We start from the raw sequence: 57,671 nt of genomic DNA, 5'->3' as shown, positions 1-57,671 counted from the left end.
GATCTGCTCTGCGAAGTCCTTGACGTTGTGGTCACCCGAGTCACGACCAAGTGCCACGTGATCACAGTTGTGAACCAGGACCGGTGTGGCCCCCGCCAACACGTAGTACGTGTGCTCGCTGGCGACCGTGAGGTTGCGGACCTTCTTGTGCTGGGTCCAGCGCTTGACCTCGGTCACCTGGACCCAGGTACCGGACGAGGTCTGGAGCCACTGGCCGGCCGTGAGGTCGGTCGCCTTCAGCCATTGGTCCAGGCTGGGCGCCCAGAACGGATGGCCGTCGGTCGCGGTCAGCGTCTCGGACGCCTCGCCCTTTGCGCCGTCGGTGTCGATCGTGATCTCGACGAGGTTCTTCTGGCCCTCACCGATGATCTGCGCGACGACCGGCTGAGCAGCAGTGGTGCCGGACTCCGGGTTGGTGGCCACAACCTCATCGCCTATGGCGACGTCCTCAATGGGCTTGGAGGAGCCGTCGGCCATCAGGACCTTGGTGCTGGGGACAAAGCTGTTGCAGGCAGGAGCTGTCTCGGTCCCGCCGCTGTCGGTGTCCTTGCTCGCCGACTTCTTCGGGGCGTCGGCCTTCTTCGTCTCGGAGGACTTTGATGCCTTGCCGTCGCCGTCCGCCTTCTTCGCCTTCGTGGCCGAGGACTTGCCCTGCTTGGCCGCCGCGGCCTTGACTTCGTCGGCCTTCTTGGCTGCCGCAGCTGCGGCCTCTTGTGCGGCTCTTCGGGCCGCCGCCGCTTCTTCCTCCAGCTTTCTCGCTCGTTCGGCGGCTTCTTCTATCTGGCGTTTCCACTCGGCCAGGTCCTCGGCGTACTTGGCCATGGCCTGCTGGTAGCGCTCGACCCGCCTGAGGATGTCGCGTGCCAGCGAGAGTTTCTGCGCCCAGCTGTTGAAGGCCTCCCAGGCCCGGTCCAGTGCCTTGATGATGCGCTTGGCACGGCCTGCGAAGGGAAGTGCCGCGTCGAGGGCGAGGCCCGCACAGGCGCCCCAGTCACCGCCGAGGCAGTCGCGGATGTCGTTGTAGCCCGAGACGTCCTTCAGGATGCCCATGGCGACTTCGAGCGCGATGTCCAGGGCACTCTTGCCCTGGATCATGTTGGCCCAGGCGGCCTCCGCGTCCGAGAAGTCCTTGATCGGCATCGTGGGAGGCCCGATCGACAGGCCGCTGGGGTCGCTGAACGTCACCGGCGAGTTGTTCGCGTAGACGTACGGGTTCTGCTGCTTGGGCTCGTTGAAGTCGACGACGGGGTCGACCGACAGGAACCGCCCCGTAGCCGGGTCGTACTCACGCGCGCCCAGGTGCACCAGGCCAGTTGTCTCGTCGAGTTCACCACCGACGAAGTTCGCCTTGCCGGGCCACACGGACGGGACCGCGCCGCGGACCTCACCGTACGGGGTGAACTTCCGGCGGGTGATCGCCGAGGTCTTGGTATCGACCGCGGTGGTCGACGTGCCGTTCTGGTCGCCCATCAGGTACGCCGTGGAGATCACGCCGTCCTTGGCGGTCTTGACCATGGTCGGGCCGGCCGGGTGGGCGTAGTAGCGCGTGCCCTCCAGCTTGCCCGCTGCTGTCAGCTTGACCTCGGTGCCCGGCAGGTAGAGCGTGGTGCCGGTCTTGTCACGCTTGATCAGGCGGTTGCCACCGGCGTCGTAGACGAAGCCGGTGGAGTCCGTGCCCGTCGTGACGCTTGCCAGCTGACCCGCGTTGTTCCAGTCCAGGGTCTGCGTGTTGCCCTGGATGGTGCGGGTCTTGGTGTTGCCCGACGCGTCGTAGGTGTACGACTCCGTGCGCGAGCCACCCGGGCCTGTCGTATCGACCTTCTGCAGCCTGTTGGCGGCGGCCTGTCCGGGCGTGCCGTACGTGTAGGCGCGGGTGACGTCCTTGGTGAGATCACCGGTCGGGGAGTGCTGGACGTCCTTGGTGCGGTTACCTGCCGCGTCGAAGCTATAGGAGCTCCAGTACGGGTTGGGGCCGCCGACCTGGGGCTTGGAGCCGGGGCCTGACGCGTTCGGCTGGGCCGCGCAGTCGTCCGTGGCCGTCCAGGCCTCGTTCATGCGGCGCAGGTAGTCGTACGCGAAGCACTGCACGTCGGCAGTGGCGGTCGGACCTTCCTTGTCGGTGATCTTGAGAATGTTGCCGACGGCGTCGTAATTGAACGACGTGTCGTTGATTCGGCCGGGTGACAGCTCCCGGTCGTTGACGGTTCGCGTGAGGCGGCGCGTCTGCTCGTCATAGAAGTTCGTCGTGTAGACCTGCGATCCGGCAGGACCCGCGTAGGTGCGGAGCACGTCGCCCATGGGCGAGTAGTCGACCTTGTCGACGAACGTCTTGCCTTCGATGCCCATCATGGTGGGTAGTTCGAAGTGGTTGTACTGCATTTCGGTGAGTTCGATGGGCAGGCCGGCCACGGCCGGCTGCTCCGTCCACGCGAGCAAACCGGTGTTCTCGCGGTACCCGCTGGTGAACTCGTACGTACCGCCGAGGGCACCCTCCGCAGACGGGATAGTGATCTTTGTTCCCGTCGGGTGGTACTCGGTGTCGTACCCCGTCACTTCCTGGGTGTACGCCTTGCCGTCCACGTACCGCGTCGAGGCCACCGGCAGGCCGATGGCGCCTGGCAGGGTGTCGAACGTGGTCGAGGTCAGCTTCGGACCCGTCACCGAGGTCTCGTGGGTCGCGATGACCCGGCCGAGCGCGTCGTACTCGGGGGCGACGACCTTGCCGCGGGCATCAGTGACCGTTTCGACACGGTCACCCTTGCCGTATGTCATCGTCGACGTGCCCTTGTCCGGGTCCGTCTGCTTGGTCTTGCGACCGCGGAGGTCGTACTCGAAGCCCCACTTGTCGCCCGCCTGGTTGACGACCGACTCCAGCATGCCGCGCTGGTTGTAGGTGTACAGCGTCTTGTCGTACGTCCCCGTCGGCGAGTCCGAGCGGAAGAAGCGCAGCTCCGTCTTGCGGCCCGCGCCGTCCAGGAAGGCCCGGGTCGGGGTCTCGCCCTTCGGGGGGTCGACGGTGATGTTGTCGCCGCCGTACGAGGTGGTCGTACGGGAGGTCTCCACACCGAGCTTGCGCGAGATCTGGGCGGTCGAGCGGCCCGAGCCGTCGTACTCGGTCACCGTCGAGGACGGGACCTCGTTGTCGTTCGGGGCGAACTGCACGGCCGAGGCCGTACCGGCGGTGTAGTAGGCGCCGTTGGACTTCCAGACCTGGCCGAGGCTGTTGTAGAAGGTGTCCGAGATGACCCGGCCACCGCCCAGGGCCTCCATCTGGGTCTGGCGGATCCGCAGGCTGCTGTCGTAGATGTCGTAGCTGGTGCGGTAGGTGCCGTCGTCCAGCAACGCCTTGTTGGTGATGACGACCGGACCGTCGGTGCGGACGTCGTACGAGAACATGCCGTTCGGCGACTTGGTCGCCGGGCTGCGGGACGGCGACCACACCTTCGTCAGGCGGCCGAGGGAGTCGTACTGCATGACCTGGCGGCGGCCGTTGGTGTCCTGCTTGGCCAGGATCGAGCCGCGGCCCTGGTCGGTCTCCGTGGTCTGGGTGTGACCGGCGGAGTTGGTGGTGACGACCTTCGTGACGATCTGGCCCGAGGCCGGGGTGTAGTCCAGCTTCGTGGTCTTGCCGAAGACGTCCGTGCTGGTCTTCGGGCGGCCGTACGCGTCGAAGGTCGCGCTGCCGTCCACCTGGTAGAGCGGGGTCGTGCCGGAGTATCCGGTCAGCGACTCGGTCGACTGCACGTTGCCGGCCGCGTCGTAGTTCATCCGGACGTCCGAGGTGACGTCCGCCGGGCGCTGCACGCCGATGGCGTCACAGGCCTTGGCGACCGTCTCCACCCGCTTCTGGCGGGCGATGATCCAGCGGGTCTCGTCCGCGTCGTACCAGTAGCGGGAGCAGCTGTCGTCGGACGGGTCGGCGACGTCGCCGAGGTTCGACACCGACTGCGCGAAGCCGCGGGTGTCGTACTCCGTCTTCATCGCCGTACGGCGCCAGCCGCGCCCGTCCGACAGCAGGATGCGGGAGTTGACCCCCGTGGTCTGCTGGACGAACGCCTGCTGGGGCTCGATGTCCTCCTCGGCCGTCTCGCCCTTGCGCAGGCGGGTCGCCGTGGGGCCGTGGAGCCACGGGGTGTAGGTGGTGGCCGCCTCCAGGGCGCCGCCCTCGCCGTTGTACGCCAGGACCTCGCGGGTCTGGCCGGCGAAGAGGCGGTGGTCCGCCATCTCCACGCCCTCGGAGTCCTTGACCTTGACCGACCGGGTACCGCCCGCGGGGGCGAGGCGGTCACCGTCGAGGCCGCGGAAGAAGAGGGTCTCGGTCATCGAGCGCTTGTCCGGAGCCGCGCCGATGTACGTACGGACCCGCTCGTAGCCGCGCCACTGGGACCACGTGCGCGTCTTCGGACGCATCATCTCGGTCTCGTCGTCGAACGCCCACGCCGGGTTTCCGAGGAACTCGTACTCGGTGCGCCGCGACGGCGAGTTGCCGTTGCGGTCGTCCTCCTGGACCCAGTCCACGACGTGCTTGTGGAACCAGTCGGTGGAGTAGATCTTCCTCTCGTGCGCCGGATCGGTGGGATCCGGCAGCTCCGAGACCACCGGGAAGCAGCGCAGCGTGTTGGTCTCCGGCGAGGCCGGCATCACGCGCGGGTCGGCGGCCCGGCACTGGGTGTCCTTGTAGTGCGCCAGGATCGTCGAGCCGGTCTCGGTGTCGATCGCCTCGATGCGGTAGCGGCGGTACGCGGGCTTGCCGTCGCCCAAGCCGTCCACACGGTTGTCGAGCTGCTTGCCGCGGAACTTCACCGGCGGCAGGTCGATCTGGGCGCCGTTCTTGCCGGAGTGCTTGATCTCGGCGAGCCACAGCGGGTAGTCCGTACCGTCACCGGTCATCGGGAAGGTCTGGGTCAGTGCCCAGGTGTCGACCGGCTTGTGCGCGGTGCCGTTCCACACGAAGGTGCTGACCTCGGTCAGCCGCTTGCGGGTGAAGAAGGTCGGGGTGAACCGGCCCTTGCACTCCTCGCCCGCGGCGCACAGCTGGTCGCCGGGGGTGTCGGGCCACTCCTTGGCGATGGTCCAGTCGACCTCCGGCTTGAGCTTGGCCGGGTCACAGTCGAACGTCGCCGTGGTGAGGCAGCGTTCGGCGACCTTGAAGTTCACCTGGGCCGGGGCGCTGGCGAACAGGTTGTCGCTGCGCAGACCGTACGAGATGTGGTCGAGCCAGCCGGACCGGTCGTACGCGCGGGCGGTCGAACCGCCCGCGATCTTGTAGTTCGAGCCGTAGTGGTTGACCTCCTTCTGGTACCAGTACGTCATCGCGTTGCCGCGCGGGTCCACGACGTAGTCGAGGTTCCAGCGGTACGCCTGGTCGCAGACGGCGTCGGCGAACGTCGCGGTGTAGCAGGGCTCACCGGGGTGGTTGCCGTAGACCGGGACGTTCCAGGTGGAGTTGGTGACGGGCTTGCCCGTCGCCCAGCCCGCGAGCTTGTTCAGACCGAAGTAGAACTGGATGCCCTGGGGGTTGGTGAACCGCCAGTGGTCACCCTCCTTGTCACCGTTCTGCGCGCCCTGGAGGAGCTCGATGCGCGAGCCGTCGTCCTTGGCCGGGCGCCACTTCTTGGTCGTGTCGTCCAGGACCAGCTGCGTGGAGCCGCCGTTCAGGGACATCGTGACCATCGGCGCGCCGTGGCACAGGTCGCCGGTGTCGTCCTTCGGGTTGTTGTACCCGGAGTCCTTGCGCTTGTCCTGGCTGCACGGGACGTAGCCCCGCTCGATGTAGTTCGAGGCCAGGTCCCAGCCGTCGCCGACCCAGGAGGTCTGCTGGGCCGAGGCGTTGGTGCGGCCGTCGATGTTGGAGCTGGAGTAGCCCAGCGACAGCGACGGGCTCGGACCGCCCAGGGAGGCGGGGATGTCCAGCGGGTAGGACCAGGAGAAGTCACCCGCGGAGCCGCCGGCCTGCCAGGAACCCGACGGGCTCAGGGAGGTGGCCTTGTACGTGCCGTTGGCGCCGTCGGCGCCCGGGGAGGCGGCCAGCGTCATCGCGCTGGACGCGGTGGCGGCGGCCGGGCCCGCGGCGGGCGCCGACAGGAAGGACTTGCCCGTGGCCGCGGCCGGGGCGGTCTTGGCCGGGGCGTCGAAGGTGGCGACGAGCCTGCCGGTCTCCGGGTCGTTGTGCGTGGTGACCGGACGACTGCCCTGGCACTGCGCCAGCTGCGGGGTGGTCAGCGCACAGGTCGGGATCGCCGTGAAGCGCAGGCGGGAGCCCCAGCTGCCGCCGTACGCGTTCTTGAACGCGGCGTAGTCGAGCTCCACCGAGACCGGTGCGGCCGAAGCGCCCGCGTCGGTGCGGTCGACCGAGAGGAGCACGCTGTTCGCCAGGCCGGCCCGCTTGGCGGCGGCCTGGTCGAGCAGGTCGACCTTCAGCTTGACGTCGGTGGGGGAGCCCGCGGCCGGGGCGCCGGCGGCCGGAGCCGCCGCCGCGCCCGCCGAGCGCTGGAGGCCGGCGGGCGCCTTCGCGGGACCCGCGGCGGAGACCGAGACGGGGAGCGTGCCCGCCTTGACCCCGCGGCCGGGCACCGCGATCCCCGGGGCGAAGACCCCGAAGGCCGAGCTGGAGGAGGACTTCAGCGGGGTGACCGGTGCGGCCGCCGCGGCCGGCAGCGTGACCTCGGCCGAGCCCGCGGCGGGCCAGGCGACCTTCGGGGCGCCCTTCCAGGCCTTGGTCTGCGACTCGGCGGGCCCGGCCGCGGGCTTGCCCTTGACCGGCTCGCCGCTGACCTTCGTCAGCTTCTGCTTGCCGGGCAGCGAGGGCCCGGTGGCGGCTGCCGCGTCCAGGACGGTGAGCCCCGTCGTCATCATGGCGACGGCCAGCAGGGGTATCGGCCACCGCCAGACACGTCTCAAAGGCGCACGCATGAAGTGCGCCTGGGAACTTTTCAAAATTCGAACACTCCGGATCTGACGGCGCGGCTCACAGGTTTCCGCGCTATGGGGTAATCGCGCTGAACCTAACAGTGGGCCATCCCCGCCTGAAAAATGGGGCGGTTTTTCGATGGTTGCCGGGGGCGACATCTGTCCTGGTCACGGCCCTAAGCGGACCACGGTATTCGGAATTTCTGGTTCCGCAGTCTCGTCTGATAAAGGGGCCGCCGAAAGGGCTTGGGAGGGGGTTACCTTCGCGTGTAGCCTCGGTCGGCTGCTACAAATCAATCGAACGCAGACGACCTCTCGCCAAAAGAAGCGCCGAAAATCGGCCATTGGCGCAAGGCTCGACCGATTGCTTTCGGCCATTCCCGCGGGATCCGCCGAAACCGACCCCCGAGGACTCAGTCAGTGAGACCCTTCCCGACGCGCCCGCGCGTCGCCGGACCGCCGTCCCGCAGGGCGCCGGCACTCACCCTGGCGACCGCCCTGGTCGCCACCCTGATCGGCAGCGCGGTGCCCGCCGTCGCAGCCGGAGCGCCCACCGCCCCCAAGACCGAGAAGTCCAAGGCGGCATCGCCCACCGAGGCGGAACTCACGGCCAAGGCGACCGCCGAGGCCAAGCGCACCGGCAAGCCCGTCGAGATCACCTCGCAGCGCTCCGAGAACGAGGAGATCTGGGCCAACCCGGACGGGACCTTCAACTCCGAGCGCTCGCTGGTGCCGACGCGGGTCTACCGCGACGGCAAGCTGGTACCGGTGGACACCGGCCTGCAGAAGCTGAAGGACGGCCGGATCGCGCCCAAGGCGACCCGCAGCGAGCTCACGTTCTCCGGCGGCGGCAGCGCCCCGCTGGTCACCATGCGCAAGGACGGCCGCGACGTCACCCTGACCTGGCCGGCGCCGCTCCCGGCGCCGACGCTGGACGGGAACAGCGCCACCTACGCCGAAGTCATCAAGGGCGTGGACCTGCGGGTCGCCGCGGACGCCACCGGCTTCTCGCACCAGCTGGTCGTCAAGACCCGTGAGGCCGCGGCCAACCCGGCCCTCGCCTCCCTCAACTTCGGGCTCAAGGGCAACGGCGTCACCGTCCGCAAGGACGCGAACGGCGAGCTCCAGGCCGTCGACCCGGCGGGCAAGACACTGTTCAGCTCCGCCAAGCCCCAGATGTGGGACTCGGGCGCCGACCGGTCCGCGGCCACTGCCACGGCCCCCACCGCCAAGTCGCTCGCCGAGTCCACCGCGAAGACCACCGCGGGTGCCCAGGCCCCGGCGGCGGACGCCCCCGCGCCCGCGCCCGCACCTGCGGCCGCCGGCGGGGCGCGCGCCGTCGACGGCATCGACCTCGGCAGCAGGCAGGCCGACCTCGGCGTCGAGCTGAAGGGCGACAAGCTCACCCTCACCACGGACCGCAAGCTCCTGACGGCCCCCGACACCGCCTTCCCCGTCGTCATCGACCCGGTGTGGCGCGACGACTGGAAGTCGGCCTGGGCGGTCGCCTACAAGCACAACGCGATCTCCGGTTCCGCCGACACGAACTACTGGAACGGCGGCACCCTCAACAACGACGCCCGCGTCGGCTGCGCCAAGGACGCCGCCAAGGGCTACGCGGTGGTCTGCGCCAAGACCTTCTTCCAGATCGGGATGGGCGAGCTCCACGGCAAGCAGATCCTCGACGCCACCTTCCGCATCCAGCAGAAGTCGGCCGGCTCCTGGAGCTGCAACTCCGGTGACATCCAAATCTGGGACACCGGCACCATCACCCGGTCCACCACCTGGAACAACCAGCCCAACTGGTCACGTCTGGTGGACTCCTCCGGCCAGTCCTACGGCGGCCGCAACTGCCCCGGCGACAGCGACACCATCGAGCTGAACGTGACCTCCGCGGTCGCGGACGCGGCCCGCTGGAACTGGCCCGCCTGGACCATGGGCCTCAAGTCCGCCACGGACACGGTCGACGTCTCCTGGCGCAAGATGAACCCGGACAGCGCCCGCATCTCCACCCAGTTCAACACCCTGCCGTACCCTCCGGCCGAGCGCTCGATCAACCCGTACGTGGCCTGCACCGGCGGCCAGATGGGCACGTCGGACGAGGTCGTGCTGAGCGCCCGCATCAGCGACGCCGAGGACAACGCCCTGAAGGCCGAGTTCCACTACTGGAACCCGGACAACTACGGCGGCACCCTCAAGACCGCCAAGGTCGACGTCGCCAACGGCAACGTCGCCCTCCTGCGGATCCCCGCCTCCCAGCTCACCGGCACCAACTACCGGTGGGACGTGCGGGGTCTCGACGCGTCGGGCGCCGGCCCCTGGGCGGGTCAGTGCGCGTTCAGCATCGACCACACCCGTCCCAGCAAGGCCCCGGGCGTCACCTCGGTGCAGTATCCCAGGGACAATCCGGACAACCCCACGTTCGCGCGTACCGAGGGCACCTTCACCCTGAGTGCCAACGGCGTCACCGACGTCACCCGGTACCAGTGGACCACGATCGGCGACCCCACCCCCCGTACGGTCAACACGGCCACCCCGGGCGGTTCCGCGGTGATCAAGTACACCCCGACCGCCGCCGGTCCCCAGTCCCTCTTCGTGTGGAGCCTCGACGCGGCGGGCAACCGCTCCGACGCCACGGCCTACCTCTTCTACGCCAAGCGCCCGCTCGAACGCGACAAGCACGGCGACGTCAACGGTGACGGCGCGACCGACATCTGGAGCATGGACCAGGGCGCCGGCCGGCTGTGGATGGTGCCCGGCAAGGGCGCCGGCACGTTCGGCGAGCCCCGCCAGGTCAAGGAGAGCAGCTTCGGCAACGCCGTGTCGCTGACCCAGTGGGGCAGCTGGAACGGCGGTGACTTCTACGAGGACCTGGTCGTCCTGAAGCCCTCGGACGCCGACCCCAACACGAACATGCTGTACGCCTACCTGGGCGCCGGCGACGGAGAGCTCCAGGCCGGCGACGCCGCCCGGGTGGAGCTCAAGACCCGGTACGCCGAGGACAACCACTGGGCCCAGGCCCAGCAGGCCGTGGCCATCGGCAGCGTGAACGACGACAACCTGGACGGCAGGATCGGCGAGGACGACCAGCCCGACCTGCTGGTCAAGGAGGGCGCCAACCTCTGGCTGTACTTCGGCACGGCCACCGGCAGCCTCACCCCGCGGGGCCTCGACCCCATCCCGCTCGGCAACGCCGACTGGCAGGACATGACCCTGAGCGCGCCCGGTGACCTCAACGGCGACGCACTGCCGGAGATCTGGGCCCGTTCCAAGACCACCGGCCTGATCCACCAGTACACGAGCCGCAAGACCACCGACGCCACGGCGAAGGCGGCCATCGACCTGACCGTGTACAGCGACCCGGCCGCACGCACCGCGTCCATCGGCACCGGTTTCACCGGCACCGCCTGGCCGCACCTGGCCAGCCTCGGCGACTTCGAGAAGGACGGCTTCCCCGACCTGTGGTCGCGTGACAACAACGGCGTGATCAGCGAGTTCCCCGGCCGTCAGCCGGTCAACGGCTCGGCCTTCGGGCCCGCCAAGCAGATCGCCGTCAGCGGCACGCCCTGGAGCACGTGCGAGAAGGTCGCCTCGGCCGTCTCCACCACCACCACCCACGAGCTGTGCGGTCCGATGCTGGCCAAGTTCCGCGCCAAGGGCGGGATCACCGGCGTCGGCAAGCCGTCCGGCGCCGTCACCACGACGGCCGACGGCGGCAAGTTCGCGCACTTCCGCAAGGACGGGGCGAGCGGCGACAGGGCCTCCATCTACTGGCACCCGACCACCGGTGCCTGGCTCGTCGTCAACGGCATCCGCGACAAGTGGATGAGCCTCGGTGCCGAGAAGGGCTTCCTGGGCTACCCGACCTCCGACGAGAACGTCACCTTCGACCAGGGCGGCGCCTTCACCACCTTCACCGGATCGGGCGGCGCCGGCGCCATCTACTGGGCGCCCGAGTTCGGCTCCTGGTCCATCCACGGCACCGTCTACCGCAAGTACCTGGCGACCGGCGGTCCCGGCGGCTGGCTCGGCTACCCGACCACCGACGAGACCAACAACGCCGACGGCATCGGCCGCTTCAACCACTTCCGCCACCGCGACCAGACCTCCGACACCGCGTCCATCTACTGGACGACCACCACCGGCAAGGCTTGGTCCGTGCGCGGCTCCATCCGCGCCAAGTGGGTCTCGCTCGGCGCCGAGAAGAGCTTCCTGGGCTACCCGCAGTCGGACGAGTACGACGTCTACGGCGGCCCCCGCGAGGACTTCAAGGACGGCACCTACATCCGGCACAACCACACCACCGGCGTCAGCGTCGAGCACAAGGCCAACGACCGCACCGCCGACAAGCGCACCGACCTGTCGGGCGACTTCAACGGCGACGGCCTGTCCGACACGGCCACCGTCTACGACTACGGCAGCGACGCCGTCGCGCTCTACACCGCGCAGGGCAAGGCCGACGGCGGCTTCGGCGCCCCGGTCCTCGGCTACAACACCAACAAGGGCAACTGGAACAACTCGCACGCGCAGTGGACCACCGGTGACTTCAACGGTGACGGCCGCGACGACCTGGCCGCGCTGTACGGGTACAGCGACGGCGCCAACGGTCTGTTCACCTTCCTCGGCAACGCCGACGGAACCTTCACCTCCCTCGGGCGCAGCGCGTATGTGACCCCCGGAAACTGGGTCGCCTCGTCAGGCAAGATCTTCGCCGGTGACTTCAACGGCGACGGCCGCGACGACGTGGGCATGATGTACGACCACGGCAGCTGCAACACGGGCGTCCACACCTTCGTCGCGAAGGCGGACGGTACGTTCAACGCCTCCATGGGCAGCTGGTACTCCGGCAACGGCAACTGGTGCTGGAACGAGTCCAAGCACGTCACCGGTGACTTCAACGGGGACGGCCGCGACGACATGCTCGCCCTGTACGGCCACGGCAACGGGTCCGTCGAGATGTACACCCTGCTCGGCAAGGCCGACGGCGGCTTCGCGGCGCCCCTGCGTTCCTGGAACCGCGCCGCGGGCCTGTGGGACTACAGCCGCAGCAAGCTCACCTCGGGCGACTACAACGGCGACGGCCGGGCCGACGCCGCCATCATGTACCGGTACGACAACGGCCGCTCGGCCCTGTTCACCTTCACCGGCAGGCCTGACGGCGGGGTGAACGACGACTTCCAGAGCTGGAGCAGCCCGGAGCAGTCCTGGTACCTGGAGAACACCGGGAACCCGGTGTCCGGCGACATCAACAAGGACGGTCGCGACGACGTCGCGATCATGTACAACTACTACGCCGGAGGCACCGCGCTCTTCACCTTCAAGGGGCGCACCGACCGTACTGACGGTGGCTTCGAACCCCCGCTGAAGAGCTGGGAGGTGGCGCCCGGCATCTGGTAACACCGGCGCCGCGCATGACATGACATGACATCGGCCCCCAGGACCCGTTCGGGTCCTGGGGGCCGATTGCGTTCTGCGGGCCGGCTGCGGTGAGCGGACCTGCCGGGAGATCAGTCCTTGATCTCGCAGATGGTGGCGCCGGAGGTCACCGAGCCGCCGATCTCGGCGGTGAGGCCGACGACGGTGCCGGAGCGGTGCGCGTTGAGCGGCTGCTCCATCTTCATCGCTTCGAGCACGACGATCAGTTCGCCCTCCTCGACGCGCTGGCCCTCCTCGACCGCGACCTTGACGATCGTGCCCTGCATCGGGGAGGCGAGGGTGTCGCCGGAGGCCGCGGGGCCGGACTTCTTGGCCGCGCGGCGCTTCGGCTTCGCGCCACCCGCGGCGGCCGTGCGGGCCAGGGTCATGCCCAGGGAGGACGGCAGGGAGACCTCAAGACGCTTGCCGCCGACCTCGACGACCACGGTCTCACGGCCCGGCTCGTCCTCGGTGTCGTCCGCGGCCGGGGCCGTGAACGCGGGGATCTCGTTGACGAACTCGGTCTCGATCCAGCGGGTGTGGACCGTGAAGGGTCCCTCCGCGGGGGCGAAGGCCGGGTCGGCGACGACGGCACGGTGGAAGGGGATGGCGGTGGCCATGCCCTCGATCTCGAACTCGGCGAGGGCGCGGGCGGCGCGCTGCAGCGCCTGCTCGCGGGTGGCGCCGGTGACGATGAGCTTGGCCAGCAGGGAGTCCCAGGCCGGGCCGATCACCGAGCCGGACTCGACGCCCGCGTCGAGGCGGACGCCCGGTCCCGTCGGCGCGGCGAACTTCGTCACGGTGCCGGGGGCGGGCAGGAAGCCGCGGCCCGGGTCCTCGCCGTTGATGCGGAACTCGATGGAGTGACCGCGCAGGACCGGGTCGCCGTAGCCGAGTTCCTCGCCGTCGGCGATGCGGAACATCTCGCGGACCAGGTCGATGCCGGAGACCTCTTCGGTGACCGGGTGCTCCACCTGGAGGCGGGTGTTGACCTCCAGGAAGGAGATCAGGCCGTCGGCGGCGACGAGGAACTCGACGGTGCCGGCGCCGACGTAGCCGGCTTCCTTCAGGATGGCCTTGGAGGCCGCGTACAGCTCCGCGTTCTGGGCCTCGCTCAGGAACGGCGCGGGGGCCTCCTCCACCAGCTTCTGGTGGCGGCGCTGGAGGGAGCAGTCGCGGGTGGAGACGACGACCACGTTGCCGTGCGAGTCCGCCAGGCACTGGGTCTCGACGTGGCGCGGCTTGTCGAGGTAGCGCTCGACGAAGCACTCGCCGCGGCCGAAGGCGGCGACGGCCTCGCGGACGGCGGAGTCGTAGAGCTCGGGCACCTCTTCGAGGGTGCGGGCGACCTTCAGGCCGCGGCCGCCACCGCCGAAGGCGGCCTTGATCGCGATCGGCAGGCCGTGCTCCTTGGCGAAGGCGACGACCTCCTCGGCCCCGGAGACCGGGTCCGGCGTACCGGCGACCAGCGGGGCGCCGGCGCGCTGGGCGATGTGGCGGGCGGCCACCTTGTCGCCGAGGTCGCGGATCGCCTGCGGCGGCGGGCCGATCCAGGTCAGGCCGGCGTCGATCACGGCCTGGGCGAATTCGGCGTTCTCGGAGAGGAAGCCGTATCCGGGGTGGATGGCGTCGGCTCCGGAGTCGGCTGCGGCCTGGAGGACCTTCGAGATGTCCAGGTAGCTCGCGGCCGGGGTGTCACCGCCCAACGCGAAAGCTTCGTCGGCCGCGCGGACGTGCAGAGCGTCCCGGTCCGGATCGGCGTAGACGGCTACGCTCGCGATCCCGGCGTCCCGGCAGGCCCGAGCAACGCGGACAGCGATTTCGCCACGGTTGGCGATGAGCACCTTGCGCACGATGGCTCCCTCCTTGAAAACAAGCTGAGTTTAGGGACAGCCCACACGGCCTTACGACCCTTCCCCGGTGGTGAGCTTGCCCACACAGAGTGTGATGCGAGGCCCGCTCCGCCGGGGAACCCTTGTGGCGCCCCAGGTCAGGGGGATCCCCGACTGCACAGTAACCCCGCGATGTAGCCAAGGTCTCTGTCCCCCCGGTCAGCGGCCCCGGGTGATTCTTTGTCGAGTCCCTACGAACCGCCCACGATTTCTTTGCGGGCCTGATCGGAGTTGCCCCCCGTTTACTGCCGAGTAGCTTCGCCGTCCGCCGGGCGAACCGGGACAACACCGTACCCACAGCGGCGCGGCCCGCCGCGGCCCAGACGGGCAGCGGCGCCCGGCGTGTCCCGGCCTGCCCGCGTCCGGCCCCGGCACAGTTGGGTCCGATGCCTTGCCCACGGGGCTACCCGTTAGTAGCCTCCAGGCGTCGAACACGCTCGGGACGGACACGTGAGGGGTGGGGACCATCGTGCTGCGAAGACTCGTGGCCGGACTGGCCGCGATCGTGCTCGTCGCGGAAGCGGCCGTGCTCGTGCTCGTCCACGTCGTACTGGGCAAGACCACGGCGAGCCAGTCGATGTCCATAGCGGGCAGCGACCCTGACGTCATGTCCGCGGCCACCTACGCCCTGGGCGCGGGCATGGGCGCCTTCCTCCTGCTGTGCGCCGTGCTCTGCGCCGCCGCCGCACTGCGCGACCGGGCCCCGGGCCGCTTCGCCCGCGTCGTGCTCGTCACCGCCGCGGTCACCCACGGACTGCTCGGCACCCTCGCCGTCGTCGTGGTCGGGTGGGCGGCCTTCGCGGCGACCACGCTGATCCTGTGCCTGCTCGTCCTGATCCTGATGCTCTACCCCGCCCGCCGCGAGGACCCGACCGGGCCGCCGCTGCCGCCGTTCGGAGAGCTCAAGCCCACAGGTCCGTGATCGACACGCCCAGTTCGCCCAGCAGGGAGCGCAGCAGCGGCATCGACAGCCCGATCACGTTGCCGTGATCCCCGTCGATGCCGTCGATGAACGGCGCCGACAGCCCGTCCAGGGTGAACGCCCCGGCCACGTGCAGCGGCTCGCCGCTCGCCACGTACGCCGCGACCTCCGCGTCCGTCGGCTCCCCGAACCGGACCGTCGTGGACGCCGTCGCAGAGACCTGCCGCCCGTCCACCGTGTCGATGACGCAGTGCCCGGTGCGCAGGACGCCCGCCCGGCCGCGCATCGCCTTCCAGCGCGCCGTGGCCTCCTCGGCGTCCGCGGGCTTGCCGAGCGCCTCGCCGTCCAGCTCCAGCACCGAGTCACAGCCGATCACCAGGGCGCCCGCGGCCTCCTCCAGGGCCGCCACGACGGCCGCCTTCGCCTCGGCGAGCGCCAGCGCCAGAGCGGCCGGCTCGTCGTGGTTCAGGGTGTCCTCGTCGAAGCCGCTGACGATCACGTGCGGGGCGAGCCCGGCCTGCCGCAGCAGGTTCAGCCGGGCGGGCGAGGCGGAGGCGAGGACGAGCGGGCGCGCGGGCGTGGCAGTCATGCCGGCCATCGTAGGCGCGCGGCGCGACCCCCTGGAACCGGCCCACGCCCCCCTAGGCCTCTAGAACCGGCCCATGCCCACGCCCAGGACGTACACCACCACGATCATGGCGAGGGCGAGCACCACGGTCAGCCGCCGGATCATCGCCTGCGCGTCGCGCATGTCCTTGGGCGGCTCGTCTTTCGGGTCGGACCAGAGCATGTTCCGATACTGGCCCGCAGACAGGTGTGGCGCCTGAGTACCCGTACTCAGGCGCCACCATCCGTTCACATCATCTTCGCCGGCCCGGCTAGCCGGGCCAGTACGTACGGCCCCACGCGCGCGGCCCCGGCTGCAGCCCGCGGCGCCGCGCCACCCGGGCGGGCGCCGACCACTCGTCCGCGACCACCGGGGCGAGCGACGGTGCCGAGGCCAGCGCCGCCGCCCGCGCCTGGACCACCGCCAGTGCGGCGGCCAGCTCCTCGGGGGTCGGGTTGCCCTTGACGACCTTGATCACCACAGAGACCTCCTGGAGGGGCTAGAGGGGGATGTTGCCGTGCTTCTTCGGCGGCAGGGACTCCCGCTTGGTGCGCAGCTGCCGCAGCCCCTTCACCACGTGCGCCCGCGTCTCGGACGGCATGGTCACCGCATCGATGTAACCGCGCTCGGCGGCCGTGTACGGGTTGAGCAGCGCGTCCTCGTACTCGGCGATCAGCCGTGCCCGGGTCTCCTCCACATTGTCCGCCTCCGCGATGGTCCTGCGGTGCAGGATGTTCACCGCGCCCTGCGCACCCATGACGGCGATCTGCGCCGTCGGCCAGGCCAGGTTCAGGTCGGCGCCCAGGTGCTTGGAGCCCATGACGTCGTACGCGCCGCCGAAGGCCTTGCGCGTGATGACGGTGATCAGCGGAACGGTGGCCTCGGCGTACGCGTAGATCAGCTTCGCGCCGCGCCGGATGATCCCGTTGTACTCCTGGTCCGTGCCGGGCAGGAAGCCCGGTACGTCCACGAACGTCAGGACCGGGATGTTGAACGCGTCGCACGTACGGACGAAGCGCGCCGCCTTCTCGGAGGCGTTGATGTCCAGGCAGCCGGCGAACTGCATCGGCTGGTTGGCGACGATGCCCACCGGGTGGCCCTCGACCCGGCCGAAGCCGGTCAGGATGTTCGGCGCGAACAGCGCCTGCGTCTCCAGGAACTCCCCGTCGTCCAGCACGTGCTCGATCACGGTGTGCATGTCGTACGGCTGGTTCGCGCTGTCCGGGATCAGCACGTCGAGCTCGCGGTCGAGGTCGGAGACCTCGGTGTCCGCCTCCTCCGGGAAGGCCGGCGGCTCGGAGAGGTTGTTCGACGGCAGGTACGCGAGGAGCGACTTGACGTACTCGATCGCGTCCTTCTCGTCGCCCGCCATGTGGTGCGCGACGCCGGACGTGCTGTTGTGCGTGCGCGCCCCGCCCAGCTCCTCGAAGCCGACGTCCTCGCCGGTGACCGTCTTGATGACGTCCGGGCCGGTGATGAACATGTGCGAGGTCTGGTCCACCATGACCGTGAAGTCGGTGATGGCGGGCGAGTACACGGCGCCGCCCGCGCAGGGCCCGACGATCAGGCTGATCTGCGGGATCACGCCGGACGCGTGGACGTTGCGGCGGAAGATCTCCCCGTACATGCCCAGCGCGCTGACGCCCTCCTGGATGCGGGCGCCGCCGGAGTCGTTGATGCCGACGAGCGGGCAGCCCGTCTTCAGGGCGAAGTCCATGACCTTCATGATCTTCTGGCCGTAGACCTCGCCGAGGGCGCCGCCGAAGACGGTGAAGTCCTGCGAGAACACGGCCACCGGCCGGCCGTCCACCGTGCCGTAGCCGGTGACGACGCCGTCGCCGTAGGGGCGGGTCTTCTCCAGCCCGAAGTTGGTGGAGCGGTGCCGGGCGAACTCGTCCAGCTCGACGAAGGAACCCTCGTCCAGCAGCAGGGCCACCCGCTCACGCGCCGTCAGCTTGCCCTTGGCGTGCTGCTTCTCGACAGCACGCGCGGATCCTGCGTGGGTGGCTTCGTCGATGCGGCGCTGCAGATCCGCGATCTTGCCCGCGGTGGTGTGCATGTCGATCGGCTCTGACGGATGTGACATCGGGGTCGCGGCTCCCTGCGTGGTGTCAACTGCCTGGTCAATTGATTGACTACTGCTGGCTACTGGTGCGTAGCGTATCGGCGGGCATGGCGCTCGGCAGTGCGGCGTTTGACACACCCGCATTGGGTTGCCTGGCCTCGCCGCCTTCCCTAGGAGACAACCGGCGGCCGGCCGGGCCGGACACGTCCCGGCGTCCTGACCGGTTCGTCCGGCCGCGCGTCGTCGGGGTGGAAACGGAACGTGAATGCCCGCTTTACCGCAGAATTCCCCACAGCCGGGACGCTAGGGTCAGTCAAGATCCGCACACGATCCCGGGTCGAAGGATCACCTACGGCGACAAAGGAATCCGATCATGCCAGCAGAGCGCTCGAACGGTGCCTCCACCGGTCGCTGGTCCAGCCTGGAGCGGCCGCCCCTGAACGCCGAGGGGCTGCGGCGTGCCCTCGTCACCGAGGGCGGGCTGTGGACCTCCCTGGAGGTGGTGGACACCACCGGGTCCACCAACACCGACCTCGCCGCCAGGGCCCCCCAGCTGCCCGAGGGAGCCGTGCTCGTCGCCGAGGAGCAGACCGCCGGACGCGGGCGGCTCGACCGCAGCTGGGTCGCGCCCGCCCGGTCCGGGCTGTTCTTCTCCGTGCTGCTCAAGCCGGGCGCCGCGGTGCCGCAGGAGCGCTGGGGGTGGCTGACCCTGCTCGCCGGTGTGGCCACCGCGACGGGGCTGTCCCGGGCCGCGGGCGTGGACACCTCCCTCAAGTGGCCCAACGACCTGCTGGTCACCGTGGACCGCGAGGAGCGCAAGGCCGGCGGGATCCTCGCCGAGCGGGTGGCCGACGGCATCGTCATCGGGATCGGGCTCAACGTGTCCCTGACCGAGGACGAGCTGCCCGTGCCGGGCGCCGGCTCCCTCGCGCTGGCCAAGGCCTCCGTGACCGACCGGGACCCGCTGCTGAGGGCCGTACTGCGCTCCCTGGAGCAGTGGTACGGGAACTGGCGCGCGGCGGGCGGCGACCCGGCGGCCAGCGGCCTGCAGGAGACCTACGCGGCGGGCTGCGCCACCCTCGGCAAGCACGTCCGCGCGGAGCTCCCGGGCGGCCGCACCCTCACCGGAACGGCCGAAGCGGTGGACACCGACGGCCGCCTGGTGATCCGTACGGCCGAAGGCGTCCACGAGGCGGTCGGCGCGGGCGACGTGGTCCACCTGCGCTCCGTCCACTGACGGCCCCGTTCCGCCGGGGAGGGGGAGTGAGCTACGGCACACCTGCCGTATGGTTTAGGCGATCCCGGTGCTCGTGGTGATCAACCGGTTCGCAGGGCAGTGCGCACGGAAATGGACAGGAGGCGGCCCTTGACCGTCGACGACCCTACGTCCAGCGCGTCCGCCCCCGGGCCCGGCGGCCCGGGCACCCCGATCGGCCGCGACCAGCACCACCCGCACCACGAGGTCGACCACACGGCCCAGCCGACGGCGGATCCGCTCGCCATCCGACTGGAGCAGCTGATCCTCGGTGCCGAGCGCCGGTACACCCCCTTCCAGGCGGCCCGCAGCGCCGGCGTGTCGATGGAGCTCGCCTCGCGCTTCTGGCGGGCCATGGGCTTCGCCGACATCGGCCAGGCCAAGGCGCTCACGGAGGCGGACGTACTGGCCCTGCGCCGGCTCGCCGGTCTGGTGGAGGCCGGGCTGTTGTCCGAGCCGATGGCCGTGCAGGTGGCGCGGTCCACCGGGCAGACCACGGCGCGGCTGGCCGAATGGCAGATCGACTCCTTCCTGGAGGGGCTGACGGAGCCGCCGGAGCCGGGCATGACCCGTACCGAGGTCACGTACCCCCTGGTGGAGCTGCTGCTGCCGGAGCTGGAGGAGTTCCTCGTCTACGTGTGGCGGCGCCAGCTGGCGGCCGCCACCGGGCGCGTGGTGCAGGTGGCCGACGACGACGAGATGGTCGACCGGCGGCTCGCGGTGGGCTTCGCGGACCTGGTGGGCTTCACCCGCCTGACGCGGCGCCTGGAGGAGGAGGAGCTCGGCGAGCTCGTCGAGTCCTTCGAGACGACCTCCGCGGACCTCGTGGCGGCGCACGGCGGCCGGCTGATCAAGACCCTCGGGGACGAGGTCCTGTACTGCGCCGACGACGCGGCGACGGCGGCGGAGATCGCGCTGCGGCTCATCGAGACGATGGAGGCCGACCCGCAGATGCCCGAGCTGCGGGTGGGGATCGCCTTCGGCACCGTGACGACCCGGATGGGCGACGTCTTCGGGACCACGGTGAACCTGGCGAGCCGGCTGACGTCGATAGCGCCGAAGGACGCGGTGCTGGTGGACGGCGCGATGGCCGAGGAGCTGGCCCGCAGCGGGGCGGCGCCGGTGTCGGAGAAGGAGGCCGAGGCGGCGGCCGACGAGAGCGCGGCCTACCGGTTCGCGCTCCAGCCGATGTGGCAGCGGCCCGTGCGCGGGCTGGGGGTCGTGGAGCCCTGGTCGCTGACGCGGCGGCCGCCTAAGATCCCCCGGTAACGTTCGTTAACCGGGAGGGTCCTATGGCGTCCGAGGCCGAGTTCGAGTCGGAGTTCGTGGCGGTACGCCGCCACGCGGACGGGGTCGCGGAGCTGGTCCTTGACCGCCCCAAGGCGATGAACGCCGTGTCGACCGAGATGGCCCGCGCCATCGGGGCGGCCTGCGCCGCGCTGGCCGCGGACGCGTCCGTACGGGTCGTGGTGCTCTCCTCGACCGCGGAGCGGGCCTTCTGCGTGGGGGCGGACCTCAAGGAGCGCAACGCGCTGTCGGACGCCGAGCTGGTGCGGCAGCGGCCGACCACGCGGGGCGCGTACGGCGGCGTGCTGGAGCTGCCGATGCCGACGATCGCGGCCGTGCACGGTTTCGCGCTGGGCGGCGGCTTCGAGCTCGCCCTGGCCTGCGACGTGATCGTCGCCGACGAGACCGCGGTGGTCGGCCTGCCCGAGGTGTCGGTGGGCGTGATCCCCGGCGGCGGGGGCACCCAGCTGCTGCCGCGCCGGGTGGGCGCGGCGCGGGCCGCCGAGCTGATCTTCACGGCGCGCCGGGTGGAGGCCGCCGAGGCGCTGTCCCTGGGGCTGGTGGACTCGGTGGTCCCCGCCGGGCAGGACACCGAGCAGGCCCTGGCCCTGGCGGGCCGGATGGCGGCGAACTCGCCCGTGGGGCTGCGGGCGGCCAAGCGGGCGCTGCGGCTGGGGCACGGGATGGACCTGGCGGCCGGGCTGGAGATCGAGGACGCGGCCTGGCGGACGGTGGCCTTCTCCGGCGACCGGGCCGAGGGCGTGGCGGCGTTCAACGAGAAGCGCAAGCCGAACTGGCCGGGGCAGTAGCGGCTGGGTGGTGTCTCGGGTGGTGTCTCGTGGATCAGGCCGGGCTCGCGGGGACGTGCGGCGCCGCGCCCCGCGATACTGAATCGGACAAAAGTCCCTAACCTGGGGTGATGGGAGTTGACGGGCGGCTGCGAGCCGTCGTGGGCCTGGCGCAGGCGATGGCCGCGGCGTGCGCGCCGCGGGACAGTGTGCGCGCGGCCGCGCGGGGCGCGCGGATGGCGCTCGACGGCTCGTTCGCCGCGATCTCGGCGTGGGAGCGGGAGCGGGGGCGCCTGCGGGTGCTCGTGAACGAGGGCGAGCGGCGGGCGGGGGAGGAGGAGTTCCCCGAGGACGAGTCCTATCCCGTCCACGACTTCCCCGAGATCACCGAGTTCCTGCACGAGCGCTGGGTGGGCGGCGGCGGCCCGCACGCCTGGGTGGAGAGCGCCGTGGGCGACCGGCCCGGGCGCCGGGGCGAGGCCCTGCGCGGCCGGGGGCGGGGCACCTGCGTGGTCGCGCCCATCGTGCTCAGCGGGCGGGCCTGGGGCGAGCTGTACGTCGCCCGGGACGAGGGACTGCCCGACTTCGACGAGGACGACGCCGAGTTCGCCACCGTCCTCGCCGCCGTGGTCGCGGCCGGGCTGGCGCAGAACGAACGGCTGGAGGAGGCCCGGCGGCTCGCCTTCACCGATCCGCTGACCGGGCTGGCGAACCGCCGCGCCGTCGACATGCGCCTCGACGAGGCCCTGGAGGAGCACCGGCGCACCGGGGCGGTGGTCAGCCTCGTCGTCTGCGACCTGAACGGGCTGAAGAAGGTCAACGACACCCTCGGCCACGCGATGGGCGACCGGCTGCTGGAGCGGTTCGGGTCGGTGCTGAGCCTGTGCGGGGCCATGCTGCCCGGCGCGCTGGTGGCCCGCCTCGGCGGCGACGAGTTCTGCCTGGTCGGGCTGGGCCCGACGGCGGACGAGGTGGTCCGGGTCACCGAGGAGCTGTGCACGCGGGCCGCCGAGCTGGAGCTGGGCGAGGGCGTGGCCTGCGGGGTGGCCTCCACCGGGGACCCGATCGGGCTGGTGAAGTCCTCCCGGCGGCTGTTCCGGCTGGCGGACGCCGCCCAGTACAAGGCGAAGGCGGCGCGCTCGCCCAAGCCGGTCGTCGCGGGGCGCGACACCGCCGTCGTCCGGATGGCCGATGCCGCCGCCGAAGCGGCCTCGGGCGAACGCCGCCGCTTCCGGGGGCGGCCGTGAGCCCGCCCGGCCGTGAGCCCGGGCCCGGCCCTGAGCCCATGCCCGGCCGTGGCCCCTGCGTCCTCGCGGCCCTGCGTCGCGGACCGTAAGGGGCCCTGAGCGAAGTCGCTAGTGACATGAAGGGATTCAGTCCGTAGGGTGCTGAATATGGATATGCAGACTGTCGTAGTGGGGACGTCCGGGACCACCGCCGAAGACGTCATCGCCGTCGCCCGCGGCAACGCGCGGGTCGAGCTGTCCGCGGAGGCGCTCGACGCGCTCGCCCGCGCACGTGAGATCGTCGACGCCCTCGCCGCCAAGCCCGAGCCCGTCTACGGGGTCTCCACCGGCTTCGGCGCTCTGGCCTCCCGGCACATCAGCCCCGAGCTGCGCGCCCAGCTCCAGCGCAACATCGTCCGCTCGCACGCCGCCGGCATGGGCCCGCGCGTCGAGCGCGAGGTGGTGCGCGCGCTGATGTTCCTGAGGCTCAAGACCGTGGCCTCCGGGCACACCGGCGTACGGCCCTCGGTCGCCCAGACCATGGCCGACGTCCTCAACGCCGGGATCACCCCCGTCGTCCACGAGTACGGCTCCCTGGGCTGCTCCGGCGACCTCGCGCCGCTGTCCCACTGCGCGCTCGCGCTCATGGGCGAGGGCGACGCCGAGGGCCCCGACGGCACCGTCCGCCCCGCCGGCGAGCTGCTGGCCGAGGCCGGGATCGAGCCCGTCGAGCTCCGCGAGAAGGAGGGCCTGGCCCTCCTCAACGGCACCGACGGCATGCTCGGCATGCTGGTCATGGCCCTCGCCGACCTCGCCAAGCTCTACACCTCGGCCGACATCACCGCCGCCCTCACCCTGGAGGCGCTGCTCGGCACGGAGAAGGTCCTGCAGCCCGAGCTGCACGCGATCCGCCCGCACCCCGGTCAGGCCGCCTCCGCCGCGAACATGGCCGCCGTGCTGAAGGGCTCCGGGCTCGTGCGGCACTACCAGGAGGAGACCGCCCCGCGCGTGCAGGACGCCTACTCGGTGCGCTGCGCCCCGCAGGTCGCCGGCGCGGGCCGCGACACCATGGCGCACGCCGCCCTGGTGGCCTCGCGCGAGCTGGCCGCCGCCGTCGACAACCCGGTGGTGCTGCCCGACGGGCGCGTGGAGTCGAACGGCAACTTCCACGGGGCGCCGGTCGCCTACGTCCTGGACTTCCTCGCCATCGCGGCCGCCGACCTCGGCTCCATCGCCGAGCGGCGCACCGACCGGCTGCTCGACAAGAACCGCTCGCACGGCCTGCCGCCGTTCCTCGCGGACGACGCCGGCGTGGACTCCGGTCTGATGATCGCCCAGTACACGCAGGCAGCGCTCGTCAGCGAGATGAAGCGGCTCGCGGTGCCCGCTTCGGCCGACTCGATCCCCTCCTCCGCCATGCAGGAGGACCACGTCTCGATGGGCTGGTCGGCGGCGCGCAAGCTCCGTACGGCCGTCGACAACCTGACGCGGATCATCGCGATCGAGCTGTACGCGGCCACCCGGGCCATCGAGCTGCGCCACGGGCTCACCCCCGCCCCGGCCAGCCGGGCCGCGATCGAGGCCGCGCGCGCCGCGGGTGTGCAGGGCCCCGGGCCGGACCGTTTCCTCGCCCCCGACCTGGCCGCCGCCGACGCGTTCATCCGTACCGGCGGCCTGCTCGCCGCGGTGGAGCCGGTGACGGGTCCGCTCGCCTGACGCGGGCGGTGCGGGGCGGCCCGCGCCGCTGGGACGGGGGCCGTCCCGGGAGCTTCTTCCCGGGGCGGCCCCCGGTCGTTCACGGGGTCACGGGGTCACGGGGTCACGGGGTCACAGGGCGTGGGAGCGCCGTACGGAGAAGGCCACGAACCCGGCCCCGAGTCCCAGGCAGAGCGTGCCGCCCAGCAGGTAGGGGGTGGTGTCCACGGAGCCGGTGTCGGCGAGCACGAGGGACCTGCCCTGCACGGTCGGCGCGTCGGCCGCGTCCGGGGCCGCCCCCGAGACCGTGCCGGTGGCCGCGCCGGTACCGGAGCCAGCCTGGGCGCCCGTCCCTGCGGCGTTCGCCCCTGCGGGCACGCCGGCGCGGTCCGTCGCGTCCTCCGGTGCGGTGGCGCCCGCCGAGGGCACGAACCACAGGGCGGCGAGGAGGGTGGTCGCTCCGAGAGCGGTGAGCAGCGGTCGTCGTGCGGACACGGTGCGATCCCCCTTGTGGCAGCAGCGAATTGGCCGTGTGCGGTGATGCTACGGAAAGGGGCGGGTCGTGGGAAAGTCGGGGCTTCCGCGGGCTTACTCTCCGTCGTATGAACTCTTCTGAGACATCACGATACGTACGGCTTCGGGTGGATTTGGTGCTGGAGGTGCCGGATTCCCAGGCACTCACCGGAGCCGCGCTCGCCCACATCAAGGCCGACGAGTTCATGCCGGACGAGGAGCGCGGCCACGCCGAGGCCGCCGTCCGGGAGGACGAGTCGGAGGCCCTCGCCTACCTGGTCGACCCCACTGACCTGGTCACGGACATCCCCGGAGTCGAGCTCGCGCAGGCTTCCTGGAGCAGCGAGCCCGTCGAATACGACCCCGAGTCAATGGAGTGGGACATCGACGAGGAAGATGGGGACTTCGACGAAGAACCCGACAACGCCTGACCGTGTGGTTGCCCACATCCCGACGGAATGTGGAACCGGCCACCGCCGTTAACGCGTTGTCAGGACGAGGCAGGGGGCGCGTCCCCCTGCCCGGCCAACCCCGGGACGTCAGCCCCGGAGTTTCCGGCAACGATGGAGTGGCGTGTGAGGACGGACAGCAAGCGGCGGAGAAGGTCCCTTGTGGCCATATCCGCTGTTCTCGGCGGTGTACTGATGCTCTCGGCATGCAACGACGGGGGCGGCGACAATGCCAAGGGCAAGGGCGAGGCCGGCACGTCCCAGGCCGAGGCCGACGCGGCAGCGGCCAAGGACACCTCGAAGGCCAAGATAACGATCACGCCCAAGGACGGCTCGACCAACGTCGGCCTCAACGACGCGGCCAACGTCTCCGTCAGCGACGGCACGCTCACCCAGGTCGAACTGAAGACCAGCGAGGGCACGGCCGTACCCGGCAAGATCGCCGCCGACGGCAAGAGCTGGAAGCCCGAGGCCGCGCTGAAGCGCTCCACGAAGTACGCCCTGGCGGCGACGGCGAAGGACGCCGACGGCCGCGAGGCGCACGAGAACGCCTCCTTCACCACCGTCTCCCCGGAGAACAGCTTCGTCGGCTCGTTCATCCCGGACGAGGGCCAGACGGTCGGCGTCGGCATGCCGGTCTCGATCACCTTCAACAAGCCGATCAAGGACCAGAAGGCCGTCCAGGCCGCGATCTCGGTCACCTCCAGCAGCGGCCAGGAAGTCGTCGGCCACTGGTTCGGCGCGCAGCGGCTGGACTTCCGCCCCGAGCAGTACTGGCAGGCGAACTCCACCGTCACGCTGAAGCTGGCGCTCGAAGGCGTCCAGGGCGCTCCCGGCGTCCAGGGCGTCCAGAACAAGACGGTCACCTTCAAGATCGGCCGCAGCCAGGTCTCCACGGTCGACACCAAGACCAAGAAGATGACGGTCACCCGGGACGGCGCGGTCATCAAGACCATCCCGATCTCGGCGGGCTCCCCGGAGAACCCGACCTACAACGGTCAGATGGTGATCTCCGAGAAGTTCAAGGAGACCCGGATGGACGGCTCCACCGTCGGCTTCAAGAACGACGAGGGCAAGGGCGAGTACGACATCAAGGACGTGCCGCACGCCATGCGGCTGTCCACGTCGGGCACCTTCATCCACGGCAACTACTGGGGATCCGACTCGGTCTTCGGCAGCGTGAACACCAGCCACGGCTGCGTCGGGCTGAACGACGCCAAGGGCGCGAACGACCCCAACCAGCCCGCGGCGTGGTTCTTCGACAACTCGCTCATCGGCGACGTGGTCACCGTGATCAACTCCCCGGACAAGACCATCAAGCCGGAGAACGGCCTCAACGGCTGGAACATGAGCTGGGCGGAGTGGAAGGCCGGCTCGGCCGTCTGACATCCGCGGCACGCTCGACGTACGCCCGTACGCCGTGCGCCCGTTCGGAAGGCGGGGGACCTCTCGGAGGTTCCCCGCCTTCCGCGTGTGCGCGGCGAAAACCCCTCAGCCGCGGGCCCGGTGCCGGTCTATGGTCCGGACATGATGATCAGATCACTCCCCGTGCCCCCGTCCGCCGCCGAGGTGGACGCCTGGCTGGCGGTCCTGACCGCCGCCGCTGCCGGCGACCAGCCGCGGCTGCCCGCGCCGTCCCGCGTCGAGGTCGCCGGCCGGCTGTGCGTGGCGCCGGCGCGCGGCCGCCCCGTGCTCTGGGCGGCGGACGGGGACGCGGGCGTCGCGGCCCTGCTCCTGTTCACGGAGGAGGGCAACACGCACACCGCCTTCCTGGACGTGCTGACCGTACGGCCGCAGGCGCGGCGGCGGGGCGTGGGCACCGCCCTGTGGGAGCGGGTCCGCGAGGAACTCCTCGCGCAGGGCCGGACCTCGGTCGCGACCCTCGTCGACCTGGACGGTCCGGGGGAGGCGTTCGCGCGCTCGCTCGGGTTCGAGAACGTCCTGCCGATGGCCTGGTACGAGCAGGAGCTCCCGGCCGGCGCCGACGGGCCCGGGCGGCTCCCGGCCACCCCCGGATACGAGATCCTGACCTGGCACGGCCTGGTGCCCGACGCCTGGGCGCAGGCGGCCGCCGCCGCCCACGGGGCGATGGAGGACGCGCCGACCGGGGACATGGACGAGCGGATCCAGAGATGGACGGCGCAGAGGCTGCACACCCTGCAACAACTGGTCCTCGACCGCGGCGGTGAGATGCTCACGGTCGCGGCCGTGACCCCCGGGGGCGAGGTCGCCGGGTACACGGAGATCGTCCTCGCGGACCCGGCCGGGGCCGTCGCCCTCCAGTACGACACGGTGGTCGTCCCCGCCCACCGCGGCCGGGGCCTGGGCCGCGCCGTGAAGCTGCACATGGCGGCGCGGGCGGCCGAGCGGTATCCGGCGCTGCGGCGGATCACCACGACGGTGGCGGACGAGAACACCCCGATGCGGGCGGTGAACGAGTCCCTCGGCTGGCGGCGGGACCGCGCGACGGGCTACTTCCAGCTCAAGCTGTAGGCGCGGCCGCTCCGTCGGCGGGGGCCGCGTCGACGGGGGCCCCGCCGACGGGGGTGTCGGCAGCGGGGGCGTCGGCGGCGGGCGCCGACCAGGAGGCCAGCATCCGCAGGGCGTCGGCCGAGGGGGAGCCGGGCTCCGCGTGGAAGGTGACCAGGGACTGCGCCGGGTCGTCCGGGAGCGTCAGCGTCTCGAAGGACAGGCGCATCTCACCCACGAGCGGGTGCCGCAGCTGCTTCACGCCGTGGGTCTTGTCCGCCACCGTGTGCGCCGCCCACAGCCGCCGGAACTCCTCGTTCTTCACCGACAGCTCCCCGACCAGCGCGGACAGCTGCTCGTCGTCCGGGTGCTGACCCGCGTACATGCGGAGGTTGCTCACCACCTCGCAGGCCCGGCACTCCCAGTCCCCGTACAGCTCGGCCGTCGCCGGGTCCAGGAACACCAGCCGCACGAGGTTGCGTTCGGCCGCCGCGAGCGCCCCGAAGTCCCCGAAGACCGCGGCGGCCAGCCGGTTCCAGCCGATGACGTCCTGCCGGTGCCCCACGAGGTAGGCGGGTACGCCCTCCATCGCGTCCATCAGCGTGCGCAGCTCCGGCCGCACCTGCTGGGGCCGCCGGCTCTGGCGGCGCCTGCGCGCCTTGGGGCGCGCCAGGTCCATCATGTGCGCCCGCTCGGTCCCGTCGAGCCGCAGGGCCCGCGCGATGGCGTCCAGCACCTCCACCGACACGTTGTGCCCGTCGCGCTGTTCCAGCCGCGTGTAGTACGCGACCGACACCCCGGCCAGCTGGGCCAGTTCCTCCCGGCGCAGGCCCGGCACGCGCCGCCGGCGCCCGTAGTCGGTCAGGCCCACGTCCTCCGGGCGCAGCCGTGCGCGGCGGGAGCGGAGGAACTCACCCAGGCAGGCTCGCTGATCAAGCTGGTCCATGCCGTCCAGTATCGCCGGGCGCGGCGCCCCGGCGCGGGCGCGAGCCTGACCCCGCCAGGGGTACGTTCGCCAGTCCTAGGCAGGACAGGGGGATGGGTGGACGCCCGGCGGACGGGCACTGTGGGGACCACCACCGCAGACGTCACCGCTTGAGGAGCACCACCCCATGTCCGTCACCCCCCAGACCGCCGAGAGCACTCAGACCGCCCAGGCCGCCCGGCCCACTCAGGTCGCGGCCTACGCCGCCCCCGCCCCCAAGGCCCCGCTGGAGCGCACCACCGTGCCGCGCCGTCCCGTCGGCGAGCACGACGTCCTCATCGACATCAAGTACGCGGGCATCTGCCATTCCGACATCCACCAGGCGCGCGACGGCTGGGGCGAGGGCATCTACCCCATGGTCCCCGGCCACGAGATCGCCGGTGTCGTCGCCGAAGTCGGTCCCGGCGTCACCAAGTTCGCGGTCGGTGACCGGGTGGGCGTCGGCTGCTTCGTCGACTCCTGCCGCACGTGCGCGTACTGCCTGCGCGGCCAGGAGCAGTTCTGCACCCAGGGGATGACCGGCACGTACAACTCCCTCGACCGGAACGGCGAGCCCACGTACGGCGGCTACTCCAGCCACCTCGTCGTCGACGAGAACTACACCGTCCGCATCCCCGACGGGCTCGCCCTCGACGTCGCGGCCCCGCTGCTGTGCGCCGGCATCACCCTCTACTCCCCGCTCAAGCACTGGAAGGCCGGCCCCGGCACGAAGGTCGCGATCGTGGGCCTCGGCGGCCTCGGCCACATGGGCGTGAAGATCGCGGCGGCCCTGGGCGCGGAAGTGACCGTTCTGTCCCAGACCCTGCGCAAGAAGGAGGACGGCCTGCGGCTGGGCGCCTCCCACTTCCACGCCACCGCCGACGAGTCCGTCTTCGAGGAACTGGCCGGCAGCTTCGACCTGATCCTGTCCACCGTCTCCGCCCCGCTCGCCCTGGACGCGTACCTGGGCCTGCTGAAGGTCGACGGCGCGCTGGTGAACGTCGGCGCCCCGGAGGAGCCCGTCGCGCTCAACCTCTTCTCCGTCATCGGCGGCCGCAAGACCCTCGCCGGGTCGATGATCGGCGGGATCGCCGAGACCCAGGAGATGCTGGACTTCTGCGCCGAGCACGGGCTCGGCTCGGAGATCGAGCTGATCAGCGCCGAGCAGATCAACGAGGCGTACGAGCGGGTCCTGGCCAGCGACGTCCGCTACCGCTTCGTGATCGACGCGTCGACGATCTGATCCGCCCGCGCCGCCCGCCCCGGGTTCGTGGAGGCGCGGGCGCGCGCAGGCTCAGGTCGTTCAGGGTCGTCTCACTCCGCCCGGGCCACGCCGATCGGGCAGGAGACGCCCGTGCCGCCGATGCCGCAGTAGCCGCCCGGGTTCTTGTCCAGGTACTGCTGGTGGTGGGCCTCCGCCGGCCAGAAGGGGCGCTCGGCCGTCGGGAGGACGGCCGTGGTGATCTGGCCGTAGCCCGAGGAGGTCAGGACCTGCTGGTAGGCCGTGCGGGAGGCCTCGGCCGTCGCCTGCTGGGCGGGGGAGTGGGTGTAGATCGCCGAGCGGTACTGGGTGCCGACGTCGTTGCCCTGGCGGAAGCCCTGGGTGGGGTCGTGGGACTCCCAGAACAGCTTCAGCAGGGCCTCGTAGGAGACGAGCGACGGATCGAAGACGACCCGGACGACCTCGGTGTGCCCGGTCAGGCCCGAGCAGACCTCCTCGTAGGTCGGGTTCTCGGTGAAGCCGCCCTGGTAACCGGCCAGGGTGGTCCACACCCCCGGAGTCTGCCAGAACTTGCGCTCCGCGCCCCAGAAACAGCCCAGCCCGAAGTCGGCCACGTCGAGGTGGGCGGGGTACGGGCCCGCGAGCGGGTTCCCGAGCACGGTGTGGACGGCGGGCAGCGCGAAGAGCGGCTCCGCGCGGCCGGCCAGGGCCTCCTCGCGGGTGGGAAGCTCGGGCGTGCGGCGGTACGAGAACATGGATTCCCTCCTTGTCGTACACCGGTAACGGCGAACGACGGGCCGGGATTCCCCGTCGGGCGTCGCCGGGACCGACGCGCATCCAGTCCGGCACTGCCGTGCGCTCTCCGCGCCTCCTGCCTCGCCTAGTCTGCGCTGAGGCTCCCCAGCTTTTACCTGCGCACCACCTCATGCAGAGACCCCGCCAGGGCGCGCCTGACGGGGTCTCTGTTTACTGCGGACGTTAACTGGCCGGATGTGCGCTTTCCGAGTTTCGGAAAGCGCACATCTAATCGATTCCTGTTCGAGTGGCGGCCAGTATTGCTCTCAGGATCTGTTACCAAGGCGGCATGGGTTGTCCTGCCCGCCGCAGCGGCTCCAGGAATTCCTCTCTGAAGATTTCAAGAGCTGCTCTCAGTAGGGGGATTTCCACCTCCGCCCCGACAGCACTCAAACGTGCCGAATTCGAGTCGAAGCGAAATTCCAAAAGAAGAGCTCCCCGCCTTCCGTCAATCAACTCAGCAACTTCCATCGAGTCGAAGTCGTCGAAGTCGCTCAGGATCATCATGGCCGCATATTGCCGACCCTGCACGGAGAAAGTCCTCACAGCCACCCCTCGAATGTCAGGGCTCCGCCGTTGCGGAGGCTCCATCTACCTCCCACCCCGGTCGTGGGGTTCATGATATCTAGCACAGATCCCCCGTAGTGCGCCGACGCGGCAGAGATTGTTCTTGTGTTAGCCGGGTTCCCGAGGATGTCTGCAAGGATGGCCCTTCCTGCCGTATTAAGCGCTGCCACGTCCTTGATGCGGTCGGCGCCCTGGAGGTAGGGCTCGTACTTCGCCACGTGATCTGGCGTTCGCTTGACCGGGTCCGTGTGCTTCTGGGTCGCCCTGCCCGCTTCATTCAAGTTGTACTTGGGGTTGAACGGCTTGCTTCCCTTTGTTGCCGTAGGCGCTAGAGCGCTTGCAGACAAGTCAAGGTCGGTGGCATCCGAGAGTGGGCAATTGTGGACCAGGACGGATACCGCTCCGGCACGCACATAGTACGTGTGGAATTCGTCGACCGTGAGGTTGTGCGTGGTGACGGCGTAAGGGTAGGTGCGCGTCGCCTGGACCGTGAGGGTGGTGCCATTGGGCTGGCGGAGTTGTTCACCGGCGGTGAGGTCACCGGCGTCGATCCACTGGTGGCGGGTTTCGCTCCAGTAGGGGTGGTGGTAAGTGGAGGTGATCGTTACAGGCGGGCCGCGAGGGCCGGCCTCGTCGGTGAGGGTGAGGTCGGTGAATTCCTTGTCGTCGGGTGTGGTGATGGTGGTGGTGACGGTCTTGGGACGCGTTTCACCGGTCTGCGGGTCAGTGGCCATGACCACGTCGCCGTCCTTGACGTCCTCGATGCTCTTGGCGGAGCCATCGGCCATCAGGACCTGTACGCCGGTGGGGAAACTGTTGCATTTGGTCGCAGCCGCCGGTGCGTCGCCCCCGCCACCGCCCTTCTTCGCGGCGTCGGCTTCGTCCGCTACCGCTTTCGCCTCTGTTCCGGCGCTGTCGCTAGCGGATTCCTTGGCGGCCTTCTCTGATGCAGATTTGGCTGCCTTGGCCTCGGCGTCTCGGGCTTCCTTCAGCGCCTTCTTCGCGCCGCTGTAGGCCTCGGCGGCCTTCGCGGCTCCGCGTTCTGCTTCGTGGATTCCGTCGTATGCCTTATTGATCTCTTTGTAGATCTTGAAGGCCTTGATGCCGATCTTGACGGCCTTGAAGAGTTTGCCCCAGGGAACGAAGTTCAGGGCCGTGTTGATGCAGGCCATGGCGTCGCCCTTGGTGAAGCAGTCCCGGGCGTCGTTGAATCCGATCAGGTCGCCCACCATGTCGACGACTTCGTCGATCAGTTTATCGCGCTTTTTCTTGGCGTCGGAGACGTTCTTGTTGGCGCGATCCAGACTCGACCTGTCCGGCTCATCCGGATCCGTACCGCCGGACTCCCAGAGATTGCCAGAGCTTTGGCTGTCGTCGGGGCAGTTGCTTTCACACCTGAACTCCCGCATCAAGCCCGTGGGGTCCGATGCGTTGACGGGGCTGTTGTTGGAGTAGGCGTAGGCGTTCCACTGCTGTGGGTCGACCGGGTCGATGAGCGGGTCGGGGCTGATGAAGCGCCCTGTGGTGGGGTCGTATTCGCGGGCCCCGAGAAGGGTGAATCCGGTGGCCTTCTCCTTGGTGCCGCCGACGAAGCCCTTGTCGCCCGCCCAGGCGCCGGGTGCGGGCTGGGTGCCGCGTTCGTTGCCGAACGGGTCCGATGCGCGGCGGATGTGGGTGAGGTCGGTGGCCTTGAACTGGACGCCGCCCGTGCCGTGGTGGTCCGAGCTCTGGTAGGTGAACGTGGACGCGCCACCTGTGGTGGTGCGGGTGACGGACAGGCCGCCGGGCGCCGAGTAGGTGCGGACGTTGGAGACCTTGCCGGTGCCGGTCTCCACGGTGATCTGGTCGTTGCCGAGGTTGAGCGTGGCGCTGGCCGGGTCGCGGCGGATGAGCTGGTTGCCGCCCGTGTCGTACAGGTAACTGGTGCCGGCGCTCTCGCCGGTGCCGATGATCTTGTCGAGCTTGCCCTGACCGTCCCAGGTCAGGGCCTTGGTACCGAGGGTGCTGGTGATGGACGCCGTGTTGCCGGATGCGTCGTAGGTGTAGGAGCTGACCTTGGTGCCGGACGGGCCGGTCTCGGTCGAGGTCATGAGTGCGTGCGGACCACCCGTGCCGCCGCCAGTCGTCGGATCGGAGGAAGGCGCGTTGGTCTTGGGGCCGAACGTCTGGGTGATCGTTACGTCCTTGGCGGCATTGCCGGTGACGTCCTTCTTCACAAGCTTCTTGCGGTTGCCGAGGCTGTCGTACTCGTACTGCTGCCAGTACGGGGCCGGGCCGCCGACACTCGGCTTGCCGGTGCCGTCGACTGCGGGGCCGGCGGCGTTGGTGCAGCCACCGATGCCGCGGACGCTGGGCTGGGGGGCGGTGGTCTGGGTGCCGGTGTCGGTCCAGGCCTGGGTCAGTCGTCCCAGGTAGTCGTGTGTGAAGCACTGCAGGTCGCGGCCCGCACCGTCCTGGGTGTCACCGATCGAGGTCAGCTGGCCGACCTTGTTGTAGGTGTAGTCCAGGACGTCGACGCTCGCGGTCGCGGCGGTCTGCTTGTCCAAGGTGGAGCGGACCGGACGGCCGCTGCCGGCGTCGTAGTCGACGGTGGAAACGACCTGCATACCGGTGTCACCGATGGTGGTGCGGATCGGCCGACCGTAGGGGTCGTAGCGCATGTCCACGAGGTACGGGGTCCGGGTGAGGCCGATCTTCCCGCTGAACGAGGTCATGTTGCCTGCGACATCGACACCGTACGTCAGTGTCTCCACGCCGAGGCCAGCCTTGGTGATGCCGGGCAGGGCGGTCGTCTTCAGCTGCCCGTAGGCGTCGTAGGTGTTGGTCGTCTGGTAGGTGCCGGCCAGCTCCTTCTCTGTCGCCGGGATGGTGACCTTGGTGCCGAGGGGACGGTAGCCGCTGTCGTAACCGGTGATCTCGGTGATGTAGGCGCTGCCTGTCTTGCCGCCCACGTACCGGGTGGTGCTGTCGGGCTTGCCCAGTGCCTGGGTGTCGTAGGTGAAGGCGCCGACCTGCTTGGCCGGGTCTACGGCTGCGCCCTCGTACGTCGCGGTGGTGCGACCGAGGATGTCCGCCACCGACGTGGCGCTCTTGAGTCGGGCGTCCTTCGTGGTGGTGAGGTTCTTGCTGTCGTCGTAGGTGGTCGTGCTGGTTCCGGCATCGGGGTCGGTGGACTTCACCAGGCGGCCCAGGAGGTCGTAGGAGAACGTCCACTCGTTGCCGGCGGAGTCCTTCCGTGACAGTTGCTGTCCCTGCGCGTTGGACACGTACGTTGTCTCGTCGTACAGGCCGGTCGGCGTATTGGCCTTGTACTGGCGCAGGATCGAGGTGGTGCCGTTGGTGATGGTCGCCGTGGCGAATCCGCCCGGCGGCGGAGTCGTACGGACCTCGTCCACGCCCGGGTACTCGGTCGTGGAGCGGGTCTGCTCCACGCCGAACGACTGAGAGATGGAGGCCGTCGGGCGGCCGAGGCCGTCGAAGACCGTGACGGTCTGGGACGGGATCTTGCTGTCGGGGTTGACCCCGCCGTTGGGCAGGAACAGTGCCGCGGACGGCCCGCCCTGATCGGTGTAGTAGGCGGCGCTGGTCTTGACCTGCCTGCCGTGCGAGTCGAACAGCGCGTCCGTGATCATCCGGCCCGCCACGCCCGACGGGGGAGTGGCCTGGGTCTGGCGGACCCGGCCGAGACCGTCGTAGAGGGAGTAGCTGGAGGTGTAGGAGTTGTCGTTCATGAGCGCCTGGCTCAGAACGGCGGACGGCGCGTTCGTGCCGTTCATCGTGTACGAGTACTTGCGTACTGGCAGGTCCGTCGTGGAGTTCTGACCGGGCTGCCAGATGGACACGACCCGCCCGAGCGCGTCATACGTACGCTCGGCGACGTGGCTGTTCTCGTCCGTACTCTTCAGCGGCTGCGAGCGGCCGATGTCGAGCGTGGTGACCGACTTCCAGCCCAGCGGGTTGGTGTGGGTGATCGTGTTCGGAAGGACGCCCGTGGCGGGCGCGTACTCGGTCGTGGTGACCGCACCACCCGGGTGGGCGGCGTCCGTGCGGACCTTGTTGGTGTTGCTGGTGACACGGCCGTACGCGTCGTACGTCGATGTGGAGTTCAGCCGGTAGACGGGCTTGCCGAGCGCGTCGTACTTCTCCAGAACTTCCGTGCCCGTGCCGTTGGCGGTCGCGCCGACCTGGCCGTAGGGAAGGTTGTCGAAGTACGAGCGGGTGTCGCCGACGGTGTTCGCCGCCGTCGGGGTCTGACCGCACGTACCGGACAGGACCAGGGTGCGGGAAGCGAGCTCGGTGACCGCGCCGCCCGGGCCGGTCGGGTACTCGAAGGTGGTGCACAGGCGCTGGTCCGTGCGCGAGACGTCGCTGTTGTCGTCGACCTGCAGCGGTCGGGTGACGAGCGTCGTGTCGTAGGTGGAGGTGCGCTCGCCCGTGCGCCAGGCGCCGTTGGCGAGCTTCGCGCGGGTCGTAACCTTGGCGGTGTTCAGCGCGCGGGCCGTGATGGCCGGCATGCCCGCGGACTGGGCGCGGGTCGCGGTGACCGGGCCGATCCACGGCGTGGTGACCTCGTCCGAGACGACGGTGCCGCCGTCGCGGTCGTAGGTCTGGGTCTGGCGGACGAAACCGGACAGGACGTCCTCGTCCTTGATGGTTCCGCCCTGCGCGTCAAGGACCGTGACCGTGCGCTTGGAGCCGTTGGCCATGACGTCGCCGTCCATGCCGCGCAGGTAGGTGGTGACGTTCTTGGTGCGCGGGGCTTCGGCGGCGTTGCCGTTGCCCGTGCGGGTGGTGACCGTGGCGAAGCCGCGGAACTGGTCCCAGGTGCGGGTCTTGGGGTCGGCGAACTCGGAGTCGTTGCGGTGCCAGGCGATGCCACCGCCGTACTCGTAGTCGGTGACCGTGGAGACCTGACCGCCCACCATGTCCTGCTGGGTGACGGACTGCACGACGACCTTGTTGAACCAGTCGTTGACCGGGTCCGGGAAGGACTGGCCCGGTAGGTACCACTTGACCGGCATGCAGGCCATCGTGTTGGTGTCCTCGGAGGACGGCATCGTCCCCGCCAGACGCGAACACTCCGGCGCCTTGTACGCGACGTTGATCAGGCCACCGGTCTCGGTGGTGATCGTCTGGATTCGCGGGCGCCGGTAGCTGGGGGCCGAAGCGTCCGTACCGTCCGGACGCCTGACGACACCGTCCACGCGGTTGGGGAACTGCGTCGCCTGGAACGACACCGCGGGTAGCTTGATCGCGGTCTTGCCGTTGGTGGCATTGCGCTGGATCGAATCGAGCCACAGGGTCGGGGACGTACCGTCACCCGGGTCCTGGAAGGACTGCTTGAGGTCGTACCAGTCGACCGTGCGCCACGCCGTGCCCGTCCAGACCTGAGTGGCGATCTGCGTGAACTTCTTCGTCGTGAAGTACGTCGGCGAGAGGTTCAGGCACGTCCCGGTGGCCGGGCACTCCTGGTCGACGGGGGTGTCGGGCCAGGACTTGGCGTTCTCCTTGGTCCGCTGAGCGGTGTCCGTGCAGGTGACCGTCCCGATCACGACGCAGCGTTCGGCGTTCTTGATGTTGATCTGGGCGGCCGGCTTGGCCAGGCCCTTTGCGGCGATCTGGTCGGGCAGGCGCTGGCCGTAGCCGATCCAGGTCGGGTAGCTGCCGCGCTGGTACTTCGTGGAGGTACCGGTGCCGCCGTTCTGGCCGCCGCCACGCCCGTAGTAGTTGTCCTCCTGCTCGTAGCGGTAGGAGACCAGGTTCTGGTGCGGGTCCACGACGTAGTCGAGGTTCCACTGCCAGCCCAACTGCTGCCAGGTGCCGTTCGCGGGAGTGTCGGCGCCCAGGCACTTGTCCTGGCCGCTGTTGAAGTAGACGGGGACCGTGGAGACGGACTTGGCCTCCGGGTCGGTGCCGTCACCGCCGGGCAGGCGGTTGGAGCCGAAGTAGTACTGGGTGCCGTCGGTCGTGGTGACCTTGAAGCCCTCGCCCTTCCAGGCGGCGTTCCGCTGCCCGGTCAGACGCTCGATCTTCGTGCCGTCCTCACCCTGGAGGTGGTAGACGCACGTCGTGTCGTCACGGACGATCTGACCCGCGTGACCGGCCATGGAGAGGGACAGGATGTCCCCGGCCCAGCACTCGTCACCCGACTCCGCGATCCCCGCGTCCTTGCAGCCCTTGTACGAGCGCGAGATCGAGCCGGGACTCCAGTCCCAGCCCTCACCGAAGCCGGACGCCTGCGCGTTCGTCGACGCCGTACGGCCGTCGATCGAGGAGGAGTCGTAGGCCAGACCGACGCTCGGCCCGGCACCGGCTATGGAAGAGGGAACCTCCACCGTGTAGCCGTAGGTGAAGTTCGCGGCGTTCGCCCCGGCCTGCCAGGAGGCGGACGGCGCCAGCGGGGTCGCGGTGAAGTCACCACTCGCACCCGACGGGCCCGGCTCGACCGCGAGCGCCACCGACTGCGTCGCCAGCATCTGGGGCGCCATCTGCAGGGACGTCTGCGGGGACGTCTCGGGCGTCGTTTTCGCAACCGAAGACGACCTCAGCCCGCCGGGCCTCGCGGCCGACGCCGTCGCCTTCGGGACGTCGACCTCCGCCACCAGGCGACCCGAGGCGTCCCGGTGCGAGGCGACCGGCGTGCGAGTCGTACAACCGGCGGCGCCCGGGGTCGTGAGCGCGCAGTCGGGGAGCCGCACCACGCGTGCACGGTCGGCCCAGTTCGCACCGGTCGTCTTCGTCCACGCGGAAATGTCGAAACTGACCTGCACTTGGCTGGAAATAGCTGTGCCGGTGGCGTCAGTCAGAGCGACGAGTGCGCCCTCGACACCAGCTGTGCGCGTCGTGGCCCGGTCCTTCACCTCCACCCGCAGCGAGCCCTCGGTGGAGCCGCCGCTACCGGTGGAAGGGGCGGTGGCGAGTGCGGAGAACTTCGGGGCGGGCTTCGGGCCAGATCCCGGGGAAATCCATACCGGAAGCTCGCCGGCCTTAACTGGCTTTGCGTTAGCGACAGTTCCTGACTGCCCAGCAGTGTCGAGCGGAACCGTCGCGGAGCCGGCCGGAGCCTTCGCCTTCGCGTCGGGTGTCCACGGCTTGCTGGCCGGCGCCTTGGCGCCAGCCGGCTTGGCGTCCGAGCCCCTGACGGGCTTGGTCTGCGGGAGCGCCGTATTCGGCGGCACCCACACCTTCGGCGGCTTCGCCGCCGCCTCGGCCACGGGCAAGCCCAGGCCAGAGATGAGCACCGCGAGCGCGGCGGCCATCGCTATACGTGGGCGTCTCGCGCGTACGCGCGAGAACGGACCACTCCGACGAGACAACAAAGTCCCCCCACAGGAAAAAGGAATGAGAGAGTCCGGACGGGGCGCGTCCGGATCCTGCGCACCTTAAGGAGAGGAGGGTGGATTCGTACAGCTTTTCCTTACCGTTCCCTTACATGATCAATGTCACGTGAGGCGCAACACAATGCTTCATGTCATGAATCGGGCATATCTATCTGACGAAATGTTGACAAGTTTGCGGTGACAAAGGAGCGTGCGCCTGACCTTCGTTCACCGACGCACATAGCGAGGACCTCTGCCCATGAGGCCATCACCTTCATCACCCGCCCCCAGGCCTGGGGCCCTCCGGCGTCGGCGGGCATCCGCGGCCACGATGCTTCCCGCGATCGGCGCAGTCGTGCTGTCCCTCGGAGTGGGCCTGATCACCGCCCCGAACGCCTTCGCACAGAACGGGCCAGCCGCCCACGACTGGCCGGGTCCAAGCACCAAGCCGGAGCCCACCGTCCAACAGAAGGCAGTGGAAGCGGCCCTGGCGCAGGCCAAGGGCATGGGCAAGAGGGTAGCCGTCGACCATTTGACGACCGGTAACTCGCAGACGTTCGCCAACCCGGGTGGCACGCTCACCACGGAGGCCGCCTCCGCTCCGGAGCGGGTGAAGCAGGCCGACGGGACCTGGCGGGCGATCGACACCACCCTGCGCGTGAACGCCGATGGCACGGTGTCCCCGGCGGTCGTCCCCTCCCCGCTGAGCATCTCCGGCGGCGGCGCCGGGCCGATGGCGACGATGACCACCGCCGACGGCAAGAAGCTGGCGGTCAAGTCGCCCTTCACGCTACCCAAGCCCACCCTCGACGGGAACGACGCCCTCTACAAGAACGTCCTTCCCGACGTCGACCTCCGTCTCACGGCCACCCAGCTCGGCGGCTGGCGCCAGGTGCTGATCGTCCGCACCGCCGTGGCCGCCGCCCACCCGGCCCTGAAGAAGATCCGTCTCGACGTCGACGCGCCCGGCCTGAAGACCTCCGCTGACGCCGCGGGCAACATCACCTTCAACGACGCCCAGGGCAAGGCCCGCTTCTCCAGCCCCACCTCCTTCATGTGGGACTCCTCCAAGGTGGCAACGCCCGAGGCGGCGGACCCCCAGCGCGCGAAGTCCAGCAAGTCCGCACAGCTGAGCGGCGCGGACACCGCCCCGCAGTCCGCCCCCGCCGGCCAGGCCGCCGCCTCCCATGCCGACGGCCCCGGCGACGGCGCCAACGTCAAGGCGATCGCCGTCAAGGCCGACGCCACCGGCATCGAACTGACCCCCGACGCCTCCCTGCTCGGCCAGGGCGCCGGCCCCTGGTACATCGACCCGGGCGTCAACCCCTCGGCCGACAGCGCCAACCAGGCCTGGGCGCAAGTGCAGGAGGCGTACCCCGACACCAACGAGTTCAACGGGACCGCTGACGGTCAGAACACTCCCGCCACCGGCTACTGCGGCTACTCGACGTGCACGAGGAAGGGCCGGGAACGCGCCTACTTCCAGATCGGGATCAACTCGGCCATCCATGGCGCCGAGGTCCTCGACGCGCGGCTCTACGCGACCGTCGTCTCCTCCTCCAGCCCGAGCACGCCCACCCCGATGGGCCTCTACCACAGCCCCACGGGGATCAGTAATCCCACGTATTGGTACAACCAGCCCTGCGCCGCCAGTTCGCGCATGGGCGGCTGCGCCAAGATCGGCGGCGCCACCATCTCGGGCACGGGTGACATCCAGTACGACGTCACCGGCCAGATGAAAAGCGCTGCCGCGGGCCGCTGGTCGACCTTCACCTTCGGCCTGGCGCCTGACGACGAAGGCAACATGTCCTACCGGCAGCGGTTCAGCAACACTCCGCACATCTCCGTCACGTACGACATCACGCCCACCGTCTGGAACCCCCGCACCAGCCCCACCCCCGGTTTCGCCGACACCGGCACCTACTCAGCCTGCCAGACCCCCGGTACCACCAACCCGTGGGACAATCCGGGCTGGGTCGGCGCCAACACCAACGTCTATCTGACGTCCGCCACGTACTCGGCCACCGGCCGCCAGCTTCAGACCACCTTCCAGCTCTGGGACGACGACGCCGCGGGTAAGACCACCTGGAGCCAGACCGGCTGGAACGGCTCCTATGGCGACGCCGTCGTCGACGTCGGGATGCTTACCGAAGGCCACCAGTACGGCTGGACCGCGCGCACCACGGACGGCACGCTGACCAGTGCCGAAACGCCCTGGTGCTTCTTCCGCGTCGACCGGACCCCGCCGTCGGCGGCTGTGACGTCGACCGACTTCCCGGCCTCCGGCGCCACCGGCGCTCACCCCAAGCGCGTCGGCGAGGAAGGCACCTTCACCCTCGCCGGTGCGGACAACCTCCCCGCCAACGGCAGCACCCGCAGCTCCGGACTGGCCTGCGCCCGCTGGACCACCGACCCGGTCAAGGCCGCGTCCGACTGGAACTGCACCGACGCCGACGCCCGGATCGTCAAGCTCGTCGGCGGCAAGGCCACCGTCAAGTACACGCCGCAGGCCTGGGGCACCAACTACCTCTACCTGCAGACGCAGGACAACGCGGGCAACATGTCCCAGCCCGTCGCCTACAGCTACTACGTCCCCTCCAACCCCAACAGCCCTGCCCCGATCTTCGGTGACGTCAACGGCGACAAGAAGGCCGACGTCGTCCTCGCCGACGCCGCCGGAAACATCCGCCAGATCAACGGCGGCGGCGACCCCGCCGCAGGGCCCGTCGCCCTCGCCCGCTCCAGCGTGAGCGGCAATGGCTGGAACGGCATCCAGCTCACCCACCGAGGCAGCCTCGGCTACAAGAACGTGGACGACCTCTTCGCCCACGAACCGGGCAAGCCCAACCTCTACGCCTTCACCAACAACGGCACCGGCCTCGTCGACGGCCAGGCACCCAAGAACGTGGCCAAGCCCACCGCCTGCGTCACCCCCGACTTCGCCCCCATCACCTGCTCCACCTACGCCTTCGGCGCCGACTGGACCAAGATCACCCAGATCGCCGCCTTCGGCTCCGTCAACGGCGACAGCAAGGCCGGGATGCCGAACTCCCTGCCGCAGAGTTCCCTGCTGTTCGTTGAGAACGGGCGCCTGTGGCTGGGCATCCCCGGTGACACCGCTGACCAGCTCGACGCGACGGCGATCCTGCTCTCCGGCAACGACACCCGCTGGGACGGCTATGAGCTGATCACCCCCGGGCGCGCACAGGGCACCAACTTCGCCACCCTGTGGGCCCGTTCCAAGACCGACGGCACTCTGCACGCCTTCAGCATCAAGGGCACCGCCGACGCTCCCGTCCTCACCGGGTTCACCGACCCGGCCGCCGGCCTGATCACCGGCAAGATCGACCCGGTCCGCTACCCCCGCGTCGGTTCCGACGGTGACCTCAGCGGCGACAACATCCCCGACCTGTGGGCCGTGGACACCACCCAGCAGCTCGTCTCCTTCAATGGAGTCGGCACCGCTCCCAACGGCACGACCGTCCTCTACCCCACGGTCACCGGCGTCGCCCCCACCCCCACCCTCCAGGGAAACCTCAACACCCCCACCTACCAGTGGAAGCTGACCGGCGCGTCCGGCACCACCACGCCCAGCGCGGGAGGCAACAAGTACCCCGCCACCACCGCTGGCATCACCTGGCCCACGGAGTCCATCCAGGGCCGGAGCACTGCCTACGCGGCGTTCAACGGTCCCGGGTCGACGATCACCACCAGCGGCCCGGGCATCGACACCCGCAAGGACTTCACGCTCACCACCTGGGCCAAGCGCTCCGCCAGCACCCCGGCGGCCGAGACCGGCCTGGTCGTCAGCCAGGACGGCACCCTGAACAGTTCCTTCCTGCTCTATGCCGACGGGCGAAGCGGGCAGTGGCACTTCGCCATGGCCAACGCCCAGGGTGGCGGCTGGCCCTTCGACTACACCGCCGTGACCAATGAGGCGGCCCGGGTCGTCCCCGACGCCTGGACCCGGCTGACCGTCGTCTACAACGCCGGCAGCGGCCTGATGAGCCTCTACGTCAATGGCGTCCTCGCCAGCACCGGCCATCACGCGGCCGCCACCAGCCCCGCCCCCAGCGGTCCGATCGTCTTCGGCCGGTACAAGGTCAGCGGAGCGGCTTCGGACGTCTTCAGGGGCGGCATCAGCAACTTCGCCGCCTACCCGTACGCCGCCGCACCGACGGCCCCCGCGACCACGGGCCGGATCTCGCTCACTGCGGCGCCGGGCATGTGCGCGGACAACGACCAGGCAAGCACCCAGGACGGCAACCCGATTCAGATCACCGGATGCAACGGCACCCCGGCCCAGGAGTTCGACGTACGGGCCGACGGCTCCCTGCGGATCCAGGGAAAGTGCGTCAACGCGGCAAACGCGGGCACCGCCAACCTCACCCTGCTCGAACTGAGGACCTGCAGCGGTACTCCGACCCCTGCCCAGATGTTCCTGCCCCGCTCTGACGGTTCGATCTACAACCCGGCCTCCGGACGCTGCGTGGACCTCGGCAACTTCAACACCACCCCCGGCACTCAACTTTGGCTGTACGACTGCAACCCGTCCAACGCCCAGCGCTGGACCATCATGACCCTCGGCACCGCGCCCCTGCCCGTACCTAGCCTTGACGCGGCCCTCTGACCGGCTAGCACCATCAGCACCACAGTCTCAGCGTGACGACGGCCGTCCCTCCCACCCGGGAGGGGCGGCCGTCCACGTAGGGCCATGTGATCGCGGGGCGTCGTCACTGGGGGAGGGTCGCCGGGGAGCCGCCGTTGGCTTCGTAGCCCGCCACCGCCAGTGCCCGGTAGACCGCGTACTGGGCGGCCGGGTCCTCCGAGGCCGACCACGGGAGGGCGCCCACGTACCCGTCCACGTGCCGCACCTGCTCCATGGCCTCCGACCAGCGCTCCATGTTGACCAGGAACAGCAGCAGCAGGTGCCGTACGTGCGCCAGCATCGGGTCGTCCTGCCGCGCCGTGTGCACCGCGTACAGTGCGCCCTCCACCGCCCGCGTCACGCCCGCGCTCTGGTAGAAGCTCCCCACCAGGACCACGTCCGGCAGGTTCTCGTACAGCGCGAACAGCGGCAGCGCCGACAGCAGCGAGCCCTTCGGGGCGCGCGCCGCGGCCGCGTGCGCGAAGGCGTCGGCCTTCTCCCGCGAGCCGTGCCACTTCTCGCACCAGTAGTGCAGCGCCGCCAGGTGGGCGCCCATGTGGTCGGGAGCCCGGTCGATGACCTTCGCCCACAGGTCGAAGAACTCCGCCTCCGAATAGGCCAGACCCCGCGCGACCGCCAGTTCCGTGATGTACGGGACCGGGTCGCCCGGCGACAGCAGCGCGGCCTTGCGGCAGGCCTCGCGGGCCTCCTCCAGGATGATCCGGTGGTCGTCGGAGCCGACCCCGCCCGAGTGCCGCCACGCCTGCTGCACCAGCAGCTCCGCGTGCACCTGTGCGCCGCCTGCGTCCTTCTCCGCCTCCAGCCGCCACGCCTTCAGCCACCGCGCGCCGGCGCCGGGCTGCGCCATGAGCTCCAGCGCCGCCGCCCCGCCGAAGGCCTGCACGCGCTGCCAGCGCCGCTCGCCCTCGCGGGGGGTCCCGGCGAGCAGCTGGGAGGCCGCCTGCCACTGGCCGGTGCGCTGCACGTTGTCGAGGGCGTCCATCAGGTCCTCGTCGGGCCCGGGGATCCGGATGTCGAGGTGCTCCTGCAGGGCGAAGCCGTAGTTCGCGGGGTCGGCCGCGTCCGGGCTGTCCGGTGCGACCAGGCGGATCCCGCCGCGCCGCCGCCGGATGTAGGGAAGCGCGACGAACAAGATCATGAGCATCGCGAACAGGAACAACAGAATCTCCATGCCTCCAGCGAACCAGACCGGGCGGCCCCCGGGCCAATAGGGGGTGCAGCCCGGGCTGGGCATAGCATCTGAACCATGAGCGACGACAGCCACGAGCACCAGAGCTTCGAGACCCGCGCGATCCACGCGGGCAATACGGCGGACCCGCTGACCGGCGCGGTCGTGCCCCCGATCTACCAGGTCTCCACCTACAAGCAGGACGGTGTCGGAGGACTGCGCGGCGGCTACGAGTACAGCCGCAGCGCCAACCCGACCCGCACCGCGCTGGAGGAGAACCTCGCGGCGCTGGAGGGCGGCCAGCGCGGCCTCGCCTTCGCCTCCGGACTCGCCGCCGAGGACTGCCTGCTGCGTACGCTGCTCGCCCCGGGTGACCACGTGGTCATCCCGAACGACGCCTACGGCGGCACCTTCCGCCTCTTCGCGAAGGTCGTCTCCCGGTGGGGCGTGGAGTGGTCGGTGGCCGACACCTCCGACGCCGAGTCCGTACGGGCCGCCCTCACCCCGAAGACGAAGGTCATCTGGGTCGAGACCCCCTCCAACCCGCTGCTCGGCATCACCGACATCGCCGTCGTCGCCGACATCGCGCGCACGGCCGGTGCCAAGCTGGTCGTGGACAACACCTTCGCCTCGCCGTACCTCCAGCAGCCCCTGGCGCTGGGCGCGGACGTGGTCGTGCACTCGCTGACCAAGTACATGGGCGGGCACTCCGACGTGGTCGGCGGCGCGCTGGTCACCGCGGACGCGGCACTGGGCGAGGAACTGGCCTACCACCAGAACGCGATGGGCGCGGTCGCGGGTCCCTTCGACTCATGGATCGTGCTGCGGGGCATCAAGACCCTGGCGGTACGCATGGACCGGCACGCGGAGAACGCGGCCAAGGTCGTCGACCTGCTGAGCCGCCACCCCAAGGTGCACAAGGTCCTCTACCCGGGCCTGCCGGAGCACCCGGGCCACGAGGTCGCCGCGAAGCAGATGCGCAACTTCGGCGGCATGGTGTCCTTCCAGGTCGTCGGCGGCGAGGAGGCGGCGGTCGAGGTCTGCAACCGCGCCAAGCTGTTCACGCTCGGGGAGTCCCTGGGCGGCGTCGAGTCCCTGATCGAGCACCCGGGCCGGATGACGCACGCGTCGGTGGCCGGCTCGGCGCTGGAGGTCCCGGCGGACCTGGTCCGCCTGTCGGTGGGCATCGAGAACGCCGATGACCTCCTGGCGGACCTGACGCAGGCGCTGGGCTAGCAGTTCAAGCCACGCCGGCGATCGAGGCCGGGATGACCGGGGTTCCGCCCCGGACCCCGCGCCTCGAACGCCGGCGAGGCTGGACGGTGCCGGCGAGGCTGGACGTGCCTCGCTACCAGCCCTCCAGCGGCGGGGAGACGCCGCTCGGCGGCGCGGCCCACGGGCGGGTCAGGGAGGCCCAGACCGTGAAGGCCACCGCCACGGCGAAGAGCACCGCCCAGCCGAACCTGCGCAGCGCCCGGCGGCGCCGCAGGAGGCGGGCGCCCCGCTCCGCCGCGCCCGCCGCCAGGCCCGCCGGCACGGCCGGGTACGGGCCCTCCATGAGCGCCCTGACCTGGATTTCCTTCCGGTCCGGCAGCCCGCTCACGCCGCCTCCTGGGACCTGAGCGCGGCCACGGCCCGGTTGCACAGCACCCGGACCCGCTCGACCGGCATCCCCAGCTGCGCCGCCGTGACCTCGTCCGCGAGCCCTTCGTAGAGCCGCAGGACCAGGACGAGCCGCTCCGGCGGACTCAGCCGCGCCAGCAGGCCGGGGCCTGCGCCCGACTCCGTACGGGGGGACCCCCGGTGGTGGCGCCGGCCGGTCCGGGCGAAGGCGGTGCACAGCTCCTGGCGGGTGAAGTCGTACGGATCGTCCCCGCGCAGCCGTCGCCAGTTGGCGTACGTACGGGCCAGCGCGCCCGCCAGCAGCCGGCGGGCCGCCTCCGGCTCACCGGTCAGCAGGACGGCGACGTGCAGGAGCCGCCCGGCCGCACCCGCGACGAAGGCCTCGAACTCCGCGTAGGAGCCCGTTCGTTGATCAGCCACCCGCATAGCCCACATAGTGCGGGCAGCGGGACCGTCCAGGTCAAGAGGATGGACGGACTCCGCTCAGGACTCCGCTCAGGACGCGGGACCCGCCTCGGACACCGACGCCATCAGCTCCGACAGCGACAGGTTGAACCGCGTCAGGAGCCCGGTGAAGGACTCCCGCTCCTCCTGGGTCCAGTCCTCCGTCACCCGGGCCATCAGCTCGCGCCGCGAGGAGCGGACCTCCTCCAGGCGCGCCAGCCCCCGCGGGGACAGCGCGAGCACGACGGCGCGCCCGTCCTCGGGGTGCGAGGTCCGCTTGACCAGACCGCTGTCGACCAGCGGCGCGACCTGCCGGGTCACCGTGGAGGAGTCGATCCCCATGCCGCCGGCGAGCGCCTTCACGCCCATCGGACCCTCCAGGTCGAGCCGGTTCAGCAGCAGATAGGCGGCACGGTCCATCGAGTTGCGGGCCTGGCCCACACCGCCCAGGCGGGTCTGCTCGGCGCGGCGGGCGAAGACGGCGACCTGGTGCTGGAGCGCGTCGAGGAGACCCGCTCCGGCGGGCGCGTCGGGCGCCGCGGGCAGGTCGGAACTGGCCGGGGTGGAAGGCATGGCCGTGGGCTCTCTTCGCGTGGGTCCGACAAGGATGGGGGACAGAGTACGCGGCCGTGCGGCGGCTCGTACGCCCGGTTTGACAACTGGTACGGCGGGTTGGGAGCGAAGCCGAGCGCCCGTCCGGGATGGCCGGATTTCGCCCCTGATGCGGGCGGCGCGCCACCCCCCGGACCGGCTGCGAGACTGGCCGCATGAACTACCGCGTGCCCCAGCCCGTCCCGCAGGTCATGCTCGACGACGTCCGGGGGGCTCAGAAGATGCTCTCCGGCGTCTCCCGGGTCACCGCGATGGAGGGCAGCCGGCACCTCTCCTCGCTCACCGGCTCCCCGGTCCACTTCAAGTGCGAGAACCTCCAGCGCACCGGTTCCTTCAAACTGCGCGGAGCCTACGTACGCATCGCGGGCCTGCGCCCCGAGCAGCGGGCCGCCGGTGTCGTCGCGGCCAGCGCGGGCAACCACGCGCAGGGCGTGGCACTGGCCTCCTCCCTCCTCGGGGTCCGCTCCACCGTGTTCATGCCGGTCGGGGCGCCCCTGCCGAAGGTGGCCGCGACCCAGGAGTACGGCGCCGAAGTCCGCATGCACGGCCACGTCGTCGACGAGACCCTCGCGGCCGCCCAGGACTACGCGGACCGCACCGGGGCGGTGTTCATCCACCCCTTCGACCACCGCGACATCATCGCCGGCCAGGGCACGGTGGGCCTGGAGATCCTGGAGCAGTGCCCCGAGGTGCGGACCATCCTCGTCGGCATCGGCGGTGGCGGTCTCGCGGCCGGTCTCGCGGTCGCGGTGAAGGCTCTGCGCCCGGACGCGCGGATCGTCGGGGTGCAGGCGGCCGGCGCGGCCGCGTACCCGCCCTCGCTGCGGGCCGGGCACCCGGTCTCCCTCGACGACCCGGTCACGATGGCCGACGGCATCAAGGTCGGCCGCCCCGGCGACATCCCCTTCACCATCATCGCCGAGCTGCTCGACGACGTGCGTACGGTCTCCGAGGACGCGCTCTCCAGCGCCCTGCTGCTGTGTCTGGAGCGGGCCAAGCTCGTGGTGGAACCGGCCGGTTGCAGCCCGGTCGCCGCTCTGCTGAGCGAGCCCGAACTGTACGGGGGCGGGCCGGTGGTGGCCGTTCTGTCGGGCGGGAACGTCGACCCGCTGCTGCTCCAGCGCATCCTGCGCCACGGCATGGCGGCCGCGGGCCGGTACCTGTCGCTGCGGCTGCGCGTGGCGGACCGGCCGGGGGCCCTGGCCGGGCTCCTGGCGGTGTTGTCAGAGCTGGATGCGAACGTGTTGGACGTGAGCCACGTACGGACCGACCCACGGCTGGGGCTCACGGAGGTGGAGGTGGAGCTTCACCTGGAGACGAAGGGCCCGGAGCACTGCGCGCAGGTCGCGCGGTCGCTGCACGGCGCCGGGTACAAGGTGATGGGCTAGGTCTTGGGGGAGTCGCGTCCGTGGCGATTCGCGATATGACGCGATAGCCTGCGCCCGGGTGGGTAAGGGGAAGGCGGGGCGGTCCCCCGACCAGCCGGGCGCGGCATGCCCGGCGCCCATAGGCTTTGCGGTGGAACGCCCCGATCCAGTCGGTCCGATTCACTCCCTGGGAGAATCCCTATGCCAGGCGCAATCTACGCCGAAGGCCTGGTCAAGACCTTCGGCGATGTACGGGCACTGGACGGCGTGGACCTCGACGTCCCCGAAGGCACCGTCCTCGGCCTGCTCGGCCCGAACGGTGCGGGCAAGACCACGACCGTGCGCGTCCTGACCACCCTCCTGCGACCCGACAGCGGCAAGGCCGTCGTCGCCGGCATCGACGTGCTCCGGCACCCCAACGAGGTCCGGCGCGCCATCGGCCTGTCCGGCCAGTTCGCCGCCGTCGACGAGTACCTGACCGGCCGCGAGAACCTCCAGATGGTCGGTCAGCTCTACCAGATGAAGGCCAAGGCGGCCAAAGCCCGGGCCGACGAACTCCTCGAACGCTTCAACCTCGGCGACGCCGCCGACCGCACCGCCAAGACGTACTCCGGCGGCATGCGCAGGCGCCTCGACCTCGCGGCCGCCCTCGTCGTCAGCCCGCCCGTGATGTTCATGGACGAGCCGACCACCGGCCTCGACCCCCGCAACCGCCAGCAACTGTGGGGGATCATCCAGGAACTGGTCGCCGGCGGCACCACCCTGCTGCTCACCACCCAGTACCTGGAGGAGGCCGACCACCTCGCGCACGACATCTGCGTGGTCGACCACGGCAAGGTCATCGCCCGCGGCACCTCCGACCAGCTCAAGGCCCGCACGGGCGGCGAGCGCGTGGAGGTCGTCGTCCACGAGCGGGACCACATGGCCTCCGCGCGCGAGGTGCTCGCCGGCTTCGGCAAGGGCGAGACCACGGTCGAGGAGCACACCCGCAAGCTGACCGTGCCGGTGACGGGCGGGGCGAAACTGCTCGCCGAGGTCATCCGCGAACTGGACGGCCGGGGCATCGAGATCGACGACATCGGCCTGCGCCGCCCCACCCTCGACGACGTGTTCATCTCCCTCACCGGCCACGCGGCCGAACTGACGGCTGAGGAGAACGGCGACGGCGACGGCGGGGCCGGCGCCGGTTCCAAGGGCCGCAAGGCGGCGCGAAAGGAGACGGCCAAGTGACGCTCACCTCCCCGACCCCGGGCACCCCCACGGCGGAACTCGCGGCGCCCCGACCGCGCGGCGGGCTCGTCCAGGGCGTCAACGACTCCCTGGTCATGGCCAAGCGGAACCTGATCCGGATGTCCCGGATACCCGAGATGATCATCTTCGGCGTGATCCAGCCGGTCATGTTCGTCGTGCTCTTCAGCTACGTCTTCGGCGGCTCGATCAGCGTCGGCGGCAACACCTCACCGGCCGCCTACCGGGAATTCCTGATGGCCGGCATCTTCGCCCAGACCGTCACCTTCGCCACCGCCGGCGCGGGCGCCGGCATCGCGGACGACATGCACAAGGGCCTGATCGACCGCTTCCGCTCGCTGCCCATGGCGCGCGGCGCCGTCCTCACCGGCCGCACGCTCGCCGACCTCGTCCAGACCGCGCTCACCGTGGTCGTCCTGGCCGTGGTCGCGCTGATCGTCGGCTGGCGCACCCACGAGAACCTCGGCAAGGTGCTCGCCGGCTTCGGCCTGCTGCTCCTGCTCGGCTACGCCTTCTCGTGGATCGGCGCGCTGATCGGCCTGTCGGTGCGCACCCCGGAGGCGGCCACTTCGGGCGGGCTGATCTGGCTCTTCCCGTTGACGTTCATCTCCAACGCCTTCGTCCCCTCCGAGAACATGCCGGCCTTCCTGCGGCACATCGCCGAGTGGAACCCGTTCAGCGCCACCGTCCAGGCGGCGCGCGAGCTCTTCGGCAACCTGCCCGAGGGGTACCCGGTCCCGGAGGCCTGGCCGATGCAGCACCCGGTGCTGGCGTCCGTCCTCTGGTCGCTGCTGATCATCACGGTCTTCCGGACCCTCGCGGTCCGCAAGTACCGCTCGGCGACCGCGTAGGCGTGGCCCCGTATGCGAGGGCCCGTAGGCGAGGGCCAGTAGCCATGGGCCCGTAGCCGTGGGCCCGTACGCGCGATGCCCGGCCGGAAGGAACCGGCCGGGCATCGCGCGTGAAGACGTGAAGAGCAGACTGAACGGGGCGGGTGATCAGCCGGTGAAGGGCTTGACGTCCAGGATCTTGACCGAGGCCTTCTTGCCGTTCGGCAGCTCGTACTCGGCGTCCTCGCCGATCGACTTGCCCATCACGCCGCTGCCCAGCGGGGACTGGGGGGAGTACGTCTCGAAGTCCGAGGACGCGTACTCGCGGGATGCGAGCAGGAACTCCATGGTGTCGTCCTCGTCGCCGTCGAAGGCGATCTTCACGAGGGTGCCGGGGGCCACCACGCCGTCGGACGCGGGCGCGGTCCCGACCTTGGCGTTCTCCAGGAGCTGCGTGAGCTGGCGGACCCGGAGCTCCTGCTTGCCCTGCTCCTCCTTGGCCGCGTGGTAACCGCCGTTCTCGCGCAGGTCGCCCTCTTCGCGGGCGGCTGCGATCTTCGTGGCGATCTCCGTGCGGGCAGGACCAGAGAGGTAGTCCAGCTCCGCCTTCAGCTGGTCGTACGCCGCCTGGGTCAGCCAGGTGACGCTTTCGCTCGTCTGGGTCACGGGTGCTCCTCGTCGGTACAGGGGACTACAAAGCCGCCAGCGGCGGACGAAACCACGAGCCTAACAATTCGGGAAGAAAAGGGGGAGGACCAATGCACTCCGAGGGTGCCGGCCGCGTCTGCGGGCCTCAGTGGCCGGAGGCCGCCGGCTGGCAGCCGACCAGCTCGATCATCGTGGCCCGGCTGGTGGTCTTCAACGACACTACCTCGTCGACCCGGGCCTCGGCCTGGGCGAAGGTGTAGTCCGCCCGGCCCACCTCGGCGTGCTCCTCGTCCTGGGAGCTCAGGGTGCAGACCCCGGTGACCGAGGACTCCTTGCGGACCTCCAGGTGCACCTTCACCTCGGTGTCCGACACCACCTGGAACTTGATCACCTCGGCGCTGACGGCCTGCCCCGCGACGTAGTCCCAGCCGATCCAGCCGATCACACCCAGCAGCACGACGCCCAGCGCCGCACCGATGATCTTGAGCTTCCGGTCCGCACGCTCGTCCGCCGACCGGCCGTACCGGCCCTCGGGCAGTCCCTCGCGCACCGCGCTCATGATCTCTTCCTCTCGCTGGGGAGGTGGGGCCACCCCCGGAATTTTCCGTCCCCCAGTTCGGTCACTATAGGAGCCGACCGTCGCGCCGAATCGCAGAGGATCCTGTTTTGACCGAGCAGCTTCGACTGATGGCCGTCCACGCCCACCCCGACGACGAGTCGAGCAAGGGCGCGGCCACCATGGCCAAGTACGTGTCCGAGGGGGTGCCCGTGCTGGTCGTCACCTGCACCGGTGGCGAGCGCGGCTCCGTTCTGAACCCCAAGCTCCAGGGCGACAAGTACATCGAGGAGAACATCCACGAGGTCCGCGCCCGGGAGATGGACGAGGCGCGCCAGATCCTCGGCATCGAGCAGGAATGGCTCGGCTACGTCGACTCCGGCCTGCCCGAGGGCGACCCGCTGCCGCCGCTGCCCGAGGGGTGCTTCGCGCTCGCGGACGTCGACGAGGCCGCCGGCGAGCTGGTGAAGAAGATCCGCGCCTTCAGGCCGCAGGTCATCACCACGTACGACGAGAACGGCGGCTACCCGCACCCCGACCACATCATGACCCACAAGATCTCCATGGTGGCCTTCGAGGGCGCGGCCGACACCGAGAAGTACCCGGAGGCCGAGTTCGGCCCGGCGTACCAGCCGCAGAAGCTCTACTACAACCAGGGCTTCAACAAGCCGCGCACCGTCGCCCTGCACGAGGCGCTCCTCGCGCGCGGCATGGAGTCCCCGTACGGGGAGTGGCTGGAGCGGTGGAAGGAGTTCGAGCGCAAGGAGCGGACCCTGACCACCCACGTGCCCTGCGCGGACTTCTTCGAGATCCGTGACAAGGCGCTCATCGCGCACGCCACGCAGATCGACCCGGACGGCGGCTGGTTCCGCGTGCCGATGGACATCCAGAAGGAGGTCTGGCCGACGGAGGAGTACGAGCTCGCGAAGTCGCTCGTCGACACCTCCCTCCCCGAGTCCGACCTCTTCGCGGGCATCCGGGAGAATGCCTAGCTATGAGCGCTACGCAGGCAGCACTGACCCAGCTCCTCCCGCTGGCGGGTGACACCTTCGACAAGAACAAGGTGACGCCCGGCCTCCTGGGCTTCATCGTCTTCGCGGCCCTCGCCCTCGCGGTGTGGGGTCTGATGAAGTCGATGAGCCGCCACATGGGCCAGGTGAACTTCCAGGAGGCCGCGGAGCCCGGCGCCGCCGCGGCCCCGGCCCCGTCCGCCGAAGGCACCCGGGCCCCATAGGGCCCCGCCCCTCGGGGACCCCTTCGCGTGACCGCCTCCCGGCCGGCAGGACCGGTGGGGCGGTGCTTCCGCGCGTGCGCGTGGGCGGCGGGTGAGGCCTCCCGGTGGGCCCGGCGAGCCCGCGGGGTGGGCTCGGTGAGCCCGCCCGGTGAGCCCGCCGGGTGAGCCCGGTCAGCCCGGTGAGCCCGGTGAGCCCGTCCGGGAGCCCGCCGGGTGGGCCCGGTCAGGCCGGCCCCGACGCCGCCGGTACGCCCATGATCTCCCGCGCGTGCAGGTCCGGTACCAGGCCGAGCCGCCACGCCTGCCAGCCCTCCGCCGCGTCGACGCCGCGGCCCAGGACGACCCCGTAGGTCTCCAGGCAGTCCTCCAGCCGCCCGTCGCGCGCCGGGTGGCGCGCCTGCGCCAGCCGCTCCAGTTCCGCCCGCGCCTCCTCGGGGGCGGCCGGGACGGCGTACGGCAGCATCGTGCACCGCAGGAAGCGGGCCCAGTCCTCCCCGCGCCGGTCCCCGTACGAGATGAACAGCCGGACCGCCTCCTCGCACAGGTCGAGCGCCTGTGAGAGGCGGCCGTTGCCCGCGTCGACGACCGCCAGCTCCAGGCAGGTCCACGCCTCGCCGTGGGCCAGCCCGATCCGCCGGAAGTCCGCCCGCGCGTCGACCAGCAGCTGGCGGGCGAAGCCGGAGTTCTTCAGGTTCCCCGTCTGGGCCGCCCGCTGGTCGCGCGTCACCCGGCCCGAGTGGTGGCGGGCGTGCGCCAGCCCGTACACGTCACGCATCCGCGAGAACATGGTCCGGGCCCGCTCCAGCTCCCGTACCGCACGGTCGCGCTCGCCGTCCTCCTCCAGCGCCTGCCCGAGGTAGTACAGCGTCCACGCCTCGCCGCGCGCGTCCTCCGCCTCCCGGTGCCGGGCCAGCGCCTCCCGCAGCCGCTCCACCGCCGGACCCGGATCCCCGTCGACCACCCGCGCCCGGCCCAGCTGGGTCAGCGCCCAGGCCTCGCCGCGGTCGTCGCGGGTCCGCCCGTACAGGTCCAGGGCGAGCCGCAGCTCCTCCTCGGCCCGCGGCACGTCGCCGAGCCGCAGGTGCACCTGGCCCAGCTGGAAGTGCGCCCAGGCCTCGCCGTGCACGCTCTCGCTCTCCCGGTGCAGGGCGAGGGAGGTCTCCAGCAGGCGCGTCGCCTCCGCCAGGTGCGCCAGGTCCCGCTCCACCGCGGCCAGCGCGTGCAGGCCCCAGGCCCGGTCACCCGCCAGTTCCGCGGGCTCCTGGAGCGCGAGCGCCTCGCGGATGCGGGCCGCGGCCTCCGGGAGGTTGCCCTGGTGGTGCAGGGTGATGCCGAGGGAGACCAGGGCCATCGCCGCCCCCGCCTCCTGGCGGGCCTCCATGTACTGGTCCACCACCGAGGTCAGGGTGGAGCGGGCCTTGTCCAGCTCGCCGAGCTGGCGCGCCGCGATGCCCGTACGCCACTGCACCGACCGGACCAGCCGGCCCTGCTGCGCCCCGGAGACCCCGGATTCCCCGGGGTGACCCGCGGCCACCGCCTGCGTGAGCTCGTCGATCTCACCGAGCCGGTACAGGTCCCCCCGCAGCAGGCAGAAGTCGCAGAGCGCGCCGAGCAGGTCGAGCACCGCCTGCTGGTCCACCCCGTCCGAATGCCGCAGGGCCGCCGTGATGAAGCTCGACTCGTCGTCCAGCCAGCGCAGCGCCGCATCGAGCGAGGTGAAGCCGTGGCCGCCGACCGAGCTGCCCGGGAACACGTCCGCGCGGGTCGACATCTTCCCGTCGACCATGCGGATCACCGAGTCGGCGAGCTGGGCGTAGGTGCGGATCAGGCGCTCGTGCGCCGCCGCGGCCCCGGCCCGGTCCTCGTCCGCCGCGAGGCGCGCCGCCGCGTAGGCCCGTACCGCGTCGTGCATCCGGAACCGCTGGCCGCGCACCCGCTCGATCAGCCCGGCCTCCCACAGCTCCTCCAGCGTGCGCAGCGCCGCCTGCTCCGGTACGTCGGCCAGCGCGGCCGCGGCCGCCGCGCCGAGGGAGGCCCGGCCGGCCAGGGGCAGCCGGCGCAGCAGCCGCCGGGCGGGCTCGGCCAGGCGGGCGTCGGCGGCGCGCAGGGCGTCCTCCACGGGGCGGGAGGTGCCGGCGCCCTCCGGCTCGGGGGCCAGCCCGTCGCGGACCAGGGGGGCCAGCAGGCGCAGGGCGAGGGGGAGCCCGCCGCCGAGCTTCACCGCGGCGGCCACCGCCTCGGAGGCGGCTCCCTGGGCGGAGGCTTCCGGGGCGGAGGCGGGTTCCGGGGCCGAGGCGGAAGCCGGGGCGGAGGCGGCTCCCGGGGCGCGGACCAGCTCCGCCGCCTCGTCCGGCGCCAGCCGCTCCACCGGCAGCTGGTGCACCCATGCCGCCAGGTCCGCGGGCAGCTCCAGCGGCTCCCGCGCGGTCACCAGCACCAGGCTCTCGGAGCGCTCGGGAACCAGCAGCCGGATCTGCTCCGCGTCCACCGCGTCGTCGAGGAGCACCGTCACCGGCAGCCCCTGGAGGTGCTGGTGGTACAGCTCCCCGAGGCGGCGCACCTGCTGCTCCGCCGAGGCGCCCTCGCGGAAGAGCAACTGCTCGCGGGGCGCGCCCAGCCGGTTCAGGAGGTGCAGCAGCGCCTCGCGCGTCGCCAGCGGCGCCTCCCCACCGGGCGAGGCGCCGCGCAGGTCCACCAGGCACGCCCCCCGGAACTGGTCCCGCAGGGCGTGCGCCGCCCGCAGCGCCAGCGCCGTACGGCCGACCCCCGGCTCGCCGTGCAGCACGACGATCACCGGGCGGGTCTCGGTACTGGCCCGCGCCGCCTGCACCCACTGCGCGATCCGGGTCAGCTCGGCCCGCCGGCCCGCGAACGGGGCCGTCGGCTCCGGGAGCTGTCCGAAGGACTGCTCCAGCACGCTGCGCCGCCTGGCCTCCGCGCTGCGGTCCGTGCTGCGCAGCCGCGGAGCCGGGCGGGGCGCGGTCCGCACGGACGGCCGGACCGCCGGACGGGGGATGCGCGCCGCGGCGGTCACCGTGCGCTGCTGCTCCAGGAAGGGCCGTATCCCGCGCACCTCCAGCGCCGACAGCCACTGCAGTCTCAACTGCTCCGCGCCGCCGGGGCGGCCCAGCTCCCCGGCCCGCCGGTTCGCGGCCGGCAGGTGCAGGGCGGTCGCCTTCGCCACCGTCGCCACCGCGCCCGCGATGCCCACGACGACGCCCGTGGTCAGCGCCGTGCCGACCGCGACGCCGAGCGACAGGTCCGTCCCGATGGCCGCGACCGCCGCGACCGCCGTGACCAGCGCCGCCGTCGAGGTGTTGCCGCGCCGGAAGGCCTCGCCGAGCGACGGGTCCCCGGCCGCCGCCTCGTCCAGGGCCCGTACGTACGCCTCGTACTCGGGCGCCGCGCTCGCGGCGAGCGCCTCCAGGGCCTCCCTGCCCCGCGTCAGCAGCGCCGCCCTGGCCACCTCCGTGCCCGGCGCGCCGGCTCCCCGCCGGGCCTCCTCGTCCACGGCCCGCAGCAACAGTCGCTCGGCTTCGACGCGATGGCTGTCCCGCATCGGCATCCCCCTCAGAGAGCTCCGGCAACGAGCCCCAAGTGTCCTGCGGGACTTCCCTGAGCGCGAGGGAATCTGAGCTAGTTCAGAGGGAGGCGGTCAGGCTTTCGTATAGTCGGGTCAAAATTCACCAAGTGGCGTGAAGGCAGGGCCAGATGGCGCTAAGGCAGACCCGCACGCCGACGCCGCCCCGACGCGCGCCCGCCCTACTGCGCCCCGCGCTGGCCGCCCTGGCCGTCCTATGCACCCTGTTCACCCTGTCCACGCTGTCCGCCTGCGAGGAACGGCCCCCGCCCGCGCGGGGATTCGTACCGCGCTACGAGGAGCCCGACGCCGCCGACCGCGACAGCGCCGGCTTCCTGAAGCGGCGCCGGCTCACCGAGACGGTCACCGCCGACCTCAACGCGTACGTCGACGTCCCCCACCGGGTCGTGGTCGTCGCCCGCTCCTGCGCGGGCGAGGGCAGCGGCTACGATCCCGTGGCGCGCCGGATCGAGCTCTGTTACGACGATCTGACCGAGGACCGCGCCCTGTTCGAGGCGGCGGACGGCCGCCCGGCGGACGAGCCGCTCGCCGGGGTCGTACGGGAGACGCTCTATCACGAGGCGGGCCACGCCCTCATCGATGCGCTCGGCCTCCCGGACGAGGGCGACCGCGCCGAGGAGGACGCCGCCGACCGCTTCGCCCAGCTCATGCTGTTGCGCGGCGACGCCCCGCAGGGCGAGGAGGCCCTCCTGGCGGCCGCCCGCGCGTACGACCTCGCCGCGGCGGCCGACCCGGAACCGGACCCGTCGGACGAACACGCCCCGTCCGCCGCCCGCGCGGAATCCCACCGCTGCGCGGCCTACGGCGCCACCCCCACCCACCACCCGACCCTGGCCACCCCGTCCCGCACCCACTGCCCGGCCACCTGGCCCGCAGCCCGCGACGCCTGGATCCGCGACCTGGACCCGCTCCTGCGGCGGTGATGATCTTCCAGCGCTGTCAGACGGCTCCCAGGCCGACAGTGATGGAGACGGGTGCGGTGGCCTCGTTCCATCCACGCCGGCACCACCATCTCGACGGTCACGGCATGCCTCCTTCGAGGAGCCTCGGCAGGTCCGGCGCTGCTGCGCCCAGCCTTACTGTTCCGAGGGATCCGGCCGCCCGGCTAAGAGGCGATGAGGCCGCCCGCCACGTGATGGCTCACAAGTGCAATTCAGCCGAGCTCAGCGATCCCGTGAAGGCTCCGTCGGTCGGGCCAGGCGCTGTGAGAGGCTGGGTCTTATGAACCGGTTGGCTGGTGTGACCTCGCCTTATCTGCTTCAGCACGCGGACAATCCGGTCGACTGGTGGCCGTGGACCCCGGACGCTTTCG

At 70.8% G+C, this 57,671-nt stretch carries 38 protein-coding genes (2 of these 38 running past the window's edge); 20 read left to right on the top strand and 18 right to left on the bottom strand.

What is annotated here, in order from left to right:
- On the bottom strand, positions 1-6,912 hold the 5' portion of the coding sequence (locus tag AC07DU_RS04515; RefSeq protein WP_479109584.1) for a polymorphic toxin-type HINT domain-containing protein. The gene continues 294 nt to the left of window position 1, outside the view; 6,912 of the gene's 7,206 nt are visible here — the first part of the coding sequence; it begins with the start codon at positions 6,910-6,912; its stop codon lies beyond the left edge, outside the window.
- 417 nt (positions 6,913-7,329) lie between these two features.
- Here AC07DU_RS04515 and AC07DU_RS04510 point away from each other — a divergent pair, with 417 nt between their 5' ends.
- Positions 7,330-12,306, top strand: a complete 4,977-nt coding sequence (locus tag AC07DU_RS04510) for an FG-GAP-like repeat-containing protein (RefSeq protein ID WP_479109582.1) — start codon at positions 7,330-7,332, stop codon at positions 12,304-12,306.
- Between the two features lie 110 nt (positions 12,307-12,416).
- Here AC07DU_RS04510 and AC07DU_RS04505 read toward each other — a convergent pair whose 3' ends face one another.
- A complete protein-coding gene (locus AC07DU_RS04505; protein WP_360897437.1) occupies positions 12,417-14,177 on the bottom strand; it encodes an acetyl/propionyl/methylcrotonyl-CoA carboxylase subunit alpha in 1,761 nt (586 codons plus the stop codon).
- A 508-nt stretch (positions 14,178-14,685) separates the two neighbouring features.
- On the opposite strand from AC07DU_RS04505, the gene AC07DU_RS04500 reads away from it, so the two are divergent.
- Positions 14,686-15,138: a hypothetical protein gene (locus tag AC07DU_RS04500; RefSeq protein WP_360897439.1), complete on the top strand. Its 453-nt coding sequence runs from the start codon at positions 14,686-14,688 to the stop codon at positions 15,136-15,138.
- Here AC07DU_RS04500 and AC07DU_RS04495 read toward each other — a convergent pair.
- The 4 genes from AC07DU_RS04495 to AC07DU_RS04480 form a co-directional block, all read right to left on the bottom strand.
- Complete coding sequence (locus tag AC07DU_RS04495) at positions 15,119-15,727, bottom strand: Maf family protein (RefSeq protein ID WP_479109579.1); 609 nt, start codon at positions 15,725-15,727, stop codon at positions 15,119-15,121. The genes AC07DU_RS04500 and AC07DU_RS04495 overlap by 20 nt on opposite strands.
- 60 nt (positions 15,728-15,787) lie before the next feature.
- A complete protein-coding gene (gene mmpB, locus AC07DU_RS04490; RefSeq protein WP_479026579.1) occupies positions 15,788-15,928 on the bottom strand; it encodes a morphogenic membrane protein MmpB in 141 nt (46 codons plus the stop codon).
- Between the two features lie 88 nt (positions 15,929-16,016).
- Positions 16,017-16,223 carry an acyl-CoA carboxylase epsilon subunit gene (locus AC07DU_RS04485; RefSeq protein ID WP_360902840.1) on the bottom strand — a complete coding sequence of 69 codons (207 nt, stop codon included), beginning with the start codon at positions 16,221-16,223 and terminating at the stop codon, positions 16,017-16,019.
- Positions 16,224-16,244: 21 nt separating this feature from the next.
- Positions 16,245-17,831 carry an acyl-CoA carboxylase subunit beta gene (locus tag AC07DU_RS04480; RefSeq protein WP_360902766.1) on the bottom strand — a complete coding sequence of 529 codons (1,587 nt, stop codon included), beginning with the start codon at positions 17,829-17,831 and terminating at the stop codon, positions 16,245-16,247.
- Between the two features lie 352 nt (positions 17,832-18,183).
- On the opposite strand from AC07DU_RS04480, the gene AC07DU_RS04475 reads away from it, so the two are divergent.
- The 5 genes from AC07DU_RS04475 to hutH all read left to right on the top strand — a co-directional run bounded on the left by AC07DU_RS04475 (position 18,184) and on the right by hutH (position 24,082).
- On the top strand, positions 18,184-19,047 hold the full coding sequence (locus tag AC07DU_RS04475; protein WP_479026584.1) for a biotin--[acetyl-CoA-carboxylase] ligase: 864 nt from the start codon (positions 18,184-18,186) through the stop codon (positions 19,045-19,047).
- Between the two features lie 129 nt (positions 19,048-19,176).
- Entirely contained in the window at positions 19,177-20,334 is a 1,158-nt protein-coding gene (locus AC07DU_RS04470; RefSeq protein WP_468630097.1) for an adenylate/guanylate cyclase domain-containing protein, read from the top strand.
- A 23-nt stretch (positions 20,335-20,357) separates the two neighbouring features.
- Positions 20,358-21,161: an enoyl-CoA hydratase/isomerase family protein gene (locus tag AC07DU_RS04465; protein ID WP_360902772.1), complete on the top strand. Its 804-nt coding sequence runs from the start codon at positions 20,358-20,360 to the stop codon at positions 21,159-21,161.
- Positions 21,162-21,271: 110 nt separating this feature from the next.
- Complete coding sequence (locus AC07DU_RS04460) at positions 21,272-22,387, top strand: GGDEF domain-containing protein (RefSeq protein ID WP_479026593.1); 1,116 nt, start codon at positions 21,272-21,274, stop codon at positions 22,385-22,387.
- A 153-nt stretch (positions 22,388-22,540) separates the two neighbouring features.
- Entirely contained in the window at positions 22,541-24,082 is a 1,542-nt protein-coding gene (hutH, locus tag AC07DU_RS04455) for a histidine ammonia-lyase (protein ID WP_360902778.1), read from the top strand.
- A gap of 111 nt (positions 24,083-24,193) precedes the next feature.
- On the opposite strand, the gene AC07DU_RS04450 is transcribed toward hutH, so the two are convergent.
- Positions 24,194-24,556 (bottom strand): hypothetical protein, encoded by a 363-nt coding sequence (locus AC07DU_RS04450; protein ID WP_479026595.1) that lies wholly within the window; start codon positions 24,554-24,556, stop codon positions 24,194-24,196.
- A 107-nt stretch (positions 24,557-24,663) separates the two neighbouring features.
- Between AC07DU_RS04450 and AC07DU_RS04445 the strand changes: the two genes are divergently transcribed.
- The 3 genes from AC07DU_RS04445 (at position 24,664) to AC07DU_RS04435 (ending at position 27,516) form a co-directional block, all read left to right on the top strand.
- On the top strand, positions 24,664-25,005 hold the full coding sequence (locus tag AC07DU_RS04445) for a hypothetical protein (protein ID WP_360902784.1): 342 nt from the start codon (positions 24,664-24,666) through the stop codon (positions 25,003-25,005).
- A gap of 132 nt (positions 25,006-25,137) precedes the next feature.
- Complete coding sequence (locus AC07DU_RS04440; protein ID WP_479026598.1) at positions 25,138-26,409, top strand: L,D-transpeptidase; 1,272 nt, start codon at positions 25,138-25,140, stop codon at positions 26,407-26,409.
- 141 nt (positions 26,410-26,550) lie between these two features.
- Positions 26,551-27,516, top strand: a complete 966-nt coding sequence (locus AC07DU_RS04435) for a GNAT family N-acetyltransferase (RefSeq protein WP_453373857.1) — start codon at positions 26,551-26,553, stop codon at positions 27,514-27,516.
- On the opposite strand, the gene AC07DU_RS04430 is transcribed toward AC07DU_RS04435, so the two are convergent.
- The gene (locus AC07DU_RS04430; RefSeq protein ID WP_479109575.1) at positions 27,506-28,438 is read right to left on the bottom strand and encodes a helix-turn-helix transcriptional regulator; all 933 of its coding nucleotides are present in this window, start codon (positions 28,436-28,438) and stop codon (positions 27,506-27,508) included. The genes AC07DU_RS04435 and AC07DU_RS04430 overlap by 11 nt on opposite strands.
- A gap of 166 nt (positions 28,439-28,604) precedes the next feature.
- Here AC07DU_RS04430 and AC07DU_RS04425 point away from each other — a divergent pair, with 166 nt between their 5' ends.
- Complete coding sequence (locus AC07DU_RS04425; protein ID WP_479026607.1) at positions 28,605-29,699, top strand: NAD(P)-dependent alcohol dehydrogenase; 1,095 nt, start codon at positions 28,605-28,607, stop codon at positions 29,697-29,699.
- 71 nt (positions 29,700-29,770) lie between these two features.
- Here AC07DU_RS04425 and msrA read toward each other — a convergent pair whose 3' ends face one another.
- The 3 genes from msrA to AC07DU_RS04410 form a co-directional block, all read right to left on the bottom strand.
- On the bottom strand, positions 29,771-30,433 hold the full coding sequence (msrA, locus tag AC07DU_RS04420) for a peptide-methionine (S)-S-oxide reductase MsrA (RefSeq protein WP_479109573.1): 663 nt from the start codon (positions 30,431-30,433) through the stop codon (positions 29,771-29,773).
- A 316-nt stretch (positions 30,434-30,749) separates the two neighbouring features.
- Positions 30,750-30,980: a hypothetical protein gene (locus AC07DU_RS04415; protein WP_470924677.1), complete on the bottom strand. Its 231-nt coding sequence runs from the start codon at positions 30,978-30,980 to the stop codon at positions 30,750-30,752.
- 35 nt (positions 30,981-31,015) lie between these two features.
- Positions 31,016-37,516: a polymorphic toxin-type HINT domain-containing protein gene (locus tag AC07DU_RS04410; protein ID WP_479109571.1), complete on the bottom strand. Its 6,501-nt coding sequence runs from the start codon at positions 37,514-37,516 to the stop codon at positions 31,016-31,018.
- 1,174 nt (positions 37,517-38,690) lie between these two features.
- Between AC07DU_RS04410 and AC07DU_RS04405 the strand changes: the two genes are divergently transcribed.
- Positions 38,691-42,989: a ricin-type beta-trefoil lectin domain protein gene (locus AC07DU_RS04405; RefSeq protein WP_479109569.1), complete on the top strand. Its 4,299-nt coding sequence runs from the start codon at positions 38,691-38,693 to the stop codon at positions 42,987-42,989.
- Positions 42,990-43,092: 103 nt separating this feature from the next.
- Here AC07DU_RS04405 and AC07DU_RS04400 read toward each other — a convergent pair whose 3' ends face one another.
- Positions 43,093-44,199, bottom strand: coding sequence for a hypothetical protein (locus tag AC07DU_RS04400; protein WP_479109567.1), 1,107 nt, complete (start codon positions 44,197-44,199; stop codon positions 43,093-43,095).
- 75 nt (positions 44,200-44,274) lie between these two features.
- Between AC07DU_RS04400 and AC07DU_RS04395 the strand changes: the two genes are divergently transcribed.
- A complete protein-coding gene (locus tag AC07DU_RS04395) occupies positions 44,275-45,432 on the top strand; it encodes a cystathionine gamma-synthase (protein ID WP_479109565.1) in 1,158 nt (385 codons plus the stop codon).
- A gap of 112 nt (positions 45,433-45,544) precedes the next feature.
- Here the strand turns inward: AC07DU_RS04395 and AC07DU_RS04390 are convergent, their stop codons facing one another.
- The 3 genes from AC07DU_RS04390 to AC07DU_RS04380 all read right to left on the bottom strand — a co-directional run bounded on the left by AC07DU_RS04390 (position 45,545) and on the right by AC07DU_RS04380 (position 46,836).
- Positions 45,545-45,799 carry a hypothetical protein gene (locus AC07DU_RS04390; RefSeq protein WP_360902810.1) on the bottom strand — a complete coding sequence of 85 codons (255 nt, stop codon included), beginning with the start codon at positions 45,797-45,799 and terminating at the stop codon, positions 45,545-45,547.
- A complete protein-coding gene (locus AC07DU_RS04385; protein WP_479109562.1) occupies positions 45,796-46,245 on the bottom strand; it encodes a sigma factor-like helix-turn-helix DNA-binding protein in 450 nt (149 codons plus the stop codon). The genes AC07DU_RS04390 and AC07DU_RS04385 overlap by 4 nt, the downstream gene beginning before the upstream one ends.
- A gap of 69 nt (positions 46,246-46,314) precedes the next feature.
- Positions 46,315-46,836 (bottom strand): MarR family winged helix-turn-helix transcriptional regulator, encoded by a 522-nt coding sequence (locus AC07DU_RS04380; protein ID WP_360902816.1) that lies wholly within the window; start codon positions 46,834-46,836, stop codon positions 46,315-46,317.
- Positions 46,837-47,030: 194 nt separating this feature from the next.
- Here AC07DU_RS04380 and ilvA point away from each other — a divergent pair, with 194 nt between their 5' ends.
- From ilvA to AC07DU_RS04365, 3 genes are all read left to right on the top strand, one after another.
- On the top strand, positions 47,031-48,263 hold the full coding sequence (gene ilvA / locus AC07DU_RS04375) for a threonine ammonia-lyase (protein ID WP_479109560.1): 1,233 nt from the start codon (positions 47,031-47,033) through the stop codon (positions 48,261-48,263).
- Positions 48,264-48,443: 180 nt separating this feature from the next.
- Positions 48,444-49,472, top strand: coding sequence for an ATP-binding cassette domain-containing protein (locus AC07DU_RS04370; protein WP_360902822.1), 1,029 nt, complete (start codon positions 48,444-48,446; stop codon positions 49,470-49,472).
- A complete protein-coding gene (locus AC07DU_RS04365; protein WP_479109558.1) occupies positions 49,469-50,341 on the top strand; it encodes an ABC transporter permease in 873 nt (290 codons plus the stop codon). The genes AC07DU_RS04370 and AC07DU_RS04365 overlap by 4 nt, the downstream gene beginning before the upstream one ends.
- Positions 50,342-50,488: 147 nt before the next feature.
- On the opposite strand, the gene greA is transcribed toward AC07DU_RS04365, so the two are convergent.
- Together greA and AC07DU_RS04355 are read right to left on the bottom strand one after the other, a co-directional pair.
- On the bottom strand, positions 50,489-50,986 hold the full coding sequence (gene greA, locus AC07DU_RS04360; protein ID WP_360902828.1) for a transcription elongation factor GreA: 498 nt from the start codon (positions 50,984-50,986) through the stop codon (positions 50,489-50,491).
- A gap of 127 nt (positions 50,987-51,113) precedes the next feature.
- Positions 51,114-51,527 carry a DUF4307 domain-containing protein gene (locus AC07DU_RS04355; RefSeq protein WP_360902831.1) on the bottom strand — a complete coding sequence of 138 codons (414 nt, stop codon included), beginning with the start codon at positions 51,525-51,527 and terminating at the stop codon, positions 51,114-51,116.
- 107 nt (positions 51,528-51,634) lie between these two features.
- On the opposite strand from AC07DU_RS04355, the gene mca reads away from it, so the two are divergent.
- Positions 51,635-52,516, top strand: a complete 882-nt coding sequence (gene mca, locus AC07DU_RS04350) for a mycothiol conjugate amidase Mca (protein ID WP_360902834.1) — start codon at positions 51,635-51,637, stop codon at positions 52,514-52,516.
- A 2-nt stretch (positions 52,517-52,518) separates the two neighbouring features.
- A complete protein-coding gene (locus AC07DU_RS04345; protein WP_453375176.1) occupies positions 52,519-52,758 on the top strand; it encodes a hypothetical protein in 240 nt (79 codons plus the stop codon).
- A 223-nt stretch (positions 52,759-52,981) separates the two neighbouring features.
- Here AC07DU_RS04345 and AC07DU_RS04340 read toward each other — a convergent pair whose 3' ends face one another.
- On the bottom strand, positions 52,982-56,317 hold the full coding sequence (locus tag AC07DU_RS04340; protein WP_479109555.1) for a tetratricopeptide repeat protein: 3,336 nt from the start codon (positions 56,315-56,317) through the stop codon (positions 52,982-52,984).
- A gap of 152 nt (positions 56,318-56,469) precedes the next feature.
- On the opposite strand from AC07DU_RS04340, the gene AC07DU_RS04335 reads away from it, so the two are divergent.
- Entirely contained in the window at positions 56,470-57,282 is an 813-nt protein-coding gene (locus AC07DU_RS04335) for a DUF4344 domain-containing metallopeptidase (RefSeq protein ID WP_479109553.1), read from the top strand.
- 298 nt (positions 57,283-57,580) lie between these two features.
- Positions 57,581-57,671: the 5' end (the start) of a thioredoxin domain-containing protein gene (locus tag AC07DU_RS04330; protein WP_479109551.1), read on the top strand. It continues 2,030 nt past the right edge of the window; the window shows 91 of its 2,121 coding nt (coding positions 1-91); its start codon is at positions 57,581-57,583; the stop codon falls past the right edge of the window.

This window comes from Streptomyces sp. NPDC045695 (assembly GCF_056432025.1).
The sequence above is the reverse complement of the archived record's forward strand: the minus strand, read 5'-3'. Positions and strand labels throughout refer to the sequence as shown.

Bases quoted from the DNA above. Each gene is read 5' to 3' on its own strand.
- AC07DU_RS04495 (WP_479109579.1), bottom strand. From the start codon at position 15,727: ATGACTGCCACGCCCGCGCGCCCGCTCGTCCTCGCCTCCGCCTCGCCC.
- mmpB (WP_479026579.1), bottom strand. From the start codon at position 15,928: ATGCTCTGGTCCGACCCGAAAGACGAGCCGCCCAAGGACATGCGCGAC.
- AC07DU_RS04480 (WP_360902766.1), bottom strand. From the start codon at position 17,831: ATGTCACATCCGTCAGAGCCGATCGACATGCACACCACCGCGGGCAAG.
- AC07DU_RS04475 (WP_479026584.1), top strand. From the start codon at position 18,184: ATGCCAGCAGAGCGCTCGAACGGTGCCTCCACCGGTCGCTGGTCCAGC.
- AC07DU_RS04465 (WP_360902772.1), top strand. From the start codon at position 20,358: ATGGCGTCCGAGGCCGAGTTCGAGTCGGAGTTCGTGGCGGTACGCCGC.
- AC07DU_RS04460 (WP_479026593.1), top strand. From the start codon at position 21,272: ATGGGAGTTGACGGGCGGCTGCGAGCCGTCGTGGGCCTGGCGCAGGCG.
- hutH (WP_360902778.1), top strand. From the start codon at position 22,541: ATGCAGACTGTCGTAGTGGGGACGTCCGGGACCACCGCCGAAGACGTC.
- AC07DU_RS04445 (WP_360902784.1), top strand. From the start codon at position 24,664: ATGAACTCTTCTGAGACATCACGATACGTACGGCTTCGGGTGGATTTG.
- AC07DU_RS04440 (WP_479026598.1), top strand. From the start codon at position 25,138: ATGGAGTGGCGTGTGAGGACGGACAGCAAGCGGCGGAGAAGGTCCCTT.
- AC07DU_RS04435 (WP_453373857.1), top strand. From the start codon at position 26,551: ATGATGATCAGATCACTCCCCGTGCCCCCGTCCGCCGCCGAGGTGGAC.
- AC07DU_RS04430 (WP_479109575.1), bottom strand. From the start codon at position 28,438: ATGGACCAGCTTGATCAGCGAGCCTGCCTGGGTGAGTTCCTCCGCTCC.
- AC07DU_RS04425 (WP_479026607.1), top strand. From the start codon at position 28,605: ATGTCCGTCACCCCCCAGACCGCCGAGAGCACTCAGACCGCCCAGGCC.
- msrA (WP_479109573.1), bottom strand. From the start codon at position 30,433: ATGTTCTCGTACCGCCGCACGCCCGAGCTTCCCACCCGCGAGGAGGCC.
- AC07DU_RS04415 (WP_470924677.1), bottom strand. From the start codon at position 30,980: ATGATGATCCTGAGCGACTTCGACGACTTCGACTCGATGGAAGTTGCT.
- AC07DU_RS04410 (WP_479109571.1), bottom strand. From the start codon at position 37,516: ATGCTGGCGACGCAGTCGGTGGCGCTCGCGGTCGAGCCGGGCCCGTCG.
- AC07DU_RS04405 (WP_479109569.1), top strand. From the start codon at position 38,691: ATGCTTCCCGCGATCGGCGCAGTCGTGCTGTCCCTCGGAGTGGGCCTG.
- AC07DU_RS04400 (WP_479109567.1), bottom strand. From the start codon at position 44,199: ATGGAGATTCTGTTGTTCCTGTTCGCGATGCTCATGATCTTGTTCGTC.
- AC07DU_RS04395 (WP_479109565.1), top strand. From the start codon at position 44,275: ATGAGCGACGACAGCCACGAGCACCAGAGCTTCGAGACCCGCGCGATC.
- AC07DU_RS04385 (WP_479109562.1), bottom strand. From the start codon at position 46,245: ATGCGGGTGGCTGATCAACGAACGGGCTCCTACGCGGAGTTCGAGGCC.
- AC07DU_RS04380 (WP_360902816.1), bottom strand. From the start codon at position 46,836: ATGCCTTCCACCCCGGCCAGTTCCGACCTGCCCGCGGCGCCCGACGCG.
- ilvA (WP_479109560.1), top strand. From the start codon at position 47,031: ATGAACTACCGCGTGCCCCAGCCCGTCCCGCAGGTCATGCTCGACGAC.
- AC07DU_RS04370 (WP_360902822.1), top strand. From the start codon at position 48,444: ATGCCAGGCGCAATCTACGCCGAAGGCCTGGTCAAGACCTTCGGCGAT.
- AC07DU_RS04355 (WP_360902831.1), bottom strand. From the start codon at position 51,527: ATGAGCGCGGTGCGCGAGGGACTGCCCGAGGGCCGGTACGGCCGGTCG.
- AC07DU_RS04345 (WP_453375176.1), top strand. From the start codon at position 52,519: ATGAGCGCTACGCAGGCAGCACTGACCCAGCTCCTCCCGCTGGCGGGT.
- AC07DU_RS04340 (WP_479109555.1), bottom strand. From the start codon at position 56,317: ATGCGGGACAGCCATCGCGTCGAAGCCGAGCGACTGTTGCTGCGGGCC.
- AC07DU_RS04335 (WP_479109553.1), top strand. From the start codon at position 56,470: ATGGCGCTAAGGCAGACCCGCACGCCGACGCCGCCCCGACGCGCGCCC.